The 42,788-nt window shown below is 61.8% G+C and carries 37 protein-coding genes (1 of these 37 only partly in view); 23 read left to right on the forward strand and 14 right to left on the reverse strand.

Annotated elements, in window-relative coordinates; all coding sequences use genetic code 11:
* The 5 genes from F3J45_RS21455 to F3J45_RS21475 all read left to right on the forward strand — a co-directional run.
* On the forward strand, window positions 1–451 hold the 3' portion of the coding sequence (locus F3J45_RS21455) for a DUF5943 domain-containing protein (protein WP_054891724.1). It extends 80 nt beyond the left edge of the window; only the last 451 of its 531 coding nucleotides appear in the window; the start codon falls outside the window, past its left edge; its stop codon occupies window positions 449–451.
* A gap of 15 nt (window positions 452–466) precedes the next feature.
* A complete protein-coding gene (gene dgcA, locus F3J45_RS21460) occupies window positions 467–2,527 on the forward strand; it encodes a dimethylglycine demethylation protein DgcA (RefSeq protein ID WP_167067519.1) in 2,061 nt (686 codons plus the stop codon).
* 181 nt (window positions 2,528–2,708) lie between these two features.
* On the forward strand, window positions 2,709–4,661 hold the full coding sequence (gene dgcB, locus F3J45_RS21465; protein ID WP_167067526.1) for a dimethylglycine demethylation protein DgcB: 1,953 nt from the start codon (window positions 2,709–2,711) through the stop codon (window positions 4,659–4,661).
* Complete coding sequence (locus F3J45_RS21470; protein WP_167067531.1) at window positions 4,661–5,893, forward strand: electron transfer flavoprotein subunit alpha/FixB family protein; 1,233 nt, start codon at window positions 4,661–4,663, stop codon at window positions 5,891–5,893. The genes dgcB and F3J45_RS21470 overlap by 1 nt, the downstream gene beginning before the upstream one ends.
* A 10-nt stretch (window positions 5,894–5,903) precedes the next feature.
* Entirely contained in the window at window positions 5,904–6,674 is a 771-nt protein-coding gene (locus F3J45_RS21475; RefSeq protein ID WP_167067537.1) for an electron transfer flavoprotein subunit beta, read from the forward strand.
* Window positions 6,675–6,856: 182 nt separating this feature from the next.
* On the opposite strand, the gene F3J45_RS21480 is transcribed toward F3J45_RS21475, so the two are convergent.
* Window positions 6,857–7,060, reverse strand: coding sequence for a cold-shock protein (locus F3J45_RS21480; protein WP_167067542.1), 204 nt, complete (start codon window positions 7,058–7,060; stop codon window positions 6,857–6,859).
* Between the two features lie 684 nt (window positions 7,061–7,744).
* On the opposite strand from F3J45_RS21480, the gene F3J45_RS29880 reads away from it, so the two are divergent.
* The gene (locus F3J45_RS29880; RefSeq protein ID WP_205300628.1) at window positions 7,745–8,524 is read left to right on the forward strand and encodes an RHS repeat-associated core domain-containing protein; all 780 of its coding nucleotides are present in this window, start codon (window positions 7,745–7,747) and stop codon (window positions 8,522–8,524) included.
* Between the two features lie 45 nt (window positions 8,525–8,569).
* On the opposite strand, the gene gbcA is transcribed toward F3J45_RS29880, so the two are convergent.
* Window positions 8,570–9,862: a glycine-betaine demethylase subunit GbcA gene (gbcA, locus tag F3J45_RS21490; protein ID WP_167067548.1), complete on the reverse strand. Its 1,293-nt coding sequence runs from the start codon at window positions 9,860–9,862 to the stop codon at window positions 8,570–8,572.
* Between the two features lie 283 nt (window positions 9,863–10,145).
* On the opposite strand from gbcA, the gene gbcB reads away from it, so the two are divergent.
* The gene (gene gbcB / locus F3J45_RS21495; RefSeq protein WP_167067551.1) at window positions 10,146–11,246 is read left to right on the forward strand and encodes a glycine-betaine demethylase subunit GbcB; all 1,101 of its coding nucleotides are present in this window, start codon (window positions 10,146–10,148) and stop codon (window positions 11,244–11,246) included.
* Between the two features lie 156 nt (window positions 11,247–11,402).
* On the opposite strand, the gene F3J45_RS21500 is transcribed toward gbcB, so the two are convergent.
* Entirely contained in the window at window positions 11,403–13,028 is a 1,626-nt protein-coding gene (locus F3J45_RS21500) for a methyl-accepting chemotaxis protein (protein ID WP_167067556.1), read from the reverse strand.
* 277 nt (window positions 13,029–13,305) lie between these two features.
* On the opposite strand from F3J45_RS21500, the gene F3J45_RS21505 reads away from it, so the two are divergent.
* From F3J45_RS21505 to F3J45_RS21515, 3 genes are all read left to right on the forward strand, one after another.
* Window positions 13,306–13,536 carry a hypothetical protein gene (locus F3J45_RS21505; RefSeq protein ID WP_167067559.1) on the forward strand — a complete coding sequence of 77 codons (231 nt, stop codon included), beginning with the start codon at window positions 13,306–13,308 and terminating at the stop codon, window positions 13,534–13,536.
* Window positions 13,533–13,835 (forward strand): cell division protein ZapA, encoded by a 303-nt coding sequence (locus F3J45_RS21510; RefSeq protein WP_167067562.1) that lies wholly within the window; start codon window positions 13,533–13,535, stop codon window positions 13,833–13,835. Before F3J45_RS21505 ends, F3J45_RS21510 begins: the two co-directional genes overlap by 4 nt.
* Before the next feature lie 139 nt (window positions 13,836–13,974).
* Entirely contained in the window at window positions 13,975–15,912 is a 1,938-nt protein-coding gene (locus tag F3J45_RS21515; RefSeq protein WP_167067564.1) for a methyl-accepting chemotaxis protein, read from the forward strand.
* An 82-nt stretch (window positions 15,913–15,994) separates the two neighbouring features.
* Here the strand turns inward: F3J45_RS21515 and F3J45_RS21520 are convergent, their stop codons facing one another.
* Window positions 15,995–17,035 (reverse strand): low specificity L-threonine aldolase, encoded by a 1,041-nt coding sequence (locus F3J45_RS21520; protein WP_167067567.1) that lies wholly within the window; start codon window positions 17,033–17,035, stop codon window positions 15,995–15,997.
* Window positions 17,036–17,363: 328 nt separating this feature from the next.
* On the opposite strand from F3J45_RS21520, the gene F3J45_RS21525 reads away from it, so the two are divergent.
* The 8 genes from F3J45_RS21525 (at window position 17,364) to fdhA (ending at window position 29,017) form a co-directional block, all read left to right on the forward strand.
* Window positions 17,364–18,617 (forward strand): serine hydroxymethyltransferase, encoded by a 1,254-nt coding sequence (locus tag F3J45_RS21525; protein WP_039581293.1) that lies wholly within the window; start codon window positions 17,364–17,366, stop codon window positions 18,615–18,617.
* A 15-nt stretch (window positions 18,618–18,632) separates the two neighbouring features.
* On the forward strand, window positions 18,633–19,883 hold the full coding sequence (locus F3J45_RS21530) for a sarcosine oxidase subunit beta family protein (RefSeq protein ID WP_003255680.1): 1,251 nt from the start codon (window positions 18,633–18,635) through the stop codon (window positions 19,881–19,883).
* A gap of 14 nt (window positions 19,884–19,897) precedes the next feature.
* Window positions 19,898–20,233: a sarcosine oxidase subunit delta gene (locus F3J45_RS21535; protein WP_167067569.1), complete on the forward strand. Its 336-nt coding sequence runs from the start codon at window positions 19,898–19,900 to the stop codon at window positions 20,231–20,233.
* Window positions 20,230–23,247: a sarcosine oxidase subunit alpha gene (locus F3J45_RS21540; protein WP_167067572.1), complete on the forward strand. Its 3,018-nt coding sequence runs from the start codon at window positions 20,230–20,232 to the stop codon at window positions 23,245–23,247. Before F3J45_RS21535 ends, F3J45_RS21540 begins: the two co-directional genes overlap by 4 nt.
* 181 nt (window positions 23,248–23,428) lie before the next feature.
* Window positions 23,429–24,061 (forward strand): sarcosine oxidase subunit gamma, encoded by a 633-nt coding sequence (locus F3J45_RS21545; RefSeq protein WP_167067575.1) that lies wholly within the window; start codon window positions 23,429–23,431, stop codon window positions 24,059–24,061.
* A 12-nt stretch (window positions 24,062–24,073) separates the two neighbouring features.
* On the forward strand, window positions 24,074–24,931 hold the full coding sequence (purU, locus tag F3J45_RS21550; protein WP_167067578.1) for a formyltetrahydrofolate deformylase: 858 nt from the start codon (window positions 24,074–24,076) through the stop codon (window positions 24,929–24,931).
* A gap of 222 nt (window positions 24,932–25,153) precedes the next feature.
* Window positions 25,154–27,544 (forward strand): ricin-type beta-trefoil lectin domain protein, encoded by a 2,391-nt coding sequence (locus tag F3J45_RS21555; protein WP_167067581.1) that lies wholly within the window; start codon window positions 25,154–25,156, stop codon window positions 27,542–27,544.
* Between the two features lie 273 nt (window positions 27,545–27,817).
* Window positions 27,818–29,017, forward strand: coding sequence for a formaldehyde dehydrogenase, glutathione-independent (fdhA, locus tag F3J45_RS21560; protein WP_016393294.1), 1,200 nt, complete (start codon window positions 27,818–27,820; stop codon window positions 29,015–29,017).
* Between the two features lie 116 nt (window positions 29,018–29,133).
* Here the strand turns inward: fdhA and F3J45_RS21565 are convergent, their stop codons facing one another.
* The 8 genes from F3J45_RS21565 to F3J45_RS30570 all read right to left on the reverse strand — a co-directional run bounded on the left by F3J45_RS21565 (window position 29,134) and on the right by F3J45_RS30570 (window position 34,163).
* Window positions 29,134–29,343, reverse strand: a complete 210-nt coding sequence (locus tag F3J45_RS21565; protein WP_167067584.1) for a hypothetical protein — start codon at window positions 29,341–29,343, stop codon at window positions 29,134–29,136.
* Between the two features lie 233 nt (window positions 29,344–29,576).
* Window positions 29,577–29,843, reverse strand: coding sequence for a DUF3077 domain-containing protein (locus F3J45_RS21570; protein WP_167067587.1), 267 nt, complete (start codon window positions 29,841–29,843; stop codon window positions 29,577–29,579).
* A gap of 64 nt (window positions 29,844–29,907) precedes the next feature.
* The gene (locus tag F3J45_RS21575; protein WP_167067590.1) at window positions 29,908–30,150 is read right to left on the reverse strand and encodes a hypothetical protein; all 243 of its coding nucleotides are present in this window, start codon (window positions 30,148–30,150) and stop codon (window positions 29,908–29,910) included.
* 385 nt (window positions 30,151–30,535) lie between these two features.
* On the reverse strand, window positions 30,536–31,297 hold the full coding sequence (locus F3J45_RS21580) for an RHS repeat-associated core domain-containing protein (protein ID WP_167067593.1): 762 nt from the start codon (window positions 31,295–31,297) through the stop codon (window positions 30,536–30,538).
* Between the two features lie 152 nt (window positions 31,298–31,449).
* Window positions 31,450–31,716, reverse strand: coding sequence for a DUF3077 domain-containing protein (locus F3J45_RS21585; RefSeq protein ID WP_167067596.1), 267 nt, complete (start codon window positions 31,714–31,716; stop codon window positions 31,450–31,452).
* Window positions 31,717–31,780: 64 nt separating this feature from the next.
* Entirely contained in the window at window positions 31,781–32,011 is a 231-nt protein-coding gene (locus tag F3J45_RS21590) for a hypothetical protein (RefSeq protein WP_167067598.1), read from the reverse strand.
* 370 nt (window positions 32,012–32,381) lie between these two features.
* Window positions 32,382–33,320: an RHS repeat-associated core domain-containing protein gene (locus tag F3J45_RS21595; RefSeq protein ID WP_205300629.1), complete on the reverse strand. Its 939-nt coding sequence runs from the start codon at window positions 33,318–33,320 to the stop codon at window positions 32,382–32,384.
* Window positions 33,321–33,410: 90 nt separating this feature from the next.
* Window positions 33,411–34,163: an RHS repeat-associated core domain-containing protein gene (locus tag F3J45_RS30570; protein WP_370526443.1), complete on the reverse strand. Its 753-nt coding sequence runs from the start codon at window positions 34,161–34,163 to the stop codon at window positions 33,411–33,413.
* A 229-nt stretch (window positions 34,164–34,392) separates the two neighbouring features.
* Between F3J45_RS30570 and F3J45_RS21605 the strand changes: the two genes are divergently transcribed.
* Entirely contained in the window at window positions 34,393–34,968 is a 576-nt protein-coding gene (locus F3J45_RS21605) for a DUF2780 domain-containing protein (RefSeq protein WP_167067607.1), read from the forward strand.
* 743 nt (window positions 34,969–35,711) lie between these two features.
* On the opposite strand, the gene F3J45_RS21610 is transcribed toward F3J45_RS21605, so the two are convergent.
* Both F3J45_RS21610 and F3J45_RS21615 read right to left on the reverse strand, forming a co-directional pair.
* On the reverse strand, window positions 35,712–37,061 hold the full coding sequence (locus F3J45_RS21610) for an APC family permease (protein ID WP_167067610.1): 1,350 nt from the start codon (window positions 37,059–37,061) through the stop codon (window positions 35,712–35,714).
* Window positions 37,062–37,270: 209 nt separating this feature from the next.
* Window positions 37,271–38,158: an acyltransferase gene (locus F3J45_RS21615; protein ID WP_167067613.1), complete on the reverse strand. Its 888-nt coding sequence runs from the start codon at window positions 38,156–38,158 to the stop codon at window positions 37,271–37,273.
* A 182-nt stretch (window positions 38,159–38,340) separates the two neighbouring features.
* Between F3J45_RS21615 and F3J45_RS21620 the strand changes: the two genes are divergently transcribed.
* The 4 genes from F3J45_RS21620 to creD all read left to right on the forward strand — a co-directional run bounded on the left by F3J45_RS21620 (window position 38,341) and on the right by creD (window position 42,544).
* Entirely contained in the window at window positions 38,341–38,841 is a 501-nt protein-coding gene (locus F3J45_RS21620) for an ATP-dependent zinc protease (protein WP_167067616.1), read from the forward strand.
* Between the two features lie 155 nt (window positions 38,842–38,996).
* The gene (gene creB, locus F3J45_RS21625) at window positions 38,997–39,677 is read left to right on the forward strand and encodes a two-component system response regulator CreB (protein ID WP_167067620.1); all 681 of its coding nucleotides are present in this window, start codon (window positions 38,997–38,999) and stop codon (window positions 39,675–39,677) included.
* Window positions 39,677–41,110, forward strand: a complete 1,434-nt coding sequence (gene creC / locus F3J45_RS21630; protein WP_167067623.1) for a two-component system sensor histidine kinase CreC — start codon at window positions 39,677–39,679, stop codon at window positions 41,108–41,110. Before creB ends, creC begins: the two co-directional genes overlap by 1 nt.
* A gap of 105 nt (window positions 41,111–41,215) precedes the next feature.
* Complete coding sequence (creD, locus tag F3J45_RS21635) at window positions 41,216–42,544, forward strand: cell envelope integrity protein CreD (protein ID WP_167067626.1); 1,329 nt, start codon at window positions 41,216–41,218, stop codon at window positions 42,542–42,544.
* Window positions 42,545–42,788: the final 244 nt, after the last annotated feature.

A 42,788-nucleotide genomic window follows, 5' to 3' on the forward strand; every position in this document is an offset into this window, starting at 1 on the left:
GTACGTGCCGCGCCATTTCTTCGTCAACAACCACATCGGTATCGAGGAAGTGCTGGGCGCCGACGCCTACGCCGAAATCCTCTACAAGGCCGGCTACAAGTCCGCCTGGCACTGGTGCGAGAAGGAAGCCGAATGCCATGGCCTGGAAGGCGTGGCGGTGTTCGAGCACTACATGAAGCGCCTGAGCCAACGCGGCTGGGGCCTGTTCGAAATCCAGGACATCGACCTGGATAAAGGCACCTGCAGCGTCAAGCTCAAGCACTCGGCCTTCGTGTACGTGTACGGCAAGTGCGGGCGCAAGGTCGACTACATGTTCACCGGCTGGTTCGCCGGTGCCATGGACCAGATTCTCGCTGCCCGCGGCAGCTCGATCCGCACCGTGGCCGAACAGGTGTACGGCGGATCGGAAGAAGGCCACGAAGATGGCCTGTTCGTTACAAAGCCGTTGTAAGCCGGAGAAAGCGTCATGGCATTCGAAGCAATGTTCCAGCCGATCCAGATCGGCAAACTGACCATCCGCAACCGTGTGCTCAGTACCGCGCACGCCGAGGTCTACGCCACTGACGGCGGCATGACCACCGACCGCTATGTGAAGTATTACGAAGAGAAGGCCAAGGGCGGCATCGGCATGGCGATCTGCGGCGGCTCGTCGGTGGTGGCCATCGACAGCCCGCAGGAGTGGTGGTCGTCGGTCAACCTGTCGACCGACCGCATCATCCCGCACTTCCAGAACCTGGCCGACGCCATGCACAAGCATGGCGCCAAGATCATGATCCAGATTACCCACATGGGCCGCCGCTCGCGCTGGGACGGCTTCAACTGGCCAACCCTGATGTCGCCCTCGGGCATTCGCGAACCGGTACACCGCGCCACCTGCAAAACCATCGAGGTGGAAGAGATCTGGCGGGTGATCGGCAACTACGCGCAAGCCGCGCGCCGGGCCAAGGAAGGTGGCCTGGACGGCGTGGAACTGTCGGCCGTGCACCAGCACATGATCGACCAGTTCTGGAGCCCGCGGGTCAACAAGCGTACCGACGAATGGGGCGGCAGCTTCGAAGGCCGCATGAAGTTCGGCCTGGAAGTGCTCAAGGCGGTGCGCGCCGAAGTGGGCGACGACTTCTGCGTGGGCATGCGTATCTGCGGTGACGAGTTCCACCCCGATGGCCTCAGCCACGAGGACATGAAGCAGATCGCCGCCTACTACGACGCCACCGGCATGATCGACTTCATCGGCGTGGTCGGCTCGGGCTGCGACACCCACAACACCCTGGCCAACGTCATCCCCAACATGAGCTACCCGCCGGAGCCGTTCCTGCACCTGGCGGCTGGCATCAAGGAAGTGGTCAAGGTTCCGGTGCTGCACGCGCAGAACATCAAGGACCCGAACCAGGCCACGCGCATTCTCGAAGGCGGCTACGTGGACATGGTCGGCATGACCCGCGCCCACATCGCCGACCCGCACCTGATCGCCAAGATCAAGATGGGCCAGGTTGACCAGATCAAGCAGTGCGTCGGTGCCAACTACTGCATCGACCGCCAGTACCAGGGCCTGGATGTGCTGTGCATCCAGAACGCCGCCACCTCCCGTGAATACATGGGCGTGCCGCACATCATCGAGAAAACCACCGGGCCCAAGCGCAAGGTGGTGATCGTGGGGGCTGGCCCAGCCGGCATGGAAGCGGCCCGGGTGGCTGCCGAACGTGGCCATGACGTGACCGTGTTCGAGAAGAAGGAACAGATTGGCGGGCAGATCACCATCGCCGCCAAGGCACCGCAGCGCGACCAGATTGCCGGTATCACCCGCTGGTACCAGCTGGAGTTCGCCCGCCTGAAGATCGACCTGCGCCTGGGCACGGCCGCCGACGTGGCAACCATCCAGGACCTGCGCCCGGACATCATCGTGCTGGCCGTGGGTGGGCATTCGTTCCTTGAGCAGAACGAGCACTGGGGCGCCGCCGAAGGGCTGGTGGTCAGCAGCTGGGACGTGCTCGACGGCAAGGTGGCACCGGGCAAGAACGTGCTGGTGTACGACACCATCTGCGAGTTCACCGGCATGTCGGTGGCCGACTTCATTGCCGACAAGGGCAGCCAGGTGGAGATCGTCACCGACGACATCAAGCCGGGCGTGGCCATGGGCGGCACCACCTTCCCCACCTACTACCGCAGCATGTACCCCAAGGAAGTGATCATGACCGGCGACATGATGCTGGAAAAGGTCTACCGCGAGGGCGACAAGCTGGTGGCGGTGCTGGAGAACGAATACACCGGTGCCAAGGAAGAGCGCGTGGTCGACCAGGTGGTGGTGGAGAACGGCGTGCGCCCGGACGAGCAGCTGTACTACGCGCTCAAGGACGGCTCGCGCAACAAGGGCCAGATCGACGTGGAGGCGCTGTTCGCCATCAAGCCACAGCCGATCCTCAGCCAGCCGGGCGAGGGCTACCTGCTGTACCGCATCGGCGACTGCGTGGCCCAGCGTAACGTGCATGCGGCGATCTACGACGCCTTGCGCCTGTGCAAGGACTTCTGATCGCCCCGTCTTTGTAGAGGCGGGACAGGCCCCCCTGTAGGAGCGAGCGAAGCTCGCGATGGCGTAGGCCCTGGCAACCTGGTTGTCTGATTGGCCGCTATCGCGAGCGCTGCTCGCTCCTACAGGGGTCCGCGCCACGTTTGAGAGTGGCGCAAGAATCCAGCTGTTGTGGGAGCCTCCCATGTTGAACACCCTTCTACCCATCCTGCTGTTCGCTGCCCTTGGCCTGGCGGTGCTCGGCGCCCTGCGCCGGGTGCGCATGTGGCGGCGGGGCCGGCCTTCCAAGGTCAACCTGGTCGGCGGCCTGCTGGCCATGCCGCGGCGTTACCTGGTGGACCTGCACCATGTGGTCGAGCGCGACAAGTACATGTCCAAGACCCACGTGGCCACCGCCGGCGGTTTCGTGCTGTCGGCCGCGCTGGCGATCCTGGTGCACGGCTTCGGCCTGCAGAGCAAGATCCTTGGCTACGCCCTGCTGGTGGCCACGATCATCATGTTCAGCGGCGCCATTTTCGTCTTCAAGCGCCGCCTGAACCCGCCTGCACGCTTGTCCAAGGGCCCGTGGATGCGCCTGCCGAAAAGCCTGCTGGTGTTCGCCGCCAGCTTCTTCATCGCCACCTTGCCGGTGGCCGGCATCCTGCCGGCTGATACTGGCGGCTGGGTGATGGTCGGCATTCTTGGCCTGGGCGTGCTGTGGGGCGTGTCGGAGCTGTTCTTCGGCATGACCTGGGGCGGCCCGATGAAACACGCCTTCGCCGGTGCCCTGCACCTGGCCTGGCACCGGCGCGCCGAACGCTTCGGCGGCGGCCGTTCCACCGGCCTGAAACCGCTGGATCTGGAAGACCCAAGCGCACCCCTGGGGGTGGAAAAGCCGGCAGACTTCACCTGGAACCAACTGCTGGGCTTCGACGCCTGCGTGCAGTGCGGCAAGTGCGAGGCCATGTGCCCGGCGTTCGCTGCCGGCCAGCCGCTGAACCCGAAAAAACTGATTCAGGACATGGTCATCGGCCTGGCCGGTGGCACCGATGCGCAATTTGCCGGCAGCCCGTATCCGGGCAAGCCGATTGGCGAGCATGGCGGCCATCCGCACCAGCCGATCGTCAATGGCCTGGTCGACGCCGAGACGCTGTGGTCGTGCACCACCTGCCGCGCCTGCGTCGAGGAATGCCCGATGATGATCGAGCACGTCGATGCCATCGTCGACATGCGCCGCCACCTCACCCTGGAAAAAGGCGCCACCCCGAACAAGGGCGCCGAAGTGCTGGACAACCTGATCGCCACCGACAACCCCGGCGGCTTCGCCCCGGGCGGGCGGATGAACTGGGCGGCTGACCTCAACCTGCAGCTGTTGTCTGAGGTCAAGGCCACCGAGGTGCTGTTCTGGGTCGGTGACGGTGCCTTCGATATGCGCAACCAACGCACCCTGCGCTCGTTCGTCAAGGTGCTCAAGGCCTCGGGCGTGGACTTTGCCGTGCTCGGCCTGGAAGAACGCGACAGCGGCGACGTGGCGCGCCGCCTGGGCGACGAGGCGACCTTCCAGCAACTGGCCAAGCGCAATATCCAGACCCTGGCCAAGTACCGCTTCCAGCGCATCGTCACCTGCGACCCGCACAGCTTCCATGTGCTCAAGAACGAGTATGGGGCGTTGGGCGGCGACTACCAGGTGCAGCACCACAGCACCTACATCGCCGAACTGATCGAGGCGAAGAAACTCAACCTCGGCCAGCACAAGGGCGGCAGCGTCACCTACCACGACCCGTGCTACCTGGGCCGCTACAACGGCGAGTATGAAGCGCCGCGTGCGGTGCTCAAGGCACTGGGCATCGAAGTACGCGAGATGCAGCGCTCGGGCTTCCGTTCCCGTTGCTGCGGCGGCGGTGGCGGTGCGCCGATCACCGACATCCCCGGCAAGCAGCGCATTCCAGACATGCGCATGGACGATATCCGCGAAACCGAGGCCGAGCTGGTGGCCGTGGGCTGCCCACAATGCACCGCGATGCTCGAAGGCGTGGTCGAACCGCGCCCGCAGATCAAGGATTTGGCCGAGTTGGTGGCCGATGTGTTGATCGAAGCGGACGCACCGGCCGCGGCAAAGCCGCAAACGGCTAAACGTGAACCTGCGGAGGTGCACTGATGAGCGACATTATCCGCCGCGACCCACGCGCCGAGTGGATCGCCCGTAACCGCCTGCACCCGCTGCACGCGGCCATGCAAACGCAACAAACGCGCTGGATGGGCCCCAACGGCCTGCTGCGCAAGAACCCCCATGCCCTGGCCGCAGGCTTCATTGGCCCGGCAGGCCTCAAGCGTATCGACCGCAGCGGCGCCCAGCAGGGCACCGGTGTCGGCGGGCGGCGTACGGCGGCGGCCGAGGTGCAGTTGCCGCTGCACCAAGTCCCGGCGCCAGCGTTCTACGTCGCCGTGGTGCCCGATATGGTGGGTGGCCGCCTGAGCAGCCACGACCGCGACCTGCTCGGCCTTGCCCACAGCCTGGCGGGCAGCGACGGCGCCGTGCTGGCCGTGGTGTTCGGCGAACACAAGGAAAGCAACTTCGCCACCGCCGGTGTCGACCGCCTGCTGGTGATCGAAGGCGAAGCGTTCGAAGGTTATGCACCGGAGCAACTGGTGCAGGGCCTGCGCGCTGTGGATAACCAGTTCACCCCCCGCCACTGGTTGCTGCCCGACAGCCGCAGCGGCGGTGGCGAACTGGGCCGGCGCTTTGCGGCGGCCCTGGGCGAACGTCCGGCCACGCGGGTATGGCAAGTGAAGGACGACCAGTGCATTGGCCGCGCCGGCGCCGGCCAGCAAGACCTGCAACGCGCCGTACCACGCCTGATTCTGGGCGCGGCGGAATGTGCCGAGCCGGTCAGCGAAACCCGCCACGAAGCGTTACCGGTGGAGTTGTCCACAAGCGTGCCGCGCAGCCTGTCGCGCATCGAGGACCTGGGCTCGGTGGCCGTCGACCCGGCGACCATCGCCATGGCCGAGGCCGAGTTCATCGTTTCTGGCGGCAATGGCGTGAAGGACTGGGCCCTGTATCACCAGGCCACCGCCGCCCTCGGTGCTACCGAAGGTGCCTCGCGGGTGGCGGTGGACGACGGCTTCATGCCGCGCAACCGCCAGGTGGGTGCCACGGGTACCTGGGTTACCGCGCGGGTGTATGTGGCGGTGGGCATTTCCGGGGCGATCCAGCACCTGCAGGGTATCGGCGCCTGCGACAAGGTGGTGGCGATCAACATGGACCCAGGCTGCGACATGATCAAACGGGCGGACCTGTCGGTGATTGGCGACAGTTCGGCGATTCTCAAGGCACTGATCGAGGCTGTGGACAACTTCCGCAGCGGCGGCCAGCGCGACGCGGCATAAGGGCACGAGCATGAGTACGAAAGTGATCAGCCTGGTTTCCATCGGTGCCCACCCAAGCTCCGGCCGCGCCCGCCGCGCCGAGCAGGATGCGCGAGCGGTGGAGCTGGGGTTGCAGCTGGCGGGGGATAACTTGCAGGTGGTGCATGCCGGCGACCCGCGTGAAGAGGCCTTGCGCGCCTACCTGGGCATGGGCCTGGATCACCTGGATGTGCTGGAGCAGCCGGCCGGTGCCGATGTGCTTGGGGTACTGGGCGATTACCTGCGCGATGCTGGCGCCCAGTTGGTGCTGACCGGCAGCCAGGCGGAAACCGGTGAAGGTTCGGGCATGCTGCCGTTTTTGCTGGCCGAGAAGCTGGGTTGGCCGTTGGTGGTGGGGTTGGCGGAAGTGGAGTCGATCGACAACGGCATCGCCCAGGTACTGCAGGCGCTGCCACGGGGCCAGCGGCGCCGCTTGAAGGTGCGCCTGCCGCTGCTGGCGACTGTGGATAACGCCGCGCCCAAGCCGCGTCAGAGCGCCTTTGGGCCTGCCCGCAGGGGTGTGCTGGCGGCGCGCAATGTGGCAATCGTCGAAGATGAATTGCTGGCCGAAGCCGAACTGCAGCCGGCACGGCCCAGGCCCAAGCGGCTCAAGGTCATCAAGGCCAAGAGCGGTGCGGACCGGATGAAGGCGGCAACGGCCAAGGCCAGCGGTGGCGGCGGCAAGGTGCTGAAGGATGTTTCTCCACAGGAAGGTGCAGAAGCCATACTCAAGCTGCTGGTGGAAGAGGGCGTGCTGCGCTAAGGCCCCCTGTAAAAATCCCCACCCCCTGCTGGCTACCCCTGTAGGAGCGAGCGCAGCTCGCGATGGGCTGCAAAGCAGCCCCAGCTCTTAAGCCGCGATGCTGAAACTGGGGCCGCTGCGCGCCCCATCGCGAGCTACGCTCGCTCCTACAGTTAGGCGTTCAGTTAGGCATTCAGGCAACACTACTGCCGCACGACGTTGAACGCCCAATTGGCCAAACCCTCGCTCACCGGCTCGAACGACACCCGCTCCCCCGCCAGCAGCCCCCCATCCCCCGTCGCACAGCGCAGTACCAGGTAATCCCAACCTTGCCCCTCGGCGCTGATTATTCCCATCCCACGGCCGTCATCGAACCATTTCACAGTGCCTGTGAGGCGGCTGTGCATAAGTAGCTCCTAGGGTAGTGCCAAAATAATGGCCACTACTCCATCACAGATGGCAAACCAGCGAAACTGGTAAAAATGTCAGCTACGTCGCAAATTTGCCCACGGAATCTGTTCGTCAACGTGTGGATAAAGTGTTGGTGCATGGTTGCAGGCCCCATTTCTAGGGCGCTCTGGAGTAATGTTCAAAAAATGACCAGGCTAGGATCGATCAGCGAAGGGTGTCTTCTCTGGTCAAGCGCCCTATTTGCTCACAATCGCTGTTAGTCGGTCTGTGGATAATATGTTGGGGATACGCTGAAAGGCCTACAGATACTGGTCTTGAGAGAATTGATCAAAAATTGATCACATTACGGTTTCTTCCAGCGATTTGCCCATGAATCAAGGCATTGGCTCGGTTATCCACAGTCTTTGAGAGGACGATGCCCGACTACCCACAATCTCTGTTGGTGGGTTTGTGGGTAAGTTGTTCGAAATCGCCTGCAGCCCTTTTAAAACGGGTTGTCTAAGGTTTTGTTTAAAAAATGATCAATGACGATCAGGTTTTATCCTTCAAATATTCGTTCTGGTTCATTGGGCCCATTGCGGAGCCTGTTGATAACTCAGGAAACTGACAAAATTACCAGTGCCCGAGTGTGGAACGGAGAGATAAGCTTTCTCCAACCACACCCACCGGGAGTTAGCCCCATGCCTACACTGCCCGCTGCTGCCAGCCAATACACCGCGTATGGCCATCACCCACGAGTTAAAGGTTCCGCGCTTGCGTTTAACGGTGAACGGCCAGATTCGATCACGGGTTGCTATCACCTAGGCAATGGCTATCGCGCCTATAACTGCGAATTGATGCGTTTCCAGGCACCAGATTCACTAAGCCCATTTGGTGAAGGAGGGTTGAATGCGTATGCGTACTGCGCTGGAGATCCGGTTAATGCACGTGATCCGACAGGTCACGGGGTATTAACCGCAGCGTTGACATTACGAGGCTTAGGGATGGGTTCGAATGCGGCGACTCTGGCATACAATTTCCTCGGGCCAGAACCTACCAATCGTGTGGGGCTTAACGCCTCTCGCATGAGCACATTCGGCGCAGTGTTGAGTCTGGGAAGTTCGGCGGCCCAGTTCGCGGGAGTCGAGACTGCAGTTTTCGGTGCGAACGTCGGGACGGGAATAACCATGACGGGTATCGGGATACGCGCCGTCAACGCTGCGATAGGCCCAGGTTCTCAACCGCTGACGCGGATCAGGCGGAATTTTCAGTTACTCACATCGGGCATTCCCTCAGAGCAGCCGGCAGCGGACATACCTCTTGAAGGGATAACAGTCCAGTTACCACGGGGCGTGCCCGTGCGGGCATCAATCGTCGACCGCCCCCGCCACGAAGTTAGACGCGAGCCTGTCGTGGAGTTTGATCCCGACGCAGTGGAGAGGCAAAGCATGGGGATACGGCGAAGAAGATACTCAATGTGAGTTGGATGGACCAAGGTCCGGTCCATCCATAGCGCAGTAGAGCGATTACTGAGCCTGCACTTCCTTCAGGTACGGCGCCGGCTCTGCCCCGAGGTTGTTGAGCAACCGCTGGCTGTACCAGTCAATGAAGTTCACCACGCCAAACTCGTAGGTCTTCGAGTAAGGCCCTGGCTGGTATGCCGTGGAGTTGATCCCCCGTTGGTTCTCTTCGGCCAAGCGGCGGTCCTGGTCGTTGGTGGCGTCCCACACCTTGCGCATGTGCTCAGGGTTGTAGTCCACGCCTTCCACCGCATCCTTGTGCACCAGCCACTTGGTGGTGACCATGGTTTCCTGGGCGCTGATCGGCCACACGGTGAACACGATCATGTGGTCGCCCATGCAGTGGTTCCACGAGTGCGGCAGGTGCAGGATGCGCATCGAGCCCAGGTCGGGGTTCTTGATGCGGCCCATCAGCTTCTGGCAGGCCTGCTTGCCGTCCATGGTCATCGACACCGTGCCCTTGAGCAGCGGCATGCGCACGATGCGGTTACGCAGGCCGTGGCTCTTGTGCAGGTACGGGATCTTCTCGGCATCCCAGGCAGCGGCGGAGCTGGCCACGTGGTCCTTGAATTCCTGGCTGGCACGTGGGTCGTTGGTGTCGTCCCACTCCAGCAGGGTTTGCAGCAATTCTGGGTGCGAACCGCTGCAGTGGTAGCACTCGCGGTTGTTTTCCAGCACCAGCTTCCAGTTGGCCTTTTCCATCAAGGTGGTGTGCACCGCCACCTTGGTGTTCTCCATGTCGTACGGTTCCATGTAGTGGTCCAGGGTGGCCAGGAACTCGTCGATGGCCGGCGGGTTTTCCGCCAGGCTGATGAAGATGTAGCCGCCGGCGACCTTCACGTTCACAGGCTTGAGGCCGTACTGCTTCATGTCGAAGTCGGCGCCCATTTCGGTGCCCGCGAACAGCAGGCGGCCGTCCAGCTCGTAGGTCCACTGGTGGTAGTGGCAGACCAGCTTGGCCACCTTGCCCTTGTCGCTGACGCACAGGCGCGAACCACGGTGGCGGCACACGTTGTGGAAGGCATGCACCTTGCCCTCGGTACCGCGCACCACCAGGATCGGGTTGTTGCCGATCTGCAGGGTGATGTAGTTACCCTTGGCCGGGATCTCGCAGGTCATGCCGGCGATCAACCATTCCTTCTGGAAGATTTCCTGCATGTCGATCTGAAACAGACGCTCGTCGGTGTAGAACGGCTGGGGCAGCGAGTAGGTGCGCTCGCGGGTCTGCAGCATCTCGGCGGTGGCCTTGCGTGCAGGTTCCAGGGGATCGCCCAGGCTCAGGGTTGCGGTGACGTCCATCGTGTCTTCCTCGGGGCCGTGTGCGGCCGGCAAAAGGTGGCTAATCGTTGTTGTCGTGGTTCAACAGCAGGCTGGTTGTTTTGCCGTGGAGTGTGCGTCCGAAGACGCCGTGAACCGTATCCATGGACGACATGGCCGATTTGAATTACGACGCGCCAACCCTTGCAGTGCGGGGCTGGTCGCGATGAGCACGTCGATGTCGCTGGCAGGAATGTACGACGCCCGTCCCTTGAGCATTATCGGAGCCATAAAAAGGGCCAATAGTCGGCCGCTGGAGATGAACATGTCCGATACCTTCCTCAATCCGGTCAGCACCCAGACCTGGGCCAATGGCCGCCACATCGTGCGCTGCGTCAAGGTCATCCAGGAAACCTGGGACGTGCGCACCTTCTGCTTCATGGCCGACCAGCCGATCATGTTCTTCTTCAAGCCCGGGCAGTTCGTGACCCTGGAGCTGGAGATCGAAGGCAAGCCGGTGATGCGCTCGTACACCATCTCCAGTTCGCCGTCGGTGCCCTACAGCTTCTCGATCACCGTCAAGCGCGTGCCGGGTGGCCTGGTTTCCAACTTCCTCCACGACACCATGCACGAAGGCGCCGAGCTGCCGGTGCACGGCCCGGTGGGGCTGTTCAACGCCATCGACTTCCCCGCCGGCAAGGTGCTGTACCTGTCCGGTGGCGTGGGTATTACCCCGGTGATGTCGATGGCGCGCTGGTTCTACGACACCAATGCCAACGTCGACATGGTGTTCGTGCACAGCGCCCGTTCCCCCAAGGACATCATCTACCACCGCGAACTGGAGCAGATGGCTTCGCGCATTCCCAACTTCAGCCTGCACATCATTTGCGAGAAGCATGGCCTGGGTGAGCCTTGGGCGGGTTACCGCGGCTACCTGAACCAGCGCCTGATGGAGTTGATTGCGCCGGACTACATGGACCGCGTGGTGTTCTGCTGCGGCCCGACGCCCTACATGACGGCGGTCAAGCGCATGCTCGAAGCGGTTGGCTTCGACATGAAGAACTACCACGAGGAATCGTTCGGCGCCACGCCACCGGAGGCCAAGGCCGATGCGGTGGAACATGCCGAGCAGGCGGCCGATGCGCCGGAGGTGGATGCGTCGGACCTCAACCTGGTGGAGTTCATCGGCAGCGAGAAGAGCATTCGCGTGGCACCGGGCGAAACCGTGCATGCGGCGGCGGCCAAGGTTGGGCTGATGATTCCCAAGGCGTGCGGCATGGGCATTTGCGGGACGTGCAAAGTGCTCAAGCTGGGCGGCGAGGTGGAGATGGAGCACAACGGCGGGATTACCGAGGAGGACGAAGCCGAGGGCTATATCCTGTCGTGCTGCAGCGTGCCGAAGGGGGATGTGCGGATCGATTATTGAGCCGTCGACCAATCTGGAACAATCTGGTAGGAGCGAGCGCAGCTCGCGATGGGGGGCGCAGCGGCCCCAGGTTCTCAGCTTCGCAGCTGATATTGCCGGGGCTGCGTTGCAGCCCATCGCGAGCTGCGCTAGCTCCTACCGTGGATACGCAAACTTTCAGGTCCGGAACCGCGCCACCAGGCCATTCAAATCAACCGCAAGGCGCGACAGCTCGGCACTCGCCGCGCTGGTTTGATGCGCCCCGGTGGCGCTCTGCACCGACAGGTCGTTGATGTTCACCAGGTTGCGGTCCACTTCGCGGGCCACCTGGGCTTGCTCCTCCGCCGCGCTGGCGATCACCAGGTTACGTTCGTTGATCTGCGCCACCGCCCCGGCGATGGTGTCCAGCGCCATGCCGGCGCCCTTGGCGATGTTCAGCGTCGACTCGGCGCGCTCGGTGCTGGTGCGCATCGACTCCACGGCCTCTTCGGTGCCGCCCTGGATGCTGCCGATCATGCGCTCGATCTCGCTGGTCGACTGCTGGGTGCGATGGGCCAGTGCCCGCACTTCATCGGCCACCACGGCAAAGCCACGGCCCGCCTCACCGGCACGCGCCGCTTCGATCGCCGCGTTCAGGGCCAGCAGGTTGGTCTGGTCGGCCAGGCCACGGATCACGTCGAGCACCTTGCCGATGTCGCGCGACTGCTCAGCCAGGTGGGTAATCAGCTTGGCGGTGGCCTGCACATCACCGCTCATGCGCTCGATGGCGCCGACGGTTTCCATCACCAGGTCACGGCCATCGCCTGCCGAACGGCTGGCTTCGCTGGAGGCTTCGGAGGTGCTGACGGCATTGCGCGCCACCTCTTCAACGGCGCTGGTCATTTCGGTAACCGCCGTGGCGGCCTGTTCGATCTCGTTGTTCTGCTGCTGCAGGCCACGGGCACTTTCGTCGGTGACGCAGTTCAGCTCCTCGGCCGCCGAGGCCAGCTGGGTGGCGGAGCCGGCAATCAGCTGCAGGGTGTCGCGCAGCTTGTCCTGCATGCGGGCCATGGCGCGCAGCAGGCGTGCCGCTTCGTCGGTGCCTTCGGCGCGGATCACCTGGGTCAGGTCGCCATCGGCGATCTGCTCGGCGGCCTGCAGGGCTTCGTCGATTGGCTTGACGATGCTGCGGGTCAGCAGGAAGGCGCAGAGGAAGGTCAGCACGGCGGCAGCGACCAGCAAGCCGATGACCAAGGCGAAGGCGGTGGCGTACTGGCTGGCGGCGGTCTGGTTGGTGTCGCGGGTCTGGTCGGTGTTGATCTGCACCAGGGTGTCCATGACCTTGTTGATCTGGTCGGAGTTGGCCAGCAGGTCGTTGTTCAGCAGGTTGCGCAGGCCGTCCACATCACCGGCCTGGCTCAGGGTGCGCATGCGCGACTCCAGCTGGCGGTACTGGGCGAGCAACTGGCCGAACTGCTCGAACGCTGCCTTTTCGTCCGCGGCGGTCACCAGCGGCTCATAGGCGCGGCGCGCGCGGTCGATCTGGGCATTGCGCTCGTCCAGCAGGCGCAGGGTGTCGCGCTGGGTTTCCGGCTCGCGGTTGAGCAACAGGCGGTAAGACAGGGTGCGCATGCGCAGGTTGAGCGCGGTCAGCTCGTCGAGGGTCTTGATGCTGGGCACGCTGACTTCTTCGATGACCACGCCGGCCTGTCGGATGTTGCCCATTTGCACGAGCGAGAAGATACCGAGGCCGAGCATGATCACGCCGATCAGGGCGAACCCGAGCAACGCGCGCGGGGCGATGTTCATGTTGCGTAGAGACATGGGAAAGAGTCCAGGCAGGGGAGAGGGGGCGCGCGGTCCGTGCGACGAAATAAGACCTGCCTGTCTATCGGTCGTGACCGGCCAGTCTTGAGGCTGATAGCGAAAAAATGTGAGGTAGCTATCTATTTACCTGACCGGCGGTTGACCCAGGTCGGAACAAGGGGGCCGATACCCTGTCAATCTGCGGGTTAGAAACCTTGTAAATCCGATATTTAATGGCGGGGGCTCACACTTTTCTTTATCGTGTGCGACCTTTGCAACAACCCGAGATAGACCCATGCTGGAAGCCTCCCTGAATCAAATCGAGCAACTGGTCAGCGACCTGATGCAGAAAAACGCTCAACTCACCGAGCAGAACACCGCCCTGGGCCAAGAACTGGCCCAGGCCAAGGAAGAAAACGAAACCCTGCAGCTGTCGCTGATGGAGCAGGAAGAGAAGAACGGCAGCACCGCTGCACGCCTGCAAGCCTTGGTTGATCGCGCCAGCGCAGGCGTCGCCAACGCATGAGACTGCAAGCGCAGCCGATCAATGTCGTGTCGATCCTCGGCATCGATTATTCGATCAAGGCGCCCGAGGGCCAGGAAGACACCCTGGCCCAGGCAGTGCGGATGCTCAACACCGCGCTGAACGAAACCAAGCGCCAGTACCCGACCCTGATCGGTGACAAGCTGCTGGTGCTGGCCGCGCTGAACCTGTGTTCCCGGCAGGTTGAACTGCAGAAGGAACACCAGCAGACCCTGGAGCGCACCCAGGCGCAAATCGACGCCACGGTGGATGCGATCGTTCGGACCATTGCCGAACAGTAGCAGCCTGATGCTCGGATACCTGTGGGAGCGGGCTTGCCCGCTCCCACATGATCGGCGCAGTTGTCGCAGATCACTGGATTAACTGAATACGCAAGTGTATACACTTTCCGCAAAACAATAATGAGCGGGGAGCATGGGCATGCGTATCTGGCGTAAGGGCATCCAGTGGCAATTGATCGCGAGCATGGGCGCTGCCCTGTTGGCAAGCATCCTGGTGGTGGTGGTCATCTTCACGGTGGCGCTCAACCGCCTCACCGAGCGTTACCTGGTGGACACGGCCTTGCCGGCCAGCATCGAAGCCATCCGCAACGACATCGAGCGCATGCTCGGCCAACCGCTGACAGCGGCCGCCGACATTGCCGGCAACACCTTGCTGCGCGACTGGCTCGCCGCTGGCGAAGACCCCGCCCAGGCCCCGCAATTTCTCGAGTACCTGCAGGCTGCCAAGCAGCGCAACCACGCCTTCACGGCCATGTTCGCCGCCCCTGCAACGGGCCACTACTACCACGAGAACGGCCTGGACCGAACCCTCAGCCGCGCCAACCCCAAGGACGCATGGTTCTACGGCTACATCGACGGCGGCGCCGAGCGCCAGGTGAACATCGACATCGATGGCGCCACGGGCGAGCTGGCGCTGTTCATCAACTACCGCGTGGAAAAGGCCGGCAAGCTGGTTGGCGTGGCCGGCATGGGCTTGCGCATGACCGAGCTGTCGAAGCTGATTCACGACTTCAGCTTCGGTGAGCAGGGCAAGGTGCTGCTGGTGCGCAACGACGGGCTGATCCAGGTGCACCCGGACGCAGCGCTCAGCGGCAAGCGCCAGTTAAGCGAAGACATCGGTACGCAAGCGTCCCAGGCCGTAATGGGCCAGGGCGAGCAACTGCGCAGCGCGCATTTCACTCGTAATGGTGAAGATTACCTGGCCCTGGGGCTGCCCCTGCGTGATTTGAACTGGACCCTGGTGGCCGAAGTGCCCGAGGCGCAGATTTATGCACAGATGCGCCAGGCCGTTTCGCTTACCAGCCTGATCGGCGGCGGCGTGGCGCTGCTGTCGCTGCTGCTGGTGGTGCTGTTGGCCCGTGGCCTGGTGCGGCCGATTCGCCGCGTGACCACCGCCTTGGTGCAGATCGGCAGCGGTGCCGGCGACCTCAGCCACCGCCTGGACGATTCACGCCAGGATGAGCTGGGCGACCTGGCCCGCGGCTTCAACCGCTTCCTCGACAGCCAGCGGGCGTTGATTGGCGAGGTGCTGCGCACCACCGAACGCCTGCACCGGGCGGTGGAGCAGGTAACCCAGGTGGTGGACAACACCGCCGAGCGCTCGGGCCGCCAGCAGGAAATGACCGAAATGGTCGCCACCGCCGTGCATGAGATGGGCCTCACCGTGCAGGACATCGCCCGCAATGCCGGCGACGCGGCCCTGGCCTCGCAAACGGCGCGGGAAGAGGCCGTGCAGGCCCGCGAAGTGGTGCGGCGCTCGGTGCAGGGCATCGAGGGCATGTCGGGCGACATTGGCAAGGCAGCTGACGCGGTAGGCCAGCTGGCCGAGGAAGTCGCCTCGATCGACCAGGTATTGGCGGTGATTCGCAGCATTTCCGAACAAACCAACCTGCTGGCGCTGAACGCCGCCATCGAGGCGGCCAGGGCAGGGGAGATGGGCCGTGGCTTTGCCGTGGTGGCCGATGAAGTGCGCACCCTGGCCCGGCGCACGCAGCTTTCCACCGATGAGGTGCAGCAGATGATTCAGCGCCTCAAGCACGGGGCGGGGTCAGCGGTGAGTTCGATGCAGGCGGGGCAGCAGGCCACGGGCAGTGGGGTGGAATCGAGCCAGCGTACTGGGGCGTCGCTGGGTGCCATTACCGAGCAGGTCGAGCACATCAGCGACATGAACCAGCAGGTGGCCACTGCGACCGAGGAGCAGTCGGCGGTGACCGAGGAAATCAACCGCACGGTGCAGGGGATTTCCGACCTGGCCAGGGAAACCGCTGCCGAGGTGCAGGGCTGCCGCGAGCAGTGCCAGGCCCTGCGTGGCCTGGCCGACGATTTGGCGCGGCAGATGGGTGGGTTCAGGCTGTAGCATGCAATTCGCGAGCTACGCTCGCTCCTACCAGGGATTGCGTACCCCGGTAGGAGCGAGCGCAGCTCGCGAATGCGCCCTGTCAGGCGCTGACGATGCTGCGGATATCCGCCGCCAGCTCGCGCACCCGCTCTTGCTCGGTATCCCACGAACACATGAACCGCGCCCCACCACTGCCAATGAAGGTATAGAACCGCCAGCCCTTGCCACGCAGCGCTTCAATGGCGTGCTCCGGCATCTGCAGGAACACCCCGTTGGCCTCCACCGGGAACATCAGCTGCACCCCAGGCAGGTCGCTCACCAGCGACGCCAGCAACTGCGCACACTGGTTGGCATGATTGCCATACCGTAGCCAGGCACCACCCTCCAGCAGCCCGACCCACGGCGCCGACAGGAAGCGCATTTTCGACGCCAGCTGCCCGGCCTGCTTGCAGCGGTAGTCGAAGTCCTCGGCCAGTTGGCGATTGAAGAACAGAATCGCCTCGCCCACCGCCATGCCGTTCTTGGTGCCGCCAAAGCACAGCACATCCACGCCGGCCTTCCAGGTGAGTTCAGCCGGGCTGCAGCCGAGGAAGGCGCAGGCATTGGTGAAGCGTGCGCCGTCCATGTGCAGGTTCAGGCCCAGCTCCTTGCAAGTGGCGCTGATCGCCTTGAGCTCGTCGGGGCGGTAAACGGTGCCCACTTCGGTGGCCTGGGTGAGGGTGACCACCCGTGGCTTGGGGTAGTGGATGTCCTGGCGCTTGAGCGCCACTTCGCGGATCGACTCGGGCGTGAGCTTGCCGTTGACGCTGGGCGCGGTGAGCAGCTTGGAGCCGTTGGAGAAGAACTCCGGCGCGCCGCACTCGTCGGTTTCGACGTGGGCGGTTTCCGAGCAGATCACGCTGTGGTAGCTCTGGCACAGCGAGGCCAGGGCCAGGGAGTTGGCGGCGGTGCCGTTGAAGGCGAAGAACACCTCGCAGTCGGTTTCGAACAGCTGGCGGAAGTATTCCGACGCCCGCTCGGTCCATTGGTCGTCGCCGTAGGCACGGTCGTGGCCATGGTTGGCCTTTTCCATCGCGGCCCAGGCTTCGGGGCAGATGCCGGAATAGTTGTCGCTGGCGAATTGTTGGCTCTTATCTGTCATGACACTGTCCTGTGAACGACGCAGAACAGCACTCTAAACCATCGCTTTGGCGGTTGCCTATACAAGCTGTGCATGGGCTGATTTCAGTGTTGTTTGTGCTGGCCTTTTCGCGGGGCAAGCCCGCGCCTACAAGGCCCGCGCGCCCAGGTTCCCTGTAGGAGCGGGCTTGCCCCGCGAAAAGGCCGGCCCTGAGAACACAAACCCAATGTCGTAAACGCGCCATTGCAAGGCGTGCGCAGGCATCTGACCCGCCCGTGCCAGTCATAACATCGCCACAAAGGGCCACAGTGCCCCACGACAAAAAACGATCGCTGCCGGGAGAGACACGATGTTCAGCAAGCAAGACCAGATCCAGGGTTATGACGACGCACTGCTGGCGGCGATGAATGCCGAAGAACAGCGCCAGGAAGATCACATCGAGCTGATCGCCTCGGAGAACTACACCTCCAAGCGCGTGATGCAGGCCCAAGGCAGCGGCCTGACCAACAAGTACGCCGAAGGCTACCCAGGCAAGCGCTACTACGGTGGCTGCGAGCACGTCGACAAGGTTGAAGCCCTGGCCATCGAGCGCGCCAAGCAACTGTTCGGCGCCGACTACGCCAACGTTCAGCCGCACTCCGGCTCCTCGGCCAACGGCGCGGTGTACCTGGCCCTGCTGCAGGCCGGCGACACCATCCTGGGCATGAGCCTGGCCCACGGCGGCCACCTGACCCACGGCGCCAAAGTGTCGTCCTCGGGCAAGCTGTACAACGCCGTGCAGTACGGCATCGACACCAACACCGGCCTGATCGACTACGACGAAGTCGAGCGCCTGGCCGTCGAGCACAAGCCGAAGATGATCGTCGCCGGCTTCTCGGCCTACTCCAAAACCCTCGACTTCCCACGCTTCCGCGCCATCGCCGACAAGGTCGGTGCGCTGCTGTTCGTCGACATGGCCCACGTTGCCGGCCTGGTTGCCGCTGGCCTGTACCCGAACCCGATTCCATTCGCCGACGTGGTCACCACCACCACCCACAAGACCCTGCGCGGCCCACGTGGTGGCCTGATCCTGGCCAAGTCCAACGAAGAGATCGAGAAAAAGCTCAACGCCGCCGTATTCCCTGGCGCCCAGGGCGGCCCGCTGATGCACGTGATCGCCGCCAAGGCGGTGTGCTTCAAGGAAGCGCTGGAGCCTGAGTTCAAGAGCTACCAGAAACAAGTCATCGAAAACGCCCAGGCCATGGCCCAGGTATTCATCGACCGCGGCTACGACGTGGTGTCCGGTGGCACCGACAACCACCTGTTCCTGGTCAGCCTGATTCGCCAGGGCCTGACCGGCAAGGATGCCGACGCAGCCCTGGGCCGCGCGCACATCACCGTGAACAAGAACGCCGTGCCGAACGACCCACAGTCGCCGTTCGTGACCTCGGGCCTGCGCATCGGCACCCCGGCTGTCACCACCCGTGGCTTCAAGGTTGCCCAGTGCGTGGCGCTGGCCGGCTGGATCTGCGACATCCTCGACAACCTGGGTGATGCCGACGTTGAAGCCGATGTGGCGAAGAACGTCGCGGCCCTGTGCGCAGATTTCCCTGTATACCGCTGAGTGGAGTCACACACCATGCAACGTTACTCGGGCTTCGGCCTTTTCAAGCACTCCCTCAGCCACCACGAGAACTGGCAGCGCATGTGGCGCACGCCAACCCCTAAAAAGGTCTACGACGTGGTCATCGTCGGCGGTGGCGGCCATGGCCTGGCCACGGCCTACTACCTGGCCAAGGAACACGGCATCACCAACGTCGCGGTGATCGAGAAGGGTTACCTGGGTGGTGGCAACACCGCCCGTAACACCACCATCGTGCGTTCCAACTACCTGTGGGACGAGTCGGCGCACCTGTACGAGCACGCCATGAAGCTGTGGGAGGGCCTGTCCCAGGACCTCAACTACAACGTGATGTTCTCCCAGCGCGGCGTCTATAACCTGTGCCACACCCTGCAGGACATGCGTGACTCCGAGCGCCGTGTGAGCGCCAACCGCCTCAACGGCGTGGATGGCGAACTGCTCAACACCGCCCAGGTGGCGGCGGAAATCCCGTACCTGGACTGCTCCAAGAACACCCGCTACCCGATCCTCGGTGCCACCGTTCAGCGCCGCGGCGGCGTAGCCCGCCACGACGCCGTGGCCTGGGGCTTCGCCCGTGCCGCCGACGCCCTGGGCGTGGACCTGATCCAGCAAACCGAAGTGATCGGCTTCCGCAAGGAAAACGGCGCGGTCATCGGCGTTGAAACCAACAAAGGCTTCATCGGCGCCAAGCGCGTAGGTGTGGTCACTGCCGGTAACTCGGGGCACATGGCCAAGCTGGCCGGCTTCCGCCTGCCGTTGGAATCGCACCCGCTGCAGGCACTGGTGTCGGAGCCGATCAAGCCGATCATCGACTCGGTGATCATGTCCAACGCCGTACACGGCTATATCAGCCAGTCCGACAAGGGCGACCTGGTGATCGGTGCCGGCATCGACGGCTGGGTCGGCTACGGCCAGCGCGGTTCGTACCCGGTGATCGAGCACACCCTGCAGGCCATCGTCGAGATGTTCCCGAACCTGTCGCGCGTGCGCATGAACCGCCAGTGGGGCGGCATCGTCGACACCTCGCCGGATGCCTGCCCGATCATCACCAAGACCCCGGTCAAGAACATGTTCTTCAACTGCGGTTGGGGTACTGGCGGCTTCAAGGCAACCCCGGGCTCGGGCAACGTCTTCGCCGCAAGCCTGGCCAAGGGCGAGATGCACCCGCTGGCTGCGCCGTTCTCCATGGACCGTTTCTACAACGGCGCACTGATCGACGAACACGGCGCCGCCGCCGTCGCCCACTAACCGGAGACACCGTCATGTTGCATATTTTCTGTCCCCACTGCGGCGAGCTGCGCTCCGAAGAAGAGTTCCACGCCTCTGGCCAGGCGCACATCGCCCGCCCGCTGGACCCTGCCGCCTGCTCCGACGAGGAGTGGGGCACCTACATGTTCTACCGTGACAACCCACGCGGGATTCACCATGAACTGTGGGACCACGTTGCCGGCTGCCGCCAGTATTTCAACGTCACCCGCGACACCGTGACCTACGAGATTCTGGAAACCTACAAGATTGGCGAGAAGCCGCAAGTGACCGCCAACGGCAAGGCCGCCAGCGCACCGTCGACCGTCAAAGGCCAAGGGGAAAAAGTATGAGCCAGACCTATCGCCTCGCCAGCGGCGGCCGTATCGACCGCAGCAAGGTCCTGAACTTCAGCTTCAACGGCAAGACCTACCAAGGTTATGCCGGTGACAGCCTGGCCGCCGCGTTGCTGGCCAATGGCGTCGACATCGTTGGCCGCAGCTTCAAGTACTCGCGCCCACGCGGCATCATCGCCGCCGGCACCGAAGAGCCGAACGCCATCCTGCAGATCGGCTCCAGCGAAGCCACCCAGATCCCCAACGTGCGGGCTACCCAGCAGGCCCTGTACGCAGGCCTGGTCGCCACCAGCACCAACGGCTGGCCGAACGTCAACAACGACGTCATGGGCATCCTTGGCAAGGTCGGCGGCAGCATGATGCCGCCGGGCTTCTACTACAAAACCTTCATGTACCCCAAATCGTTCTGGATGACCTACGAGAAGTACATCCGCAAGGCAGCCGGCCTTGGCCGTGCGCCGCTGCAGAACGACCCGGACAGCTACGACTACATGAACCAGCACTGCGACGTGCTGATTGTTGGTGCAGGCCCTGCAGGCCTGGCCGCTGCCCTGGCCGCTGCACGCAGCGGTGCCCGGGTGATCCTGGCTGACGAGCAGGAAGAGTTCGGCGGCAGCCTGCTCGACTCGCGCGAAACCCTGGACGGCAAGCCCGCCGTGGAATGGGTCAGCGCCGTGGTCAAGGAGCTGGAAAGCCTGCCGGAAGTGACCCTGCTGCCACGCGCCACGGTCAACGGCTACCACGACCACAACTTCCTGACCATTCACGAGCGCCTGACCGACCACCTCGGTGACCGCGCGCCGATCGGCCAGGTGCGCCACCGCGTGCACCGTGTGCGCGCCAAGCGCGTGGTACTGGCTGCCGGTGCCCACGAGCGCCCGCTGGTGTACGGCAACAACGACGTGCCGGGCAACATGCTGGCCGGTGCCGTGTCCACCTACGTGCGCCGCTACGGCGTGGCCCCAGGCCGCAAGCTGGTGCTGTCGACCAACAACGACCACGCCTACCGCGCCGCGCTGGACTGGCACGATGCTGGCCTGCAAGTGGTCGCCATCGCCGACGCCCGCCACAACCCACGCGGTTCGCTGGTTGAGGAAGCACGTGCCAAGGGCATTCGCATCCTGACCTCCAGCGCCGTGGTCGAGGCCCGTGGCACCAAGCACGTCAGCGGCGCCCGCGTGGCGGCCATCGATGTGCAGGCGCACAAGGTCACCAGCCCTGGTGAAACCCTTGACTGCGACCTGATCGCCACCTCCGGCGGCTACAGCCCGATCGTGCACCTGGCTTCGCACCTGGGCGGCCGCCCGGTGTGGCGTGAAGACATCCTTGGCTTCGTGCCAGGCGATGCCCCGCAAAAACGTGAATGCGTAGGCGGCGTGCATGGCGTATACGCCCTGGGCGATGTGATTGCCGACGGCTTCGAAGGCGGCGCCCGCGCAGCCACGGAAGCCGGCTTCAAGGCCACTGTTGGCAGCCTGCCGAAAACCGTGGCGCGCAAGGAAGAGGCCACCGTGGCACTGTTCCAGGTGCCGCACGACAAAGGCACCGCCCGTGCGCCGAAGCAGTTCGTCGACCAGCAGAACGACGTGACCGCCGCCGCCATCGAGCTGGCCACCCGCGAAGGCTTCGAGTCGGTCGAGCACGTAAAACGCTACACCGCTCTGGGCTTCGGCACCGACCAAGGCAAGCTGGGCAACATCAACGGCCTGGCCATTGCCGCCCGCTCCATCGGCATCACCATTCCGGAAATGGGCACCACCATGTTCCGCCCGAACTACACGCCGGTGACCTTCGGCGCGGTAGCGGGCCGCCACTGTGGCCACCTGTTCGAGCCGGTGCGCTTCACTGCCCTGCATGCCTGGCACGTGAAGAATGGCGCCGAGTTCGAAGACGTCGGCCAGTGGAAACGCCCGTGGTACTTCCCGAAAGCCGGTGAGGACATCCATGCTGCCGTTGCCCGCGAATGCAAGGCCGTGCGCGACAGCGTGGGCCTGCTCGACGCCTCGACCCTGGGCAAGATCGACATCCAGGGCCCGGACGCCCGTGAGTTCCTCAACCGCATCTACACCAACGCCTGGACCAAGCTCGACGTGGGCAAGGCCCGCTACGGCCTGATGTGCAAGGAAGACGGCATGGTCTTCGACGACGGCGTAACCGCCTGCGTTGGCGACAACCACTTCATCATGACCACCACCACCGGCGGCGCCGCCCGCGTGCTGCAGTGGATGGAGCTGTACCACCAGACCGAGTGGCCGGAGCTGAAGGTGTACTTCACCTCGGTGACCGACCACTGGGCCACCATGACCCTGTCCGGCCCCAACAGCCGCAAGCTGCTCAGCGAGCTGACCGACATCGACATGGACAAGGAAGCCTTCCCGTTCATGACCTGGAAGGAAGGCAACGTTGGCGGCGTACCGGCCCGGGTGTTCCGGATCTCGTTCACCGGCGAGCTGTCGTACGAAGTCAACGTGCAGGCCAACTACGCCATGGGCGTGTTGGAACAGATCATCGAAGCGGGCAAGAAGTACAACCTGACCCCGTATGGCACCGAAACCATGCACGTGCTGCGTGCCGAGAAGGGCTTCATCATCGTGGGCCAGGACACCGATGGCTCGATGAACCCGGACGACCTGAACATGAGCTGGTGCGTGGGCCGCAACAAGCCGTTCTCGTGGATTGGCCTGCGTGGCATGAACCGCGAAGACTGCGTGCGTGAAAACCGCAAGCAGCTGGTAGGCCTGAAGCCGATCGACCCCACCAAGTGGCTGCCTGAAGGCGCCCAGTTGGTGTTCGACCCGAAGCAGCCTATTCCAATGGACATGGTTGGCCACGTGACCTCCAGCTACGCCTCCAACTCCCTGGGCTATTCGTTCGCCATGGGCGTGGTCAAGGGCGGCCTCAAGCGCATGGGCGAGCGCGTGTTCTCGCCACAGGCAGACGGCAGCGTGATCGAGGCGGAGATCGTGTCTTCGGTGTTCTTCGATCCGAAGGGTGAGCGGCAGAACGTTTGAGGCCCATAACTAGGTCCGCTTGAAATGCAAGCCCTGTAGGAGCGGGCTTGCCCCGCGAAGGCAGAGGTGGCCTCGCCGCCCTCTTCGCGGGACAAGCCCGCTCCTACAGACCACGGCTGCTATTCGGGCATTGCGTCTGACCTTCGGTCTTACGGACAACAGAATTCAAGGCAGGTAAGAAATGAGCGCTATCAACGTCTTCCAGCAAAACCCCGGCGCCGAGGCCAAGGCCCAGTCGCCACTGCACCACGCCGACCTGGCCAGCCTGGTGGGCAAAGGCCGCAAGAACGCAGGCGTAACCCTGCGCGAGAAGAAATTCCTCGGCCACCTGACCCTGCGTGGCGATGGCCACAACCCGGAATTCGCCGCCGGCGTGCACAAGGCCCTGGGCCTGGAGCTGCCGGTTGCCCTGACCGTGGTGGCCAACGGCGACACCTCGCTGCAGTGGGTTGGCCCCGACGAGTGGCTGCTGATCGTGCCCGGCGGGCAGGAGCTGGCAGTGGAGCAGAAACTGCGTGCGGCCCTTGAAGGCCAGCACATCCAGGTGGTGAACGTCAGCGGCGGGCAAAGCCTGCTGGAACTGCGCGGCCCGAACGTGCGCGAAGTGCTGATGAAGTCCACCAGCTATGATGTTCACCCGAACAACTTCCCGGTGGGCAAGGCCGTGGGCACCGTGTTCGCCAAGTCGCAACTGGTGATCCGCCGCACCGCCGAAGACACCTGGGAACTGGTGATTCGCCGCAGCTTCTCCGACTACTGGTGGCTGTGGCTGCAGGACGCTTCGGCCGAATACGGCCTGAGCATCGAGGCGTAAGGAGAACGGAACATGAGTCGGGCACCGGATACCTGGATTCTCACCGCCGACTGCCCGAGCATGCTCGGCACTGTCGACGTGGTGACGCGCTACCTCTACGAGCAGCGCTGCTACGTGACCGAGCACCATTCCTTCGATGACCGGCTGTCGGGGCGGTTCTTCATTCGCGTGGAGTTCCGCCAGCCGGACGACTTCGACGAGGCAGGCTTTCGCGCAGGCCTTGCCGAGCGCAGCGAAGCGTTCGGCATGGCGTTCGAGCTGACCGCACCCAATCACCGCCCCAAGGTGGTGATCATGGTGTCCAAGGCCGACCACTGCCTGAACGACCTGCTGTACCGCCAGCGCATCGGCCAGCTGGCCATGGACGTGGTTGCGGTGGTGTCCAACCACCCTGACCTCGAACCGCTCGCGCACTGGCACAAGATTCCCTACTACCACTTCGCCCTCGACCCGAAAGACAAGCCGGGCCAAGAGCGCAAGGTGATGCAGGTGATCGAGGAAACCGGGGCGGAGCTGGTGGTGCTTGCCCGTTACATGCAGGTGCTGTCGCCGGAGCTGTGCCGGCGCCTGGATGGCTGGGCGATCAACATTCACCACTCGTTGTTGCCGGGGTTCAAGGGCGCCAAGCCTTATCACCAGGCGTACAACAAGGGCGTGAAGATGGTCGGCGCTACCGCGCACTACATCAACAACGACCTCGACGAGGGGCCGATCATTGCCCAGGGCGTCGAGGTGGTGGACCACAGCCATTACCCCGAAGACCTGATTGCCAAGGGGCGCGACATCGAGTGCCTGACCTTGGCGCGGGCCGTGGGGTACCACATTGAGCGGCGGGTGTTCCTTAACGCCAATCGCACGGTTGTTCTGTAGCAGCCTGTACTGGCCCCTTCGCGGGACAAGCCCGCTCCTACAGGTTCGGTGTCGGCCTCAGGGCCTGCACATTACCTGTGGGAGCGGGCTTGCCCGCGAAGGGGCCATTGGTTATGTCGGCGGAATACGACGACAGCGGGTAAATACTATCAATTCTGCCAGTTGTGGCGAAAAGTTCGGATGGTTAGCGTGACCTGATAGCGGACGCGATCAGGAGCACGTATGAAACTCATCTTGAATGTACTCTGTTTGCCATTGTTGCTATTTCATTTCAGCGCATTTTCGATGGAAATGAACCCGTACCAGCAACTGGTAAACGATGATCAGAATAACCCGCTTTGCCTGGCCCTCGGCAAAGACTTCGAATCGGTATCGCTGCAACAATGTGAGGACACGGCTGGCCAGCAATGGATATTCGCGCAGTCCGGCGCCATGGTGTTCATCAAAAGTATGGCGCTTGGGCACTCGGACAAAGAGATGTGCCTGGTCGCGTTGGGCCAAGCCATGTTGAAAATGGCAACGTGTGCCAGTGCCGACCCGACTGATTATCAATCGAAGCGGCTTTGGTATATCGGTGGAAGTGACCACAATTCACTGTTAAACAAATATATCGCCGACAAAGGATGGCCCAACTATCTACAGCGTACGGCGGAAGGCACATTGGTGTTTGGCAATGGAGAGCCCGCGGCAGCAAAATGGGCATTCGCTCAGCCGCTGTATGAGCAGATCGTCAGTGATGTTCATGGGCTTGAGGCGTGCCTGACGTTAGCCGACGACCACGCCTCGGTCGCGCTGCAACCGTGCCGTGGGAAAGACCAGCAGCAATGGCAATTCACCCCGTCTGGCACCAGGCTACACGTCAAAAACAAGGCGCTGAACGGTGAGGCGGAGGAAAAGTGTTTGTATGCGGCCAGCAGCAGTGAAGTCAAAATGGCTGCGTGCGCCAGCGCCGGCGGCACGGACTATGAGTCTCACCGGCTGTGGGAAAGAAAGGGTAATCAGCCCAGTGTTTTACTGAATAAATACATCAGTGACAAAGGGCAGCCCAGTGCCCTGCAGTACACCGAGGACCGGCGGTTGGTGTTTGCTGGTCAAGACAGTGCCACGGCCAAATGGAATATCAGTAAGCACTATGGCCATGTCAGGAATATTGGCAAGGGCCAGGAATACTGCCTGGCGCTGGCACCGAATGACGTTGATGTCGAGTTGGCGCCGTGCTCGCGTGAAGCCAGGCAAGACTGGAGCATGGCTGTTACGGCGGGCATCAATAGATTGCAAAATCGATTCCTGGCCAGCGAGCAAAATGAAAAGTGCCTGGGCTCGGCTGTCAAAATGATTGATTGCCAAGGCAGTGGTTTTCAATCGGAACGGACGTGGTTTCCCAACAGAAACTTCATCCCTGAAACGACCATGATCGGGTTTACGCTGCAAAACAAATACCGCAACGATCTCGGCAGAAAAGAGGTGCTTGGTTTCTCAGGTAGTCACGTTCAGATGGTGCCGGCATCCTCTGAAATGGATGCCACCTGGACATTTGACCTGGACATACCTGTTATTTCGAAGCGCCCCATGCTGGGGGATAAAAAAATTCTGCTGTTGCACACCCATTACAGTGACAGACCGGAAACCGATTTCGCCGAAGTCAAACGGGGCTTTTTTGGTAGCGAAAATGACAACTATTCGTTCGTAAACGCCGTGTCGCTTGCGTCTGGCAACAAACTACATTTCACCGGCGACGCGGTCACCGGCCTGGATTTGGGGCCACGCCCTGCAGATTGCCCAAACAGAGAACTGATGGCTAAAGCGGTTGAGCGTGCCCTTGAAAAGGGCTGGGATGCGAAGGACTACGATTATCTTGCGGTTGAAATTCCTCCCACGGCCTGTTCTTGGGCTGGCCTGGCCGCGACTCCAGGTAACTCGGCCATGGGCAATGGCGTTGGTTGGAAACCCTGGATGTGGCAGCATGAGTTTGGTCATAGCCTGGGAGGCCCGCACGCCAAATCACTGGAGCATTGCCCAACTCAACAGGATGTTGTTCAAGTTGGTGGTGACGGCTGTACGGTCACGGGGCTCGGAGACCCATCGGATACGCTCAATGGCGGAGGGGGGCGTCTTTACCCCCTGCCTTACCAGTATTTTGCCGGCTGGGTGACGGATGAACAATTCCCCGAAGTGCTGAAGAATGGCACTTATAAAATTGCCCCCCTGTTTGCACCGGCTGACGCAGCCGTTATCAAAGGCCTGCGGTTGTTCCGCAGCGATAATAGCTACCTTGTCCTGGAGTTTCGTCAGCCCTTGGAAGGGTTTGAAAATTGGGACCCGGCTGATCCGTTCGTCAATGGTGTGATCGTCAGAGTGGTTCACTTCATCGCGAACACCGTCTCCAACACACTTGTAGACACGACACCCGACAGCCCGAACGGCATGAAAGATGCGCCTTTGATGCAAGGTAAACAACTGGATGACCTGCTCTCGGGTAAGCGGATTACGGTTCTCCACATTGACAAGACCGGGGCGACCGTTGAAATCGCTGATGTGCCCGGCCATGTGCCCTTCCATCGGCCGCCTGCCAGTCCCGCTGCAGAGCGGCGCGAAGAAGTCATTGAAGATTGAGGTAGAGAATGCCCAATCCGTCAAGGCTGCCTGATTCGTGAGTGTTGTGGGCGTATGGCGTGACGGGATGTCAGCCATGCGCTTAGCGCTGAGCGCGTGCAAGGGGCTGGCGCGTTTTCACCTGCCGCTAAAAGGCATCTCTCTGTCGTTTCCAGTCAGCGCAAGTCGCCCTGCCAGGCCCACAATTCCCTCCATTCCAGTAACACATGCCGCCCATGGACGGCGGCAGGTTCCACCACCGCTGCATAAATAAAAATCAAGCGAGGTAAGAGCATGTCTGGCAATCGTGGAGTGGTGTATCTCGGCGCGGGCAAGGTCGAGGTGCAGAAGATCGACTACCCGAAAATGCAAGACCCACGCGGCAAGAAGATCGAGCACGGCGTGATCCTCAAGGTGGTTTCCACCAACATTTGCGGCTCCGACCAGCACATGGTCCGTGGCCGCACCACTGCCCAGGTCGGCCTGGTGCTTGGCCACGAAATCACCGGTGAAATCGTCGAATTGGGGCGTGATGTAGAACGCCTGAAAATCGGTGACCTGGTGTCGGTACCGTTCAACGTCGCGTGCGGGCGCTGCCGCTCGTGCAAAGAGATGCACACCGGTGTCTGCCTCACCGTCAACCCGGCCCGCGCCGGTGGTGCCTATGGCTACGTCGACATGGGCGACTGGACCGGTGGCCAGGCCGAGTACGTGCTGGTGCCATACGCCGACTTCAACCTGCTGAAACTGCCCGACCGCGACAAGGCCATGGAAAAGATCCGCGACCTGACCTGCCTGTCGGACATCCTGCCAACCGGCTACCACGGCGCCGTCACTGCTGGCGTTGGCCCAGGCAGCACCGTCTACGTGGCCGGTGCCGGCCCGGTGGGCCTTGCCGCTGCTGCCTCGGCGCGCCTGCTGGGCGCTGCCTGCGTGATCGTCGGTGACCTGAACCCGGCCCGCCTGGCCCACGCCAAGTCCCAGGGCTTCGAAGTGGTCGACCTGTCCAAGGACACCCCGCTGCACGAGCAGATCGTCGACATCCTGGGCGAGCCGGAAGTGGACTGCGCCGTTGACGCAGTAGGCTTCGAGGCCCGTGGCCACGGCCACGAAGGCGCCAAGCACGAGGCCCCGGCCACCGTGCTGAACTCGCTGATGCAGGTCACCCGCGTGGCCGGCAGTATTGGTATTCCGGGCCTGTACGTGACCGAAGACCCGGGCGCGGTGGACGCTGCGGCCAAGATCGGCGCGCTGAGCATTCGTTTTGGCCTGGGCTGGGCCAAGTCGCACAGCTTCCACACCGGGCAAACCCCGACCATGAAGTACAACCGCCAGCTGATGCAGGCGATCATGTGGGACCGTATCAACATTGCCGAGGTGGTGGGGGTGCAGGTCATCAACCTGGACCAGGCGCCGGAAGGCTATGGCGAGTTTGATGCCGGTGTGCCGAAGAAATTCGTCATCGACCCGCACAAGATGTGGGGCGCGGCGTGACCGTGTGATGTGGGAAAGCCCCTCTTGTGGAGGGGCTTTTTTTGGCGGGTAGATCGAGCGCCGCAGGCGGCGCATCGCGAGCTTTGCTCGCTCCTACCAGGCCAGCTACCCAGCCTTCAGGCCTGGTCGCCTGAACCTTGAACGGCCAGCACCGACCCTTTGTCATCGGTAGCCAGCAGCCCGGAGGCTTGAGTGTCGTCGGTACTCAACTCTGCCAGCGGCTGCTCGGCATTGCGAAAGATGGCGCGGTGCTGGTCGCCTTGCTTCACGGTGACGAGCTTGTCGCCCTGGTAGAAGAACAGCGTGTTGTTCGGTGCTTTGCTCATGGTTCGAATCCCTGCTGGGGTGGATGAATGGGCGCTGCATGAAACCCATTCTGAACACCCGCAGGAATTTTGATACTGGCAGAAATAACAGTTTTAAAGCCTGGCGCAGCACCTGTAGGAGATAACCCAGCCCTTGCGGGCTGCGCTGTCGCGCAGGGAACATTGCCAGCAGCCGCGCTGCAGTTCCCTGTGGGAGCGGGCTTGCCCGCGAAGGGGCCAGCCCGGTCGACCCATTATTTACGTATCATCCCCAACTCGGCATCATCCATCAGCGCCTTGGCCAGCGCGCTCAAATAATGTGAAGCCCAAAGCAACTGCGGCTTGTCTTCCATAAGCCCTTCGATGGTCAAATCCCGCACATAGCCCATCAGTTCCGAAGCCTGTTCGCGGGCGTTCTGGCAGGGAATGCCCGGGGCGATGCAGAACAGCGGGTGGGTATGGCCTTCGCCTTGGTAGAAAAAGGTTTTGCCTACGGTGGTGTTGGTATTGTCACTGCTCATCTTTCAATCTCCCTGAAATTTCTCGGTTGCCTGGGCCAGCCCAGGCAACACAAAAGCTCAACCGTTAATGCTGCGCCTGCGGCTCTGCCGGCAGCTGCATCTGGGCCAAGGCTGCCTCAAGCAACGCCTGCAGCGCTTCAAGCTGATGCATCGTGGCCATGACCAGAATCGAGGCTGGTGACTTGGGCTGCAGCAAGATCGCCTGGTGCGCGACGGCTTGGGCACACAGCACATGGTCCGTGGCCTGGATGAGGGTGTCTTCGAGGGAATGGGAGGTGTTGGGTGGATCGGGGACAATCTTACGCATGATGGATGACCTCTAATGATGCCACCACCGGCCTGCTGTCAAACAAGAAGGCGGCAGCTGTACATGGGTTGACAGACCGGTAGGTCAACCAAAACCCGGCGCACGTGAGTGCCCCATGCACAGCTGCCATAGAGGCAGAGCCATGTGGTTGACGAAGACGGCCTGTCAAAGCCGGTCGCTGTTTTCGCAACGACCGCCCGACACTAGGGCGCATCCCAGGTCATCGCAATGGCTTAAGCGGTTTGGGACTGTAATTCAGAAACGTCCTACAGGTAAGGGGAAAAAACGGAAAGCCTTAGGGGATTTTGCGTGCCTAGCCTGCGCCCGTTTTCGCCTGGCCAATCGAGCGCCGCTTGCGGCGCCCGACATAAACGGCATAAAAATATCACTTGACGCGTGATCTCAATTCTTTATTACTTTCTTCAATATTTCCACTTGTGCCTGGTAATCTAAAGCTTATTTTAGAAGAGTTGTAATTATTATATTCATCTTCTGTGAGTCCCATAGAGTCCCACGGTGTTTTGCGCGGTCCGCTCCGTGAAGGAGGGGGGTTGTAAGAGCGTTTCTGTTGACTTGGTTTTTTGGCATTGTAGATGTTTTGACGACCTATCTGCTCAACAGAACGAGCGGGAGCTGACGTGCCGAGCTTGTTGAGGCGGTTTGTATTTTTAACAATGCTTTTGTTTAAAGTGTTGATGCCTTGGTCGGTAAGATTAAATGCATTTCTTGCCTCTAAGTCTAAGCTTGAGTCTATGTTGTGGTATTTTCGCAATGTCCTCTCTTGTAAGCTTGCGATAGCCTGATATTTATTTTGAATTCGTACTTTTGAGTAATTGGCAAGTGTTTCTTTGCTGTAGAAAATTCTTTTTAATCCATAGGGTATATGCCCTGTAGGATCGGTAGAATTGATCGGGTCGTTGAGGCAGTAGCAATATGCATTGAGCCCACCGTCAGCAAACGGGCTATAGTTGTCTGCACTATAAAAACGATGTAGGTTCGGGCTAAAGATTCTATACCCAGCCCCTAATATATAGAGCGATGTCAATGCTTGTCGGGGCTCGCCATTGAAGCCAAGCTCAATCTGAGTGGGATGGGCTATCGGAGTGAAACCATAGGGTGTATAAGAACAGCTTCGGAATTTGTTCATAGGATGGTCCCTTCACCAGATGGAGCGTTTAGTCACTCCAAGTATCCCGACGCGCACTGCATCTTGCTACTGGCAGAAATAACAGTTTTAAAGCCTGACGCAGAACCTGTGGGAGCGGGCTTGCCCGCGAAGGGGCCAGCCCGGTCGACCCATTATTTACGCATCATCCCCAGCTCGGCATCATCCATCAGCGCCTTGGCCAGCGCGCTCAGGTAATGGGAAGCCCATAGCAACTGCGGCTTGTCTTCCATAAGCCCTTCGATGGTCAAATCCCGCACATAGCCCATCAGTTCCGAAGCCTGTTCGCGGGCGTTCTGGCAGGTAATGCCCGGGGCGATGCAGAACAGCGGGTGGGTATGGCCTTCGCCTTGGTAGAAAAAGGTTTTGCCTACGGTGGTGTTGGTATTGTCACTGCTCATCTTTCAATCTCCCTGAAATTTCTCGGTTGCCTGGGCCAGCCCAGGCAACACAAAAGCTCAACCGTTAATGCTGCGCCTGCGGCTGCATCTGGGCCAAGGCTGCCTCAAGCAACGCCTGCAGCGCTTCAAGCTCATGCATCGTGGCCATGACCAGAATCGATGCTGGCGACTTGGGCTGCAGCAAGATCGCCTGATGCGCGACGGCTTGGGCACACAGCACATGGTCCGTGGCCTGGATGATGGTGTCTTCGAGGGAATGGGAGGTGTTGGGTGGGTCGGGGACAATCTTACGCATGATGGAGCACCTGTTAATGAGGGCCATCACCATCTGCTGTCAAACAGTTGGTGGCAGCTGTACATGGGTTGACAGACCGGTAGGTGAACCAAAACCCGGCGCACACAAGGTGCCCCATGCACAGCCGCCATAACAGCAAAGCCATGTGATTCATACCTAGTCGGCCTGTCAAAGCCGGTCGCTGTTTTCGCAACGACCGCCCGACACTAGGGCGCATCCCAGGTCATCGCAATGGCTTAAGCGGTTTGGGACTGTAATTCAGAAGCGTCCTACAAGTAAGGGGAAAAAACGGAAAGCCTGAGGGGATTTTGCGTGCCTAGCCTGCGCTCGTTATCGCCAGGGCAATCGAGCGCCGCGCCATTGACTACTACTACCGAGGATCCCTGATCTGACGTTGTGGGGTAGCAACTTTTCGGTTGTAATTGAATCCGGAACTTCGAAAGAAGGAAGATTCCTTCTGAATAATCTTTGCAGCTATTGCCGATGGGGCTATGGGGTTGTTGAGTCTTCTGTCGACTGTTACCTTCCCGAAATATCCGATCACTTGGCGTCCGGTGAAGTTTGAAATGCCTTGAATCAGTGAGCTGCCATCTTGAGACGCGTCGGCAGAGAAGCAAGAAATAACATGGATGTCGTAATTTTTTGTATCGAAGCGAGCTTTTTTCAAAAGGTCAACCACACTTTTCGCATCGATTTTTTCGGATCCAGCGGTCAGCCGCCCCAGGTTGCCGTGAGTTGAAATAGTTATTGCTTGCTGATTTTTCTGCTCTGGATGTCTCGACATATAGGCCCAGGCGTTATTTTTCAGGCTTCTGGGCGAGCCGCTAAATTTTTGTGTTTTGGAAAAAAACCTGAAATGCCCCGTGGGGTCAATCGAATTGACTGGGTCATTCTGAACATAGGCATAGCTATTTAACCCACCGTGCTCGAACGGGCTAAGGGCATCGGGGCTATTGAAACGCATTAGGCTGGGGCAATAGGCGCGGTAGCCATTCCCGAGTGGATAATTGAAAGTGAACGGGTCTGCAAATTCGCCATTAAACCCCAGCAGGGACGTGGGCGCAGAGCGATGGGTATGGCCAAAGGTTGAATAACTGAATGCCTGGCGCGGCAGTGTACCCACGAATGACAGGACTGACCCATTTCCATCACAGGCAAGGAACAGTGCGTGATGACTGCCGCCGTGTTGCACCTCGCCCAAAGGAAAATCAGGGGTTCGGAAAATGGTTTGCGTTAGCTCGTCTCGGTTGAGACTGAAAATTTTGTCGGCCTGGTAGAAATAAAGTGATCGGTTCTGAACTTGATTCATGGCTGCAGCTCTTGTGCGTTGGACAAGTGGGCTCAACGGAAGTCCATTCTGAGTGCCAGTTGGCATTCGACACTGAAGCAAGTGGTGCTTTCACGTTCTACTTTCTCTGATACTTTCTACAGATTGCTGATGGCTAAGCACTCCCGAGCGTGCAGATGAATGGATAGAGCTCCCGCTGTCTGACCCCCAAAAATTACTTCCCGTGATAGCGTGTAGCTGGGCCAGTTTCGGATGACGAGTGTTAAATTGCATTTCCAGCGAGTCAAGGTTGCTTCGATATCTAGCCATGGCTTGGAAGTGTTTCGAGGTGGTGTGTTTGGTATTTTTTATTCGAGCGTCCTCTTTTATAATTAGTTCATTAAAGCGGCGAGCTTTATTTATTAGTTGAGCGTCACTGTAGTCGTTGTAAATGGCGGGGGTTACTGGGTGTGATAAGTCTTTCAGGGTTAGGAAATTTCGAGAGGGTGTATTCTTTTTCAAAGAATACGAGGTCGAAATTGCGGGTGTGTGCTGAACGGGTTGTGATGGTGTGTTTTTCCGCTGTGACGGCATGAAGCGATGAAGGTAGAACCTGCTCATGCCAGTCGGGTCAGTGAAATTCAACGGGTCGCCCCCGCAGTAAGCGTATGAATTGATGCCGCCCTTAGCAAACGGGCTGGCGCTGTCTGAAGAGTTGAAGCGCATGCGCACCGGACTGAATACGCGATGACCATTACCCAGAAGGTATCCACAAAATTCGGAGTACCAGACTTCGCCGTTGAAACTTGATAGAAACCTAATCGAATTATGGCCATGCTGAAAGCCATAAGCTGTATAGGCTTTGATTGGCATCTGATCGGTCATTGGTCGAACTCCCATTGCTAGGCGAGTTTCATTAGGGTTTAGGCGGAAACCTTTGCCAAGCGTCGTAGGACTCGGTGTTCTGCGCAACTGTTAGAAATGCTAGGTAAGGCCGAATTTTCTCCAGTTGAGATTACCTAGGGCTCACTTAGATACACTGCTGGAACAAACCACCGAGCTACCAGTCAAAACCTCGTTTCCCAGGCCATCCCGGCCAGCGAGGTCCCTCCCGATGAAAGCATTCACCCTGGCAACCCTGATGACCCTGGCCGCCACTCCAGCGTTCGCCTTCAACCTCAGCGACGCCGCCAACGCCGTCTCTTCCATGCAGAACCAGAAGCAACAAGCCCAGGTACAGGCGCCCGAAGGGCAGGCCAACCTGCTCAACACCCTGGGCAGCCAGCTGAACATCACCCCCGAACAGGCCGTGGGCGGGGCAGGGGCGATGCTGGGGCTGGCGCGCAACAACCTGAGCAGCGACGACTATGGCCAGTTGACCAAGGCCGTACCCGGTTTGGACCTGCTATCGGGCGCCAATGCCCTGGGTGGGTTGAGCGGGTTGGGGCAGTTGCTGGGTAACGACAAAGGCAGCCAGTCGGCGCTGGACAAGGCCCTGGGCAACGATGTGGAGAACCGTGGCGACCTGGACAACGCATTCAAGGCGCTAGGGATGGATACCGGAATGATCGGGCAGTTCGCGCCGTTGATTCTGCAGTACCTGGGGCAACAGGGGATTGCGGGCTCGTTGTTGCAAAACCTGGGTAGCCTGTGGACCACCCCGGCGCCGCTGAGCCAGCCGTCGGTCTGACAGGCATACGCTGCCCCTGTAGGAGCGAGCAGAGCTCGCGATGGGGCGCGCAGCGGCCCCAGGATTTCAGCTTAACGGCTGATGATGGCGGGGCTGCTTTGCAGCCCATCGCGAGCTGCGCTCGCTCCTACCGGATATGCGTAGGCCCGCCGGATACGCTGCGCGGTTGAGGGCGGCAGCGTTGGGGCTCAGGCGGTTTCCGAGAATTCCATCAGGCGCACAGAACCTGGGTAGCCTGTGGACCACCCCGGCGCCGCTGAGCCAGCCATCGGCCTGACAGGCATACGCTGCCCCTGTAGGAGCGAGCAGAGCTCGCGATGGGGCGCGCAGCGGCCCCAGGGTTTCAGCTTAACGGCTGATGATGGCGGGGCTGCTTTGCAGCCCATCGCGAGCTGCGCTCGCTCCTACCGGATTTTGCGTAGGCCCGCCGGATACGCCGCGCGGTTGTGGGCGGCAGCGTTGGGGCTCAGGCGGTTTCCGAGAATTCCATCAGGCGCACAGAACCTGGGTAGCCTGTGGACCACCCCGGCGCCGCTGAGCCAGCCGTCGATCTAACTGGCACACGCGGCCTCTGTAGGAGCGAGCAGAGCTCGCGATGGGGCGCGCAGCGGCCCCAGGGTTTCAGCTTAACGGCTGATGATGGCGGGGCTGCTTTGCAGCCCATCGCGAGCTGCGCTCGCTCCTACCGGATTTGCGTAGGCCCGCCGGATACGCTGCGCGGTTGCGGGCGACAGCGTTGGGGCTCAGGCGGTTTCCGAGAATTCCATCAGGCGCACCGGGCGGCGGAAGCCGGCGGTGAGCACGGCCAGGTAGGCCAGGCCTAGGGCGAACCAGCACAGGCCAATCACCAGGGTCAGCGCCGACAGGCTGGTCCACAGCCACAGGGTCAGCGCCAGGCCCACCAGCGGCACCAGGCCATAGCACAGCAACCCCTTGAGGTTACGCTGGGCGCGGTCATCCATCAGGTGGGTCTTCACCACCGCCAGGTTCACTGCCGAGAACGCCACCAGCGCCCCGAAGCTGATCAGCGAAGCCAGGGTTTCCAAGTCAATCACCAACGCCAGCAGCGAGAACGCCGACACCAACGCAATGGCGAACACCGGCGTGCCGAAGCGGGGCGACAGGTAGCCGAAGCTGCGCCGTGGCAGCACGTTGTCGCGGCCCATGGTGAACAGGATGCGCGACACCGCCGCCTGGGAGGCCAGCGCCGAACCCAGGCTGCCCGCCACGTAGGCTGCCGTGAAGAAGTTGGCCAGGAACTGCCCGCCGGCCTTGAGCATCACTTCGTTGGCTGCCGCATCGGCATTGGCGAAGGTGGTGCCGGGCATCACCAGCTGGCTCACGTAGGCCAGCACGGTGAACAGCACGCCGGCGAACAAGGTGGTGAGGATGATCGCCCGTGGCACGTCGCGGCGGGCATCGCGGCATTCTTCGGCCAGGGTAGAGACGGCATCGAAGCCCAGGAACGACAGGCACAGCACCGCCGCCCCCGCCATGATCGCGCCGAACCCAGGCTTGGAACCATCGCCCAGCAGCGGCGCCAGCAGGTCCAGCGGTTGGCCAGCCAGCGATTGGCACGACAGCGCCACGAACACCAGGATGAAGATGATCTGCGCACCGACGATCAGGTTGCTGGTTTTCGCCACCGAGTGGATGCCCACCACATTGAGCACGGTGACCAGCACGATCGAGGCCAGGGCGATGGACCAGGCTGGAATGGCCGGGAAGGCGATGTTGAGGAACAGGCCGATCAACAGGTAGTTGATCATCGGCAGGAACAGGTAATCGAGCAGCAGCGACCAGCCGGCCAGGAAGCCGACATTAGGGCCGAAGGCCATGTTGGTGTAGGAGTACGCCGAACCCGCGACCGGGAAGCGCTTTACCATGAAGCTGTAGGACGCGGCGGTGAACAGCATGGCCACCAGGGTAACCATGTAGGCGCCGGCGGTGCGGCCACCGGTGAGCTCGGTGACGATGCCGTAGGTGGTGAAGATGGTCAGCGGGACCATGTACACAAGGCCGAAGAACACCAGGGCGGGGAGGCCGAGAACACGGCGCAATTGGGCGGAGTTGGAGCTGGGTGGGTTGGCCATCGATCGATCCAGGCATTTTTGTAGTTGTGCTTTGGTCGATTTTTATCCACTTAGGGGGTGCATGACAAAAAAGTATTACTTATTGTAATTATTAGCCTGGGTTTTAATTGACGGGGTGTGGTGGGTTTTCGGGCCTCTTCGCGGGGCAAGCCCGCTCCTACAAGGGGGTACGCGGCCTCTGTAGGAGCGGGCTTGCCCCGCGAAGCAGGTTAGGCCATTTCGGCCCGCAACTGCTCGATCCGCTGGTCCTTGGCCAACCACAGCTGGTTCACCCAGGCCTGCACGGTCTGGCGGAACGCAGGGTCGTTCTCGTAATCCCCATCCCATAATACCGGGTCCAGCTCGCGCACTTGAATGTCGATAATCACCCGGCTAATGCTGCCGTTGAGCAGGTCCCAAAACCCCGGTGCCTGGTTGCCGGGGTAGACGATGGTGACATCCAGCAGCGCATCCAGCTGCTCGCCCAGCGCCGCCAGCACGAAGGCCACGCCGCCAGCCTTGGGCTTGAGCAGGTAGCGGTAGGGCGACTGCTGCTCGCGCTGCTTGGCCTCGGTGAAGCGCGTGCCTTCAAGGTAGTTCACCACGGTGACCGGCTGGCGCTTGAACAGCTCGCAGGCAGCCTTGGTGATTTCCAGGTCCTTGCCCTTGAGCTCTGGGTGCTTTTCCAGGAACGCCTTGCTGTAGCGCTTCATGAACGGGTAGTCCAGGCCCCACCAGGCCAGGCCCAGCAGCGGCACCCAGATCAGCTCCTTCTTGAGGAAGAACTTGAAGAACGGTGTGCGGCGGTTGAGGCTTTCGATCAACGCGGGGATATCGACCCAGGTTTGGTGGTTGCTGACGGCCAGGTACGAGGTGTCCTTGCGCAAGTTCTCGGCGCCGCGTACGTCCCAGCGGGTGGGGATGCACAGGGCGAAGATGGCCTTGTCGATTTCCGACCAGGTTTCGGCCACCCACATCACCGCCCAGGAGGCATAGTCACGCCCACGGCCTGGCAGCACCAGTTTGAGCAGGGCGAAGACCAGCAGCGGGCAGATCAACACCACGGTGTTGAGCAGCAGCAGGGTGGTCGTAAGAAGGCCGGTAAACAGGCGACGCATAAGGAGACTCTTGTTGTGGGAAGTTAGCAGGGCGCAATGATAAGCAGCGCCGAGGCCTACGCCAAATGCCCCGCGCCCGGTGGCGGGGACAAATGTTTCACAATTTGTTGGTTAACCTTGTGACAGCGAACCTATCCTGCCTGTGCAGTCTAAGCACTGACCCTTCTCAAGGAAGCCTGCCTGTGAAACCTCTGCTTGCCCTGTTGTCGCTGTTGGCGTTGCCGGTGATGGCCGCCGAACCCACGTTGTATGGCCGTTACGAGTACATCACCTTGCCGGAGCTGGGCCAAACCCTGAAGGCCAAGATGGACACCGGCGCCTGGACCGCCTCGCTGTCGGCCAAGGACATCGAGATGTTCACCCGCGATGGCGAGGAGTGGGTACGCTTCCGCCTGGCGACCAAGGACGCCGACGGCAAAGTGTATGAACACCAGGTATCGCGCATCAGCAAGATCAAGGGCCGTGCCGATGAGGACGAGGAGGGCGATGCGCCGGAAATCTCCAAGCGCCCGGTGGTAGACCTGGAAATGTGCCTGGGGGGCGAGAAGCGCACCATGGAGGTCAACCTGGTGGACCGCAGCAACTTCAACTACCCGCTGCTGGTGGGCTCCAAGGCGCTGCGCCAGTTCAAGGCGGCGGTGAACCCGGCCAAGCGGTTTACGGCGGGCAAGCCTGAATGCTGATGTGTGGCGCTGGTGCGGGCCCTTTCGCGAGCTGCGCTCGCTCCTACCGGTAATGTGCAAGCCTCACGTTAGGCGCCGCACCTGTAGGAGCGGGCTTGCCCGCGATGAGGCCAGTACGTTAAAAGTCCAGCTTTGCCCCAGCAAGGCCGGACGCCATGCCCCATATCCTCATCGTCGAAGACGAAGCCGCCATCGCCGACACCCTGGTCTACGCCCTGCAGGCTGATGGCCACAGCACTGAATGGGTAACCCTGGGCAGCGCTGCCCTCGACCAGCAGCGCTTGCGCCCCGCCGACCTGATCATCCTCGACATCGGCCTGCCCGACATCAGTGGCTTCGAAACCTGCCGCCAACTGCGCCGCTTCAGCGAGGTGCCAGTGATGTTCCTCAGCGCCCGCGACGGTGAGATCGACCGGGTGGTGGGCCTGGAAATCGGTGCCGACGACTACGTGGTCAAACCCTTCAGCCCCCGTGAGGTGGCGGCCCGGGTGCGGGCGATCCTCAAGCGCATGGCGCCGCGCGCCGAGGTGCAGGCGCCAGCGCCGTTGTTTCAGCTCGACACCCTGCGCATGCAGATCAGCTACCGCAGCCAGCCACTGGCCCTGACCCGCCATGAGTTCCGCCTGCTGCAATGCCTGCTCGAACAGCCCCAGCGGGTGTTCAGCCGTGAGCAACTGCTCGACGCCCTGGGCGTGGCCTCCGACGTGGGGTACGAGCGCACCATCGACAGCCACATCAAGAGCCTGCGCGCCAAGCTGCGCCTGGTGGCCGCAGCCGCCGAGCCGATCCAGACCCACCGTGGCCTGGGCTACAGCTACAGCCCGGACAACGCCTGATGCGCCTGGGTATTCGCATTTTCCTGGTGTACTTCCTGTTCGTCGGGCTGGCTGGCTATTTTTTGCTCAACACCGTGCGCGAGCAGATTCGCCCGGTGGTGCGCCAGTCTTCCGAGGAAACCCTGGTCGACACCGCCAACCTGCTGGCGGAAATTCTCCACGATGACGTCAAGGCCGGCACCCTGGCCCAGAGCCGCCTGCCCGAGGTGCTGAAGGCCTATGGCCTGCGTAGCCCCGGCGCGCAGATCTGGGGCCTGGAGAAAACCCAGGTCAGCCACCGCATCTATGTCACCGACGCCAACGGCATCGTGCTGCTCGACTCCAGCGGGCAAGACCTGGGCAAGGACTACTCCAAATGGAACGACGTCTACCTGACCCTGCGCGGCCAGTACGGCGCCCGTTCCACGCGCAGCGTCGAGGAGGACGAGAACACTTCGGTGATGCACGTGGCAGCGCCGATCGTCGACAACGGCAAGATCATCGGCGCGGTCACCGTGGCCAAGCCCAACAGCTCATTGCAGCCCTATGTCGACCGCTCCGAACGGCGGCTGTTGAATCTGGGCCTGGGGTTGATCGTGTTTGGCCTGTTGGTTGGCGCGGCGTTGTCCTGGTGGCTGGTGCGCTCGTTGCGCCGGCTGGCGCGGTATGCCCAGGCGGTGAGCGAAGGCGAGCGGGCAGCGCTGCCGTACTACAAGGGCGGCGAGCTTGCGCACCTGGCCGAAGCGGTGGAGCGGATGCGCACGCAGCTGGAGGGCAAGGCCTATGTCGAGCGCTATGTGCACACCTTGACCCATGAGTTGAAAAGCCCCCTGGCGGCGATACGTGGGGCCTCCGAGCTGCTGCAGGGCGAGATGCCGGCCGAGCAGCGCGAGCGCTTTGCCGGCAATATCGAGCGCGAAAGCGAGCGCTTGCAGCAGATGATCGAACGCTTGCTCAACCTGGCGCGGGTCGAGCAGATGCAGGCATTGGAAGACGAGCAACTGGTGCCCTTGGCGGCCATGGTGGATGAACTGCTGCTGGCCCATGCGGCGCGGATCGAGGGCCAGGGCTTGCAGGTTCGCCAGCGGGTGCCGGCGGGCCTGCGCTTGCTGTGCGACCCGTTCCTGATGCGCCAGGCATTGGCCAACTTGCTCGACAATGCGCTGGACTTCAGCCCCAGCGGCGGCGCGCTGTTGTTCGAGCTGGAGCGCGAGGGCGAGCGGCTGGCGCTGAGCTTGTTCAACCAGGGCGAGGCGATTCCGGCCTATGCGCTGGGGCGGGTGAGCGAGCGGTTCTATTCGCTGCCCCGGCCTGGGAGCGGGCGCAAGAGCACCGGGCTGGGGCTGAATTTCGTGGCCGAGGTGATGCAGTTGCATGGCGGGGCGCTGGCGGTGGAGAACGTTGGCGGCGGCGTGCGGGTGCGGTTGTGGTTGCCGGGGCGGCGTATCGGTTGAGATCTGGGCCGCGCGCGGCGCTGGAAAAACACCCAATTCACACAGGCGCTCCACAAAGCCTCCACGCAAGGCGCAGACACTGCGCCCACTGCCATAGGAGGCCTCATGAACAAATCCCTTGCCTACAAGCTCGGCACCATCGCCTTGCTCACCTTGCTGCTGATGATCCCCTTGCTGATGATCGGCGGCCTGATCAGCGACCGCCAGAACCTGCGTGACGGCGTGCTGCACGACATCGCCCAAAGCGCCAGCTTCGACCAGCAGATCAGCGGCCCGCTGCTGGTGGTGCCCTACCGCAAGTACCAGCGCCGCTGGATCGTGAAGGACGGCGAAAGCGTGGAGGAAACCAGCACCCTCAGTGGCCACCTGTACTTCCTCCCCGAAACCTTCGATGCCGACCTTGGCGTAGACACCGAACTGCGCGCCAGGGGCATCTACCAGGCGCGCCTGTTCCACGCCAAGGGGCGCATTTCTGGCCGCTTCAAGCTGCCGCACCACTGGGGCATCGACAAGGATTTCGACGACTACCGCTTCGACAAGCCATTCCTGGCCGTGGGCATCAGCGATATCCGTGGCATCGAGAATGGCCTTGAACTGAGTTTCGACGACCAGCGCCTGCCGTTCGAGGCCGGCACCGGGCTGGACTGGCTGCGCAGCGGGGTGCGCGTGGCACTGCCGCAGCTGGACGCTGAGCAGGCCCGCGAATTCGCCTATGGCTTCGACCTGGCCCTGCAGGGCACCGGCCAACTGCACCTGCTGCCGGTGGGCCGTACCAGCAGTGTCGACATGCGCGCCAACTGGCCGCACCCAAGTTTTGTCGGCAGTTACCTGCCCAGCCGCCGCGACATCGACGCAAACGGCTTCACGGCCCACTGGCAGACCTCGTTCTTCGCCACCAACCTGGAAGATGCCGTGCGCCAGTGCGCCACCGGCGGGCAGTGCGCCGACTTCAGCGAGCGCACCTTCGGCGTGAGCTTCATCGACCCGGTGGACCAGTACCTCAAGAGCGAACGGGCCATCAAGTACGCCTTGCTGTTCATCGCCCTGACCTTTGCCGGCTTCTTCCTGTTCGAGGTGCTGAAGAACCTGAGCGTGCACCCGGTGCAATACATCCTGGTTGGCGTGGCGCTGGCGTTCTTCTACCTGTTGCTGCTGTCGTTGTCCGAGCACATCGGCTTTGGCCCGGCGTATGGGCTGTCGGCTTCGGCCTGTGTGTTGCTGCTGGGGTTCTACCTGAGCCATGTGCTGCATAGCGTGGGGCGCGGGGTGGGGTTCGCGGCGGGGCTGGCGGCGCTGTACGGCATGCTTTATGGGCTGCTCAGTGCCGAGGACTATGCGCTGCTGATGGGCTCGTTGCTGTGCTTTGGCTTGCTGGGGGTGTTCATGGTGCTGACCCGCCGGTTGGACTGGGCGCGGGTGGGGAGGGCGGCATGAGGGAGGATAGAGCGATTGGGCGGTGGTTGGCTTTTCAGGTTGGGCAATTGTTTCAAGTGAAACCGAGGTGAGGCCTTCGCGGGGCAAGCCCGCTCCTACAGGGGGGGTACGATCTTCTGTAATTAAATGGACTCGCCCCCGCCGAGGCATCACAGTGCCACGGTGGCGTTCTAAGAAGCCAACGGCAGCGAGGGCGAGACCATGAAAAAGCTTACGACGAAACACGATTGTGCGCCTTGTGCAG

Origin of the sequence: Pantoea sp. Ap-967 (assembly GCF_011752565.1) — a bacterium.
GTDB lineage: Bacteria > Pseudomonadota > Gammaproteobacteria > Pseudomonadales > Pseudomonadaceae > Aquipseudomonas.

What these genes read in the sequence shown, in the direction of transcription:
- F3J45_RS21610 (WP_167067610.1), bottom strand. Translation starts at nt 37,061, where the DNA reads ATGGCCAACCCACCCAGCTCCAACTCCGCCCAATTGCGCCGTGTTCTC.
- F3J45_RS21555 (WP_167067581.1), top strand. Translation starts at nt 25,154, where the DNA reads ATGAAACTCATCTTGAATGTACTCTGTTTGCCATTGTTGCTATTTCAT.
- F3J45_RS21580 (WP_167067593.1), bottom strand. Translation starts at nt 31,297, where the DNA reads ATGAACAAATTCCGAAGCTGTTCTTATACACCCTATGGTTTCACTCCG.
- dgcA (WP_167067519.1), top strand. Translation starts at nt 467, where the DNA reads ATGGCATTCGAAGCAATGTTCCAGCCGATCCAGATCGGCAAACTGACC.
- F3J45_RS21585 (WP_167067596.1), bottom strand. Translation starts at nt 31,716, where the DNA reads ATGAGCAGTGACAATACCAACACCACCGTAGGCAAAACCTTTTTCTAC.
- F3J45_RS21540 (WP_167067572.1), top strand. Translation starts at nt 20,230, where the DNA reads ATGAGCCAGACCTATCGCCTCGCCAGCGGCGGCCGTATCGACCGCAGC.
- gbcB (WP_167067551.1), top strand. Translation starts at nt 10,146, where the DNA reads ATGTCCGATACCTTCCTCAATCCGGTCAGCACCCAGACCTGGGCCAAT.
- F3J45_RS21520 (WP_167067567.1), bottom strand. Translation starts at nt 17,035, where the DNA reads ATGACAGATAAGAGCCAACAATTCGCCAGCGACAACTATTCCGGCATC.
- F3J45_RS21615 (WP_167067613.1), bottom strand. Translation starts at nt 38,158, where the DNA reads ATGCGTCGCCTGTTTACCGGCCTTCTTACGACCACCCTGCTGCTGCTC.
- F3J45_RS21530 (WP_003255680.1), top strand. Translation starts at nt 18,633, where the DNA reads ATGCAACGTTACTCGGGCTTCGGCCTTTTCAAGCACTCCCTCAGCCAC.
- F3J45_RS29880 (WP_205300628.1), top strand. Translation starts at nt 7,745, where the DNA reads ATGCCTACACTGCCCGCTGCTGCCAGCCAATACACCGCGTATGGCCAT.
- F3J45_RS21570 (WP_167067587.1), bottom strand. Translation starts at nt 29,843, where the DNA reads ATGAGCAGTGACAATACCAACACCACCGTAGGCAAAACCTTTTTCTAC.
- purU (WP_167067578.1), top strand. Translation starts at nt 24,074, where the DNA reads ATGAGTCGGGCACCGGATACCTGGATTCTCACCGCCGACTGCCCGAGC.
- F3J45_RS21595 (WP_205300629.1), bottom strand. Translation starts at nt 33,320, where the DNA reads ATGAATCAAGTTCAGAACCGATCACTTTATTTCTACCAGGCCGACAAA.
- F3J45_RS21565 (WP_167067584.1), bottom strand. Translation starts at nt 29,343, where the DNA reads ATGAGCAAAGCACCGAACAACACGCTGTTCTTCTACCAGGGCGACAAG.
- F3J45_RS21475 (WP_167067537.1), top strand. Translation starts at nt 5,904, where the DNA reads ATGAGTACGAAAGTGATCAGCCTGGTTTCCATCGGTGCCCACCCAAGC.
- F3J45_RS21510 (WP_167067562.1), top strand. Translation starts at nt 13,533, where the DNA reads ATGAGACTGCAAGCGCAGCCGATCAATGTCGTGTCGATCCTCGGCATC.
- gbcA (WP_167067548.1), bottom strand. Translation starts at nt 9,862, where the DNA reads ATGGACGTCACCGCAACCCTGAGCCTGGGCGATCCCCTGGAACCTGCA.
- creB (WP_167067620.1), top strand. Translation starts at nt 38,997, where the DNA reads ATGCCCCATATCCTCATCGTCGAAGACGAAGCCGCCATCGCCGACACC.
- F3J45_RS21500 (WP_167067556.1), bottom strand. Translation starts at nt 13,028, where the DNA reads ATGTCTCTACGCAACATGAACATCGCCCCGCGCGCGTTGCTCGGGTTC.
- F3J45_RS30570 (WP_370526443.1), bottom strand. Translation starts at nt 34,163, where the DNA reads ATGACCGATCAGATGCCAATCAAAGCCTATACAGCTTATGGCTTTCAG.
- F3J45_RS21605 (WP_167067607.1), top strand. Translation starts at nt 34,393, where the DNA reads ATGAAAGCATTCACCCTGGCAACCCTGATGACCCTGGCCGCCACTCCA.
- F3J45_RS21575 (WP_167067590.1), bottom strand. Translation starts at nt 30,150, where the DNA reads ATGCGTAAGATTGTCCCCGATCCACCCAACACCTCCCATTCCCTCGAA.
- F3J45_RS21480 (WP_167067542.1), bottom strand. Translation starts at nt 7,060, where the DNA reads ATGCACAGCCGCCTCACAGGCACTGTGAAATGGTTCGATGACGGCCGT.
- dgcB (WP_167067526.1), top strand. Translation starts at nt 2,709, where the DNA reads ATGTTGAACACCCTTCTACCCATCCTGCTGTTCGCTGCCCTTGGCCTG.
- creD (WP_167067626.1), top strand. Translation starts at nt 41,216, where the DNA reads ATGAACAAATCCCTTGCCTACAAGCTCGGCACCATCGCCTTGCTCACC.
- creC (WP_167067623.1), top strand. Translation starts at nt 39,677, where the DNA reads ATGCGCCTGGGTATTCGCATTTTCCTGGTGTACTTCCTGTTCGTCGGG.
- F3J45_RS21525 (WP_039581293.1), top strand. Translation starts at nt 17,364, where the DNA reads ATGTTCAGCAAGCAAGACCAGATCCAGGGTTATGACGACGCACTGCTG.
- F3J45_RS21535 (WP_167067569.1), top strand. Translation starts at nt 19,898, where the DNA reads ATGTTGCATATTTTCTGTCCCCACTGCGGCGAGCTGCGCTCCGAAGAA.
- F3J45_RS21505 (WP_167067559.1), top strand. Translation starts at nt 13,306, where the DNA reads ATGCTGGAAGCCTCCCTGAATCAAATCGAGCAACTGGTCAGCGACCTG.
- F3J45_RS21545 (WP_167067575.1), top strand. Translation starts at nt 23,429, where the DNA reads ATGAGCGCTATCAACGTCTTCCAGCAAAACCCCGGCGCCGAGGCCAAG.
- fdhA (WP_016393294.1), top strand. Translation starts at nt 27,818, where the DNA reads ATGTCTGGCAATCGTGGAGTGGTGTATCTCGGCGCGGGCAAGGTCGAG.
- F3J45_RS21515 (WP_167067564.1), top strand. Translation starts at nt 13,975, where the DNA reads ATGCGTATCTGGCGTAAGGGCATCCAGTGGCAATTGATCGCGAGCATG.
- F3J45_RS21590 (WP_167067598.1), bottom strand. Translation starts at nt 32,011, where the DNA reads ATGCGTAAGATTGTCCCCGACCCACCCAACACCTCCCATTCCCTCGAA.
- F3J45_RS21470 (WP_167067531.1), top strand. Translation starts at nt 4,661, where the DNA reads ATGAGCGACATTATCCGCCGCGACCCACGCGCCGAGTGGATCGCCCGT.